This window comes from Paracoccus sp. SJTW-4, from assembly GCF_047716885.1.
Lineage (GTDB): Bacteria > Pseudomonadota > Alphaproteobacteria > Rhodobacterales > Rhodobacteraceae > Paracoccus > Paracoccus solventivorans.
The window spans coordinates 1,949,263-2,005,103 of record NZ_CP136681.1 but is presented as its reverse complement, the minus strand read 5'-3'; the positions used below and the strand labels follow the sequence as shown (position 1 = coordinate 2,005,103).

Genomic DNA, 55,841 nt, shown 5'->3' with positions numbered 1-55,841 from the left:
TGGCCGTGCAGCGATTCGAGCGCGAGCCGCGGATGACCATGGCCGAGCGGGTGGGCTATCTGTTCGGCCTGTCGCCGGTGCTGTGCCTGCCGTGGGTGCTGTTCACCTGGGTCGGCGCCACCGCCGGCAAGATGATCCCGGCAGAGTGGCCGCTGGATTTCGCGGTGCCGATCACCTTTCTGGCGCTGATCGCGCCGATGCTGCGCACCGTGGCCCATGTGGTGGCGGCGGCGGTGTCGGTGGTGGTGGCGCTGGTTCTGTCGGGGATGCCCTCGGGCACCGGGGTGCTGGTGGCCGGCGCCATGGGCATGGCCGCCGGTGCCTGGTTCGAGGGGCGGCAGGCCCGCCGCGCCGCCGCCCGGCAGCTCGATGAGGGGCGCGCGGAGTGAGCGGATATTCGGACGCCGCGATCTGGTTCGTGATCCTGGCGCTGGGGGTCGGCACCTTCCTGCTGCGCTGGTCGTTCCTGGGCGCGGCAGGCCGCCGGCCGGTGCCGGAATGGGCCGGGCGCTGGCTGCGCTACACCGCGGTGGCGGTGCTGCCGGCGCTGGTCGCGCCGCTGGTGATCTGGCCGCCGGCGACCGGCGGCAACCCCGACCCGATGCGGCTGGCCGCGGCCGCGGCGACGGTGGCGGCCGGGCTGCTGACCCGCAGCACGCTGTGGGCGATCATCGTCGGCGGGGTGGTGCTGACCGCAGGCTTCTGGCTGAGCTGAGACAAGCGGGGGGCTGCGCGCCCCCATCGTCGTCTACGACGATCCCGCGGGATATTTCTGGACAGAAGATCGGGGGCAGGCATCTTCGGGCGCGCCCCGGCCCGCAGGAGGTTGCGCAGCGCGGCTTACTGCGCGGCGGTGCGGATCAGGCGGCCGTTCTGGTAGCCCTCGATCGAGCCGTCCTTCTGGCGCAGCAGCACGTCGTGGTTGTTGTCGGGATCGCCGTCCTGGTGGCGCTTCGACTGCACGCCGGGCAGGGTCAGGAACCAGTTGCGCAGCTTGAGCGGGCTGAATCCGGTCGGCGCGCCCTCGAACCCCGGGACGCGGGACAGCGCCTTGCCGGTGTTCACCGCGCAGAAGGATTTCGGCGAGGCACCCTGCGCCTCGACCGCGCGGATCGCGGCCTCGGCGATCTCGGGACGGACGAACACCGTGTCCTCGGCCACCCAGTAGGTCTCGCGCGCGTGGTAGTCGATGTAGAAGCGCTTGAAGTTGTCGGTGATCCCGTAAAGCACGTCGTTGCGTTCGGGGATGCGCGGGTGTTCCCAGCTGCCGGCCGGATCGTAGATCACCCGCTGGCTGCCGTTGACCATCAGCGCGGAATGCCCGCCCTCGCCCCGCGGAATCCCGATGACGGTGAACAGGGTGATCGACGGCGGCTCGTTCGAGACATAGCGCGCGCCGTTCAGCGCCCTTTCGTCGTCCCATTTGCGTTCGGCGCAGGCAGCGACCGCGGCGGTCGCGCCCAGCACCAGAAATGCGCGCCGTTGCATCAGCATGTCAGGCAATTCCTTGCGGTCGCCAGCCCGGGGGGGCGGGGCGGCGGTTGGTGTGATGGTGTCGAGAGGCCGGTCCGGCGAAGGGGCGTCAGGCGTTGGCCAGCGCCAGGAAGATCAGCACCGCGATGGACAGCCCGCCCGCCCAGGCCATGAAGCGGACGAAGCCGACGAAGGTCCGCTCCTGGGCGGTGGCGTCCATCGTGCCCGGCACATGCGCGGCGGCGGTATGGGTGGAATCATGCGTCGTGGCCATCTGCGGTCGGTCCCCTGCGGCTTTTTGTCCTGTCGCGCCCATGGCTAGCCCAATCCGCGCGCGCTGTCACGCCCTCCACAGCACGGCGCCGTGGGCGTCGTGGCCGGCCTGCCGCACAATCCCGCGAGCGGCGAGCGCGTTCAGATGCGCCACCGCCTCGACCAGCGCGAGGCCGTATTCGGCGTCCCCGATGCGGCGGGAAAACAGCACGTCGAAACAGCCGACCGCGGTGCGGGGCTGATCCGCCAGCGCCTGCGCGATGCGGCGCAGGGCCGATTCGTGGTTGTCCGCCAGCTGCGCCAGCCGCAGGGGCAGGCCGGTGAAGGGCAGCTTGTGGCCGGGCAGCACCAGCTGCCCGGGCCGGGCCAGCGCCGCCAGCCGGGCGCAGCTGTCCAGCCAGTCCTGCACCGGGTTCGCCCCCGGCTCGGTCGGATAGACCCCGAGGTTGGGCGAGATCCCCGGCAGCAGCTGATCGCCGCCGATCACCAGATCGTCGTCCTGCGACCACAGGGTGATGTGTTCGGCCGAATGCCCCTCGCCCATGGCCACCAGCCAGCGGCGGCCGCCGAGGTGCAGGGTCTCGCCCTCGCGCACCCGGCGGAACCCCAGTGGCAGCGGGTGGACCACGTCGGCGGTGTTCCACGGCCGTTCGGAGGCGCGCTGCGCCAGCCGGTCGGGGTCCATCCCGGCGCGGCGCCAGAAGGCGATCTGTTCCGCGGTCGCGCGGTCCTGCGCGTCCAGCGCCAGCATCCGCGCGAACAGCCAGGCGGTGCGGCTGGTCCACAGCTCGGCGCCGCGCGCGACGAACCAGCCGGCAAGCCCGATATGGTCGGGGTGCTGGTGGGTGGCCAGCACCCGCACCACCGGCGCGCCGGCCAGCGGCCCGGCCAGCAGCCGCCCCCAGATCTCGCGCCCGCGGCCGGTGTCGAAGCCGGTGTCGACCACCGTCCAGCCGTCCTCGTCCCGCAGCGCATAGACGTTGACGTGGTCCAGCCGCATCGGCAGCGGCAGGCGCATCCACAGCACGCCCTCGGCCACCTGCGTGGCCTGCCCCTCGGGCGGGGGCTCGGGCCAGGGATGGCGCACGCCCTCGGCCGTGCGGGCGCCCGAGGTCATGCGCCCAGCCCGAAGGCGTCGTCGGGGATCGTGGCCAGCTGGTCGATGCCGGCGCTCGCCTCGGCCAGGTCGCCGGCGTTCCGGGGCAGGATGCGGGTGACATAGATGCGGGCCAGCGCCGCGCGCGCGCCGGCGCCCTTTTGCGCGGCGATCAGGTGGAAATGCGCGCCCAGCACCCGGGCGAAGGCGGCCAGATACGGCGTCGCCCCGGCCAGCCGGTCGGGCTGCGAGGACGCCAGCAGCGATTCGGTCGCCGCCCGCAGTGCCTGCGCGGCCTCGCGCAGCGGCGCGGCCAGGTCGGGGAGCGTTTCCTGCGCCGCATCGGCCCCGGCCAGAACCTCGTCGATCAGGGCGAATGCCATCTCGCCCCCGTCCATCATCTTGCGCAGCACCAGGTCGATGGCCTGGATGCCGTTGGTGCCTTCGTAGATCGGGGTGATGCGCACGTCGCGCAGATATTGCGCGGCGCCGGTTTCCTCGATGAAGCCCATGCCGCCGTGGACCTGCACGCCGGTGTCGGCGACGCGGCAGCCGACATCGGTGCCGTAGGCCTTGGCGATCGGGGTCAGGAAGGCGGCGCGGGCGGTCCAGCCGTCCTCGCCCGTCGCCGCTGCCAGATCCAGCGCCTGCGCGCAGGCCAGGCCGATGGCGCGGGCGGCGAACACCTCGGCCCGCGACACCGCCAGCATCCGGCGCACGTCGGGGTGGGTGATGATCGCGCCCATCTGCGCGCGTTCGGCCGCATAGGCGGCGGCCTGCTGCAACGCGGCCTCGGCCACGGCGACGCCCTGCATCCCCACCGCCAGCCGCGCCGCGTTCATCATGGTGAACATGGCGGCCATGCCCTTGTGTTCCTGGCCGATCAGCCAGCCCTTGGCGCCCTCATAGCTCATCACGCAGGTGGGCGAGCCGTGGATCCCCATCTTGTGTTCCAGCGACACCACCTTGAGGCTGTTGGCCACCCCCGGCTTGCCGTTGTCGTCGGGCAGGTATTTCGGGACCATGAACAGGCTGATGCCGCGGGTGCCCTGGCCCCCGTCGGGCAGGCGCGCCAGCACCGCGTGGCAGGTGTTCTCGTTCACGTCGCTGTCGCCCCAGGTGATGAAGATCTTCTGCCCGGTGATGCGATAGGTGCCGTCGTCGGCCCGTTCCGCCCGCGTGGTCAGCGCGCCCACGTCGGAACCCGCCTGCGGCTCGGTCAGGTTCATGGTGCCGTTCCATTCGCCCGAGATCAGCTTGGGCAGATAGAGCGCGCGCAGCTCGTCGCTGGCGTGGTGCTGCAGCGCCTCGATCTGGCCCTGGGTCAGCAGCGGGTTCAGCTGCAGCGACAGGCAGGCGCCGGCGAACATCTCGGCCACGGCCACGTTCAGCGTCTGCGGCAGCCCGGCGCCGCCGTATTCGGGGTCGGCCGACAGCCCGATCCAGCCGCCCTCGGCCAGCGCCGCAAAGCCGGTGTCGAAGCCGGGGGACGAGCGCACCGCGCCGTTTTCCAGCCGCGCCGGGGTCAGGTCACCGTTGCGGTTCAGCGGCGCCAGCACCTCGGTCGCCAGCCGCCCGGCCTCGGTCAGGATGGCGGAAACCGTCTCGGGGGTGGCTTCGGCAAAGCGCTCGGTCGCGGCAATCCCGGCCAGCGGGACCACGGAGTCCAGGATAAAGGCGATGTCTTCGACCGGCGCGCGATAGGCCATGGGCGTTCCCTTATGTGCTGCGCAGGGCGTTGCAATCCGGCCTCATGCGCGTATGTCCGTTTTCCGGCCGCAACCCTAATGTCCCGTCGGCCCGCCGCAACCCCGCAAAGAGACAAGATGCCCGCAGTTTCCACCCTGACCCTGCGTCCTGATGCCTCGGGCATCGCCCGCGCCGCCCGGCTGCTGGCCGAGGGCGGGACCGTCGCCCTGCCGACGGAAACGGTCTATGGGCTGGCCGCCAATGCCCGCGACGGGGCGGCGGTGGCGCGGATCTATCAGGCCAAGGGGCGGCCGTCCTTCAACCCGCTGATCGTGCATTGCGCCGATATGGCGGCCGCCGCTCGGATCGGCCGGCTGGAGGGCGAGGCCGAGACGCTGGCCCGCGCCTTCTGGCCCGGGCCGCTGACGCTGGTGGTGCCGCTGCGTGCGGATGCCGGCATCGCCGGGATCGTGACGGCAGGGCTGGACAGCGTCGGGCTGCGGGTGCCGGCGCATAAGCTGGCGCAGGCGGTGCTGCGGGACTCGGGGCTGGCGCTGGCGATGCCCTCGGCCAACGCCTCGGGGCGGATCAGCCCGACCACGGCGGCGCATGTGCTGGACCCCGAGGGCGGGCTGGCGGGGCGCATCGCCGCGGTGCTGGACGGCGGCGCCTGCCCGGTCGGGGTCGAATCGACCATCATCGGCTGGCGGGACGGGGCGGCAGTGCTGCTGCGCCCCGGCGGCATCGCGGCCGAGGCTGTGGAATCGGTGCTGGGCCACCCCCTGGCCCGCGCCGCAGTGGGCGGGGATAAGCCCGATTCGCCGGGCCAGCTGCTCAGCCACTACGCCCCCGCGGCGCCGGTCCGGCTGGGCGCGCAGACGGCGCGGGCGGGCGAGACGCTGATCGGTTTCGGCCCGGTGGCGGGCGACCTGACGCTGTCGGCCTCGGGCGATCTGGCCGAGGCCGCCGCGCGGCTGTTCGACACGCTGCGCGCGGCCGACCGCCGCGGCCTGCCGATCGCGGTGGCCCCGATCCCGGCGCAGGGGCTGGGGCTGGCGATCAACGACCGGCTGGCCCGCGCGGCGGCGCCGCGGTGATCCGCGTGCCGCGCCATTGCGGCGGCGCGTCCCTGCGCCTAGCCTTGCGCCCATGACCGCCGAGCCGATCTGGAAGGGAACGCCGCTGGACGCCGCCACCGCGCTGGCGCTGCTGGACTGGCAGCGCGAGATGGGCGCGGACGAGCCGATCCTCGACGACCCCGTGGACCGCTACGCCGAGATTGCCCCCGCGCCCGCGCCGGCCAGCCCGCAGCCGGCGCTGTCCGGGATGCCTGCCGCCCCCGCCGCCGCGGCGCCCGCGCCCGAGATCGACCTGACCGCGCAGGCCACGGCGATGGCCGCCCGCGCCGGCAACCTGTCCGAACTGGCGGCGCTGATGCAGGATTTCGACGGGCTCGAGATCCGCCGCGGCGCCCGCAACTTCGTCTTTGCCGACGGCAACCCGGGCGCGCGGGTGATGATCCTGGGCGAGGCCCCGGGCGAGGAAGAGGACCGGCAGGGCCGCCCCTTCGTCGGCCGCGCCGGGCAGCTGCTGGACCAGATGTTCGCCGTCATCGGCCTGTCGCGGCAGGCGGTGGATGCCGAACACGCGCTCTACATCACCAACGTGCTGCCCTGGCGCCCGCCGGGCAACCGCCGCCCGGAGCAGGCGGAAATCGACGCGATGCTGCCCTTTGTCGCCCGCCACGTCGAGCTGGCGGCGCCGGATGTGCTGGTGCTGATGGGCAACACCCCCTGCCAGGCGGTGCTGGGGCAGCAGGGGATCCTGCGGCTTCGCGGGCAATGGACGCAAGGTTTCGGCCGCCCGGTGCTGCCGATGGCGCACCCCGCCTATGTGCTGCGCAACCCGATCGCCAAGCGCGATTCCTGGGCGGACCTGCTGTCGCTGCAGGCGCGGCTTCAGGCCGGCCCGCAGCCCTGATATTCGACCGCGCCGCCGGTCCCGTCGACCAGCGTCAGCCGCACGGCGCCCCGGTCCAGCGCAAACGGCTTGCCCGAGGGCGCCACGAAATCCGAGGTCGCGGTGATCCGCCCCCCGGCTTCGCTGAGCTCGGGCGCGGAGACCCAGATCTCGCCGCCGTCATGTTCCAGCGCCGCCGCGATCTCGTTGCCGCCGGTCGCGGGGGCCGAGACGGCGACGCGCAGCCCGTCCTCGATCTCGGTCACCCGGCAGTCCAGCAGCGCGGGCTGAGGCTGCGGCACCTGCGCCAGCGCGGCCTCGATCCCCGGGTCGGGGGTATCGGCCAGGGGCGGGGCGTCCAGCGTCAGATGCGCGGGGACGCAGATGCTTTCGCACAGGCCCAGCTCGACCCCGACCCGGCCGGTGACCGGGGCGCCGGGGGCTTCCGGTGTGATCTCGATCGGCAGCACCAGCGCGCCGTGATAGCCCAGCGTGCGCTCTCCGGCGGATTCGATGATCTCGGGCACCGGCCAGTGCAGCGTGGCGGCGCCGATGTTCCCGGCGCCGTCCCAGTCGAAGCCGGGCGGCACGCCGCTGTCGCCGGGGCTGCGCCAGTAGGTCTTCCACCCCGGCTGCAGCTCCAGCCGCAGCGCGGTCATCCAGGTGCCCTCGGCGGTGGGATAGGCGGGCAGCAGCCGGGCGGATTTCAGCCCGGGCGGCAGCTCCTGCGCGGCGACGGCGACAGGGGATGCCAGCAGCGCGGCCAGCAGCGGGGCGACAAGGGCGGCACGACATCTCATGCCCCCGATCTAGGTGCGGCGGCGGCGGGGGGAAAGTCACAACTGCGCCATGGACCTGCGGCAGCAGGGGCGCCTGCGGCCGGCCGGGCTTGCGCCGCGGGCGGCGGATGCCGATGTTGCAGGGGAAAGGATGCGCCATGACCGACCAATCGACGCCTGCCCCCGATGCCGCCGCCGACGCTCGCGGCGCCATCCCCCGCGACAATCTGACCGGCAAGGTGCTGATCGCGATGCCGGGGATGACCGACCCGCGCTTTTCCCACGCGGTGGTGCTGATCTGCGCGCACGGGGACGAGGGCGCGATGGGCATCGTGCTGAACAAGCCACTGCCCGGCATCGGTTTTGCCGAGCTGATGGACCAGCTGGGCATCCCGACCGAGGGCCGCGACCCGCTGGTGCCGGTGCATTTCGGCGGCCCGGTCGAGCCCGGGCGCGGCTTCGTGCTGCACCCGCTGCCCGAGGGCGTGCCCGATGACGAGGGCTCGGGCCGGGTCCGCATCGGCGGCCTGCCGCTGGGGGTCACCACCACCCGCAACATCCTGGAAGACATCGTGCAGGGCCGCGGCCCCGACCGGGCGGTGCTGTCGCTGGGCTATGCCGGCTGGGGCGCGGGCCAGCTGGAAAGCGAGATGCTGGCCAACGGCTGGCTGACCGCCGAGGCTCGCGACGAGCTGGTCTTCGGCGCCGACAACGCCCGCAAATGGCAGGATGCGCTGAAATCGCTGGGCGTGGACCCGCTGGCGCTGTCGTCGGCGGCGGGGCGGGCCTGAGAAGGGGGGCTTCGCCCCCCCGCCCCTGCGGGACTCCCCCCAGGATATTTTTTGCACCAAAGACGGCAGCAGGCGGCGAGGGGGGCAGACGGGCCCCCGGGCGACGGTGACGCTTGCCCGCCCGGCCCCGGTTTGCGATAGAGAACTCCAGTCGTGAACCGGAGGCCTGCCATGATGTTCCGCGCCCGCCACCTGCTTGGCGTCGAACAGCTCTCGCCCCCCGAGATCACCACGCTGCTCGACCTGGCCGAGACCTATGTCGCGCTGAACCGGCGCACGGTGAAACACGGTGACGCGCTGCAGGGGCTGACGCAGATCAACCTGTTCTTCGAGGCCTCGACCCGCACCCAGTCCAGCTTCGAGCTGGCCGGCAAGCGGCTGGGCGCGGATGTGATGAACATGGCCGTCGCCCAGTCCAGCGTGAAGAAGGGCGAAACCCTGATCGACACCGCGCTGACGCTGAACGCGATGCAGCCGGACCTGCTGGTGGTGCGCCACCCCCATTCCGGCGCGGTCAACCTGCTGGCGGAAAAGGTGAATTGCGCGGTGGTGAACGCCGGCGACGGGCGGCACGAGCACCCGACCCAGGCGCTGCTGGACGCGCTGACCATCCGCCGGGCCAAGGGGCGGCTGCACCGGCTGACCGTGGCGATCTGCGGCGACATTGCACATTCGCGGGTGGCGCGCTCCAACCTGATCCTGCTGGGCAAGATGGAAAACCGGGTGCGGCTGGTCGGGCCGGCGACGCTGATGCCCTCGGGCGCGGGCGAATGGGGCTGCGAGGTCCATCACGACATGGAGGAAGGGCTGCGCGACGCCGATGTGGTGATGATGCTGCGCCTGCAAAAGGAGCGGATGGACGGCGGTTTCATCCCTTCGGAACGCGAATATTACCACCGCTGGGGGCTGGACGCCGAGAAACTGGCGCTCGCCAAGCCCGACGCCATCGTCATGCACCCCGGCCCGATGAACCGCGGTGTGGAAATCGATGGCACCATCGCCGATGACATCAACCGCAGCGTGATCCAGCACCAGGTGGAAATGGGCGTGGCGGTGCGCATGGCCGCCATGGACCTGCTGGCGCGCAACCTGCGGGCCGAGCGCGGGGCGCGGGCGGCGGAGGAGGGGACCTATGTCTGAAGCCATGGCCCCTTCGTTGCGGCCGCATGGGTATTTGAACCAGAAAGAACTCCGGGCGCGTAAACCATGATCCTGCATTTCCAGAACGCCCGGCTGATCGACCCCGAGGCGCTGAGCGACGAACCCGGCAGCCTGACCGTCGAGGACGGCGTGATCGTGGCGCTGGATGACGATGCGCCCGAGGGTGCGCGGGTGATCGACTGCGACGGGCGCTGTCTTGCGCCCGGGATCGTCGATTGGGGCGTCAAGATCGGCGAGCCGGGCGAGCGGCACCGCGAATCCATGCGCTCGGCTGCGCTGGCGGCGGCGGCGGGCGGGGTGACCACGATCGTCGCGCGTCCCGACACGCTGCCCCCGATCGACACGCCGGAATCGCTCGAGTTCGTCACCCGCCGCGCCGCCGGGCAGCTGGTGCGCATCCGTCATCAGGCCGCCCTGACCCGCGGCCGCGAGGGGCGTGAGATGGTCGAGATGGGGTTCCTGCGCGACGTGGGCGCGCTGGCCTTTACCGACGGGGTGCGGTTGGTCGAGAATACCAAGCTGCTGTCGCGCTGCATGACCTATGCCCGCGACCTTGGCGCGCTGATCGTGGGCCATCCGCAGGATCCCGGGCTGTCGCGCGGGGCGGCGGCGACCAGCGGCAAGTTCGCCTCGCTCTACGGGCTGCCCTCGGTCACGCCGCTGGCGGAACGCATGGGGCTGGAGCGTGACCTTGCGCTGGTCGAGGCGACGGGGGTGCGCTGGCACGCCGACCAGATCACCACCGCCGATTCGCTGGTCGTGCTGGACCGGGCGCGGGCAGCGGGGCTGGATGTGACCGCGGGCACCTCGATCCACCATCTGACGCTGAACGAGTTCGACGTCGGCGACTATCGCACCTTCTTCCGTCTGACCCCGCCCCTGCGCTCCGAGGATGACCGCATTGCCATGGTCGAGGCGGTGGCCGAGGGCCGTATCGACGTGATCGGCAGTTTCCACACCCCCCAGGACGAAGAGGCCAAGCGCCTGCCCTTCGAGGTCGCGGCCCCGGGCGCGGTGGGGCTGGAAACCCTGCTGCCGGCGGCAATGCGGCTTTACCATCAGGGCGGCGTCGGGCTGGCGCAGCTGTGGCGGGCGATGTCGCTGAACCCGGCGCGGCGGCTGGGGCTGGATGCGGGGCGGCTGGCGGTGGGTGCGCCCGCCGATCTGGTGCTGTTCGACCCGGATGCGCCCTTCATCCTCGACCGTTTCGCCCTGCACTCCAAGTCCAAGAACACCCCCTTCGACGGCGCAAGGATGGAGGGGCGGGTGCTGGGCACCTGGGTCGGCGGCGCGCGGGTGTTCGGGAATGGCTGATGCGATGCTGCTGGGGGCGGCGGCGGGGCTGGGCTATCTGCTGGGCTCGGTGCCGTTCGGGGTGCTGCTGACCCGGGCGCTGGGGCTTGGCGATCTGCGTAGCATCGGCTCTGGCAATATCGGCGCGACCAATGTGCTGCGCACCGGCAACAAGGGCGCGGCGCTGGCCACGCTGCTGCTGGACGGCGGCAAGGGCGCCGCCGCGGTGCTGCTGGCGCGCTGGCTTGGGGGCGAGGGCGCGGCGCTGGTCGCAGGGGGCGCGGCGTTCCTGGGCCATCTCTACCCGGTCTGGCTGGGGTTCCGCGGCGGTAAGGGCGTCGCCACCTTTCTGGGCACGGTGATTGCGCTGGCCTGGCCGCTGGGGCTGGGGCTCTGCGCGATCTGGCTGCTGACCGCGGCGCTCAGCCGCATCTCGTCGCTGTCGGCGCTGGTGGCGGCGGCATCGGCGCCGGTGCTGGCGCTCGCAACAGGGCAGCTCGGGCTGGCGGCGGTGACGCTGTTCATGGCGGCGCTGATCTTCCTGCGCCACCACGAGAACATCGCCCGGCTGCGGGCGGGGACCGAGCCGCGGATCGGCGGCGGCAAGCGCCGCGGCTAGCGGCGGTGCAGCTGCGCCTCGACCGCCTCGGCGGTGCGGCGGGTGTTGTGGTAGATGCCGATCTGCAGATAGATGAACCCGGCGATCAGGGTCAGGTTGATGAACCCGCCCACCAGCACCATGATGAGCGAATGCAGGCCGCCGGCCGGGTGGTTCATCGAGATCACGGCGGCGGCAATGATCCCGATCGCGGCAATGACCACGATCACATCGACAAGCCGTTCCAGCCAGCGGACAAAGAAATCGCGCATGGGCCCCATCCTTCTGCTACGCAGGGGTGAAAGCGGGGCGCCGCGGAATGGTTCCGCCGTGCCTCCGAACACCCCCACGTACCGGGCTTCGGGCGGTCGCAAATATCCCGGGGGTCCGGGGGCTGGCCCCCGGTCCGGCGGGGCCGCTCAGCGCGTCGGTACCGGGGTTTCGCCGCGATAGTCGTAGAAGCCGCGGCCGGTCTTGCGGCCCAGCCAGCCGGCCTCGACATATTTCACCAAGAGCGGGCAGGGGCGGTATTTGGTGTCGGCCAGCCCGTCGTGCAGCACGTTCATGATCGCCAGGCAGGTGTCCAGCCCGATGAAATCGGCCAGCTCCAGCGGGCCCATCGGGTGATTCGCCCCCAGCTTCATCGATTCGTCGATGGAACGGACGTTGCCCACGCCCTCGTACAGCACATAGACCGCCTCGTTCATCATCGGCACCAGGATCCGGTTCACGATGAAGGCGGGGAAATCCTCGGCGCTGGCGGCGGTCTTGCCCAGGGAAGCGACGACGCCGACCAGCGTCTGATAGGTGTCCTCGTTGGTGGCGATGCCGCGGATCAGCTCGACCAGCTGCATCACCGGCACCGGGTTCATGAAGTGGAACCCCATGAATTTTTCTGGCCGGTCGGTGCGGCTGGCCAGCCGGGTGATCGAGATCGACGAGGTGTTCGAGGTCAGGATCGTGTCGGGCTTGAGATGCGGCAGCACCGATTCGAAGATCTTGTTCTTGACGTCCTCGCGCTCGGTCGCGGCCTCGATGACCAGATCGGTGGCGCCGATGTCGGCCATGTCGGTGGTGGTGCGGATGCGGGCCATGGCGGCGGCCTTGTCCTCGGCCGAGACCTTGCCGCGGCTGACCTGCCGGTCGAGGTTCTTGTCGATCGTCGCGACCGCCGCCTGCATAGCCTCGGCCGAGATGTCGTTCAGCAGCACGTCATACCCGGCCAGCGCGAAGACATGGGCGATCCCGTTGCCCATCTGCCCGGCGCCGATCACGCCCACCGATTGCACCGCCATGCGCCATTCTCCCTTGGAATACTGCGCGACGATAGGGCCGGCAGGGCTGGGTGTTCAACCAGTAACCGCCCGGGCCGGTGGCGCCGGGCGGAAACTGCGGTCTTGTCCGGGCTCAGACCTTCTCGGTCAGTTCCGGCAGGACTGTGAAGATATCGCCGACCAGGCCGTAGTCTGCGATCTGGAAGATGGGTGCTTCCTCGTCCTTGTTGATGGCGACGATGACCTTGCTGTCCTTCATGCCCGCCAAGTGCTGGATCGCGCCCGAGATGCCGGCGGCGATGTAGAGCTCGGGGGCCACCACCTTGCCGGTCTGCCCGACCTGCCAGTCGTTCGGGGCATAGCCCGAATCGACCGCGGCGCGGGAGGCGCCGACCGCGGCGCCCAGCTTGTCGGCCAGCGCCTCGATCAGGGCGAAGTTCTCCTTCGAGCCCACCGCGCGCCCGCCCGAGACGATGCGCTTGGCCGAGGTCAGTTCGGGGCGGTCCGAGGCCGCCACCTTGTCCTCGACCCAGGACGACAGGCCCGGGTCCTCGGCCAGTGCCGCGTCGGAAACCGCGGCCGCGCCGCCCTCGGCCGCCGCGTCGAAGCTGGCGGTGCGGATGGTCAGCACCTTCTTGGCATCCGCGGATTTCACCGTCTGGATGGCGTTGCCGGCATAGATCGGGCGGGCGAAGGTGTTGGCGTCGACCACCTCCATCACGTCCGAGATCACCATCACGTCCAAGAGCGCCGCCACCCGCGGCATCACGTTCTTGGCGTCGGTGGTGGCCGGCGCCGCGATGTGGCTGTAATCGCCCGCAAGGCTGACCAGCAGCGCCGCGGTCGGCTCGGCCAGGCGATGGCCGTAGCGCGCATCCTCGGCGACCAGCACTTTCGCCACGCCCGCGATCTTCGCCGCATCCTGCGCCGCCCCTGCGGCCGAGGCCCCGGCGCAGAGCACCGTCACCTCGCCCAGCGGCGCCAGGGCCTTGACCGCCTTGGCGGTGGCGTCGCGGTTCAGTTGCCCATCCGTCACTTCGCCCAGCAGCAGAACCGCCATCACACCACCCCCGCTTCTTTCAGCTTCGCCACCAGCTCGTCGACCGAGCCGACCTTGATCCCGGCCTTGCGGCCCTCGGGCTCGCGCACCGACACCACCGTCAGCCGCGGGGTGACGTCGACGCCGTAATCGGCGGCGGTCTTTTCATCCAGCGGCTTCTTCTTGGCCTTCATGATGTTGGGCAGCGAGGCATAGCGCGGCTCGTTCAGCCGCAGGTCGGCGGTGACCACCGCCGGCAGCTTGACCGAGATGGTCTGCAGCCCGCCGTCGACCTCGCGGGTGACCTTGGCAGCATCGCCCTCGATCGCCACTTCAGACGCAAAGGTCGCCTGCCCCCAGCCCAGCAGCGCCGACAGCATCTGCCCGGTCGCGTTCATGTCGTTGTCGATCGCCTGCTTGCCGGCGATCACCAGCCCGGGCTGTTCTTCCTCGACCACCTTGGCCAGGATCTTGGCCACCGCCAGCGGCTCGATGTCCTGGTGTACGTCGTCGGCGGCCACCACCAGGATGCCGCGGTCGGCGCCCATGGCGAGCGCCGTGCGGATGGTCTCGGCCGCCTGCTTGACGCCGATCGACACCACCACGATCTCGGACGCCGCCCCCTTCTCCTTCAGACGGATCGCCTCTTCCACCGCGATCTCGTCGAACGGGTTCATCGACATCTTCACGTTCGCGAGGTCAACCCCCGACCCATCGGCCTTAACACGAGCCTTGACGTTGTAGTCAATCACCCGCTTGACCGGAACGAGAACCTTCATTCGGCTGCTCTCCCTGTTTCATGATCCCATGACATGCGGCGCATGGCTTAGCGGTCGCCGGGGCTGGTTTAAAGCCCCTTTGCGCGGCTGCAAGCGACATTCGCCGTCTTGCGGCGGACTGGCGCAGTCACCGCGCGGCAGTTCACCCCGCCGCCGGCTTGCCCCCGCGCGAGGCGCCGGGCACCCACAGCACGTCGCCGGTGTCGGCATTGGCCACCCGCGCGGCGACGAACATCCAGTCGGACAGCCGGTTGAGGTATTTCACCGCCACCGGGTTGGCATCGCCCCCCTGCGCCAGTTCCGTCGCCCGCCGCTCCGCCCGCCGCGCCACCGTGCGGCACAGATGCAGATGCGCCGCCAGCACCGAGCCCCCGGGCAGGATGAAGCTGCGCAGCGGCGACAGCGCCGCGTTCATGGCGTCGATCTCGGCTTCCAGCCGGTCGACCTGTTCCTGCACGGTGCGCAGCACCGGATAGGGGGCGTCGCCGTCGCGGTCCATATGCGGGCGCGACAGGTCGGCGCCCAGGTCGAACAGCTCGTTCTGGATCACCGCCAGCTGCTCGGCCAGCGGCCCGTCGGCATGCAGCCGCGCCAGCCCCAGCGTGGCGTTCAGCTCGTCCACGGTGCCGTAGGCCTCGACCCGCGGGTCGTGCTTGGCGACGCGCGATCCGTCCGACAGCGCGGTGTCGCCCTTGTCGCCGGTGCGGGTGTAGATGCGGTTCAGAACGACCATGTTCAGCCCCTCAGCCAGATGAAGATCAGGATCAGCGCCACCGCCACCGCCTGCGCGATGAGCCGCCAGCGCATCATGCGGTTGCCGTGCTTGCGGTTGAAATCGCCACCGCGGGCAAAGCCGCCGATGCCGACCATCAGGATCACCGTGACCACGAGGATCGCGAGCGCCGCGAGGATGAAGAGGGGCTGGTCCTGCATGGGAATGGGTGCCTTTCGCTGGCGGCGACACTAGCTGCGCCGCGCGAACCAGTCCAGAGCCGCGGTGGGCAGCAGCCTTCGCCCGATCTCCGCCATGGTGGTGGGTCGGGTCAGCCGGTAGCGGGCGCGGGGCCGCGGCGCTTCCAGCGCGCGCAGGATCACGGCGCTGGCGGCCGCGGCCGGCAGCTCGAACCGGTCCTTGCCGCCGGGTTCATAGAGCCGCCGCAGCAGGCTGTCGCGGTATTGCCCGGCGCGGGGGCTGGCCTGCCAGTCGATCCAGCGTTCGAAATGCGGGATGGAATTGGCGCGGATGCGACTAGTGATCGGGCCGGGCTGGATCAGGATCACCCGGATGCCGGTGCCCTCCATCTCGATGCGCAGCACATCGGTCAGCCCCTCCAGCGCGAATTTCGTCGCCACATAGGCGCCGCGCCAGGGGATGCCGACCAGCCCCAGCACCGAGCTGACATTGACGATGCGCCCGGCGCCGCGGTCGCGGAAATGCGGGATCATGCGGCGGGTCAGGTCGTGGGTGCCGAACAGATTGGCCTCGAAGATCGCGCGCAGCCCGTCGCGGGGCAGATCCTCGACCGCGCCGGGCAGGGCAAAGGCGGCGTTGTTCACCAGCGCGTCGACGGGGCCGAGCTCCAGCGCCTTTTGCGCGCAGGCGGCGACGCTGCCCGGGTCCGACAGGTCCAGCGGCAGCGCCAGCATCCCCTCGGCCCGGCGGGCGGCCAGGTCCTGTTCACGGCGGCAGGTGGCGATGACGCGCCAGCCCGCGCGGCCCAGGTGGCGCGCGGCATCCAGCCCGATGCCGGACGAGCAGCCGGTGATCAGGACGCTGCGCAAATCTCAGCCGGGGAAGGCGGCGGTCAGCACGTCGCTGCGCACGAAGCCGACCCGCCCGGCCCGGTCGCGGACCTTGACGAAATCGCCCTCGGTCTCGCCCATGGGCAGCAGCGGCGCGCCATAGGGCAGGATATGCAGGATACCCGAGGCATTGTCGGGCTTGGCCTTCAGCGCCTGATGCGGGCGGGCGACATATTGCAGGGCGGTGTCCGCCGCCTCGTCCGCGCCGCGGCCCATGAACCCCGCCGACATCACCGCCGGACCCGGAGCGACCGGGTCGCCGCTGGTCCCGATCAGGAACAGCAGCGCAAAGGTCGAGGTGAGGGCGAGGGCAATCAGGCGGAACATGGCGATTTAGGCTGGCTGGCGGCTGTTGGCTTCGGGGCGACGGAATGCCGGTTGCGGCGGTGGATTACCATGCAGAACCCGGCTTGCGGGGGCCGCGTTCCCTGGATCCGTTGCAGTTCCGCCATTCGTGACCGGCTCTGTGGCGGAATTGCCACTATTCGGCGGTCTGGACCGGAACCCGGCGCAGGCGTAGTCAGGCGCCATGAGCAAAGACCCACACGACACGCCGCGCGATCCCGACGACTCCGGCCCCGAGGCCGAGGCCGCGAACGGCGACGCGACGACCTCGGAAACGCTCAGCCGCGCGATCGGCGAGCGCTATCTGACCTATGCGCTGTCCACGATCATGCACCGGGCGCTGCCCGACGCCCGCGACGGGCTGAAGCCGGTCCACCGCCGCATCCTTTACGCGATGCGCGAGCTGCGGCTGTCGCCGACCGGGGCGTTCCGCAAGTCGGCCAAGATTTCCGGCGACGTGATGGGGAACTATCACCCGCATGGCGACAGCGCGATCTATGACGCGATGGCGCGGCTCGCCCAGCCTTTCGTGATGCGCTATCCGCTGGTGGACGGGCAGGGGAACTTTGGTTCGATCGACGGCGACAGCCCCGCCGCCAGCCGCTATACCGAGGCCCGCCTGACCGCCGCGGCCGAGGCGCTGATGGAGGGGCTGGCCGAAAACGCGGTCGATTTCCGCCCCAACTACGACGGCACGCTGGAAGAGCCCGCGGTGCTGCCCGCCGCCTTCCCGAACCTGCTGTGCAACGGCGCCAGCGGCATCGCGGTGGGGATGGCGACCAATATCCCGCCCCACAACCTGCACGAGGTGGTGGACGCCTGCCTGCATCTGATCAAGTCGCCTGAGGCCCGCGACGAGACCCTGATGACCATCATGCCCGGCCCGGATTTCCCCACCGGCGGCGTGCTGGTCGAGGATGCGGCGACGCTGGCCGAGGCTTACCGCACCGGCCGCGGGTCGATGCGCCTGCGCGCGCGCTGGGTGATCGAGGATCTGGGCCGCGGCACCTGGCAGATCGTGGTCACCGAGATCCCCTATCTGGTGCAGAAATCCAAGCTGATCGAGCGTCTGGCCGAGCTGGTGCTGACCAAGAAGATCCCGATCCTCGCCGATGTGCGCGACGAATCGGCCGAGGACATCCGCATCGTGCTGGAACCCCGCGCCCGCAGCGTCGATCCGGCGCAGCTGATGGCGGCACTGTTCAGGGTCAGCGACCTGGAAACCCGGTTCAGCCTGAACATGAACGTGCTGATCGACGGCCGCACCCCCAAGGTCTGTTCGCTCAAGGAGGTGCTGCGCGCCTTTCTGGACCACCGGCGCGAGGTGCTGCTGCGCCGCTCGACCCACCGGCTGGAAAAGATCGCGGCGCGGCTCGAGGTGCTGGACGGCTATATCGTCGCCTATCTGAACCTCGACCGGGTGATCGAGATCATCCGCCACGAGGACGACCCCAAGGCGGTGATGATGGCCGAGTTCGGCCTGTCCGAGCTGCAGGTCGAGGCGATCCTGAACATGCGCCTGCGCGCCCTGCGCAAGCTCGAGGAAATCGAACTGCGGGCCGAGCGCGACCGGCTTGCCGAGGAACGCGAGGGGCTGCTGGCGCTGGTCGCCGACCCGGCGCTGCAATGGGGGCGCATCGCCTCGGAACTGCGCGAGATCCGCGGGCTGTTCGGCAAGTCGAACCCCGCCGGCGTCCGCCGGACCGAGATCACCGCGTCAGAGGACGTGCAGCCGCTGGACATGGACGCGATGATCGAGCGCGAGCCGGTCACCGTGATCCTGTCGCGCATGGGCTGGATCCGCGCGGTCAAGGGCCACCAGCCGCTGGATGCGGAACTCAAGTTCCGCGACGGCGACGGCCCCTTCATGGCGCTGCACGCGGAAACCACCGACAAGCTGATGGTATTCGGCGCCAACGGCCGCTTCTACACGCTGCCCGCGAACAACCTGCCCGGCGGGCGGGGGCTGGGCGAGCCTCTGCGGCTGATGATCGACCTGCCCAACGACGCCGCGGTGCTGGACATGTTCCCCTGGCGCGAGGATCAGCAGTTCGTCGTCGCCTCGAAGGCCGGCGACGGCTTCGTCGTGAACGCGACCGACATCCTGGCCCAGACCCGCAGCGGCAAGCAGGTGCTGAACGGCGAGGCGTTGCTGGTGCGCCGGGTCGAGGGCGACCACCTGGCCGTGGTGGGCGAGAACCGCAAGCTGCTGGTGTTCCCGCTGTCCGAGCTGCCGGAAATGGCCCGCGGCAAGGGCGTGCGCCTGCAGAAGTTCAAGGACGGCGGGCTGTCGGATGCGAAATGCATCACGCTGTCGGCCGGGTTGTCCTGGCTGGACCCGGCCGGGCGCACCCGCACGGAATCCGACCTGTCGGAATGGCTGGGCAAGCGCGCCAGCGCCGGCCGCATGGCCCCGCGCGGCTTCCCCCGCGACAACCGTTTCACCTGACACAAAGGGCCGCCCGGTGGGCGGCCCTGTTCGTTGCGACGGGCTTCGTTGCGACGGGCGCGGGCGGCTTAATCGTCGCGCCGCACCAGCTTCCAGCCGGTCAGCATCGGCCGCACCAGATCCTCGCGCTTCCAGAAGCGATAGAACAGGATCACGCCGACATGCAGGATCACCAGCAGCAGGATCAGCACCGCGCCCAGATTGTGCCAGCCCACCGCCGCGCGCGAGGTCGCCTGGCTGACCTGCCCGGCCAGCGGCCCGACGTTGATGAAATCATCCGGGTCCGAGACCAGCCCCGACCCGACCTGCGCCGCCAGCACCAGCAGCATGGCGATCACCGACAGCGCCCCCAGCGGGTTGTGCCCCGGCCAGTAGGACGGCACCCGCCGGAACATGCCGCGCGCATAGCGCAGCATCTTGCCCGGCCCGGTCAGGAAATGGCGGAACCGGGCGGGCTTTGGGCCGACGAAGCCCCAGATCAGCCGGAACACCAGCAGCCCCGCCACCGCATAGCCGCACCAGAAATGCAGCCACATGTTCGCGGGGCCGAACTTGCCCAGCACCCACGCGGCGATCACGAAGAACGCCAGCAGCCAGTGGAACGCCCGCAGCGCCGGATCCCACAGCTTTTCGCGGACCGGCTCCATCCCGGTCACTTGGCGCGATAGTTGTCGTGGCAGGCCTTGCAGGTGCCGCCCAGCGACTGGACCACCGCGCCGACCTGCGCCTGCCCGCCCTTGACGCCCTCGGGCGCAGCCGCGGCTGCGACCTTGAAGTCCTCGTGCTTGGCGCGCACGTCGTCGAGGTTGTCCCACAGCTTGGGCAGGGAATGGCTGCCCTCGACCTGGCCCTGCGCGGTGTCGGGCAGGAAATGCATCTCGACCTCGTAATTGCCCAGGGCGGCCAGGTTGTTGGCGTGGAACACCGCCTGCGCCTCGTCATAGGCGACGTCACCCTTGGCCATGGCGGCCAGCGGTCCCATGTTGGCCGAGATCGCGGCCATGTAGCCCTGCCGCGCCTTGAGCGCGTCCTGCACGGCGCTGTCGTCCTGCGCGAGCGCAAGGGCGGGGGTCACGGCAAATGCGGCGGCGAGGATCAGGCGCATCTCATGGCTCCTTAAAAAATGTAAAAGCGCCGCCAAAATGATGGCTCCGCCCCCGAGGCTCAAGCGTGAAGCGCGGCGCGCGCATCACGAAGTCGTCAGCCGGATTTTACCCAGAGCCTTGAAATGACACGGGCATCCGCGGGGCTTTCCCGGCGCGGCCGGGGCTGCAGAGGCGGGGCGCGCACCCCCTGGTGGCGACCCCGCGAGCGGACGGTTTCCCGCCCTCTGGCTGGGGTGCCGCAATGCTGCCGCAGTCCCGCGCCCGCCGCACGCGCCCGCCTTGATTTTCCAGCGACTCACTTATAGATCGCGGCGATGTTTACGCGAGGCGCGTCGTCCAGCCGGCCCGCCCGACGATCAGGAGGCCACGATGGCAAAGGCAAAATTCGAACGCACGAAACCGCACGTCAACATCGGGACGATCGGTCACGTTGACCACGGCAAGACGACGACGACGGCTGCGATCACGAAATACTTCGGCGATTTCAAGGCCTACGACCAGATCGACGGCGCGCCCGAGGAGAAGGCGCGGGGGATCACCATCTCGACCGCGCATGTCGAGTATGAAACCGACGCGCGCCACTATGCCCACGTCGACTGCCCCGGCCACGCCGACTACGTCAAGAACATGATCACCGGCGCGGCGCAGATGGACGGCGCCATCCTGGTGGTGAACGCCGCTGACGGCCCGATGCCGCAGACGCGCGAGCACATCCTGCTGGGCCGCCAGGTCGGCATCCCCTACATGGTCGTCTATCTGAACAAGGTCGACCAGGTGGACGACCCGGAACTGCTGGAGCTGGTCGAGATGGAGGTGCGCGAGCTGCTGTCCTCCTACGACTACCCCGGCGACGATGTGCCGATCATCAAGGGCTCGGCGCTGGCGGCGCTGGAAGGCCGCGACCCGGAAATCGGCGAGAACTCGATCCGCGAGCTGCTGAAGGCGGTGGACGACTACATCCCGACCCCCGAGCGGGCGGTGGACCTGCCGTTCCTGATGCCGATCGAGGACGTGTTCTCGATCTCGGGCCGCGGCACCGTGGTGACGGGCCGGGTCGAGCGCGGCGCGGTCAACGTCGGTGACGAGCTGGAAATCGTCGGCATCCGCCCGACCAAGAAGACCACCTGCACCGGGGTCGAGATGTTCCGCAAGCTGCTGGACCGCGGCGAGGCCGGCGACAACATCGGCGCGCTGCTGCGCGGCATCGACCGCGACGGCGTCGAGCGCGGGCAGGTGCTGTGCAAGCCGGGTTCGGTGAAGCCGCACACCAAGTTCGAGGCCGAGGCCTATATCCTGACCAAGGAAGAGGGCGGCCGCCACACCCCGTTCTTCGCCAACTACCGGCCGCAGTTCTACTTCCGCACCACCGACGTGACCGGAACGGTGAAGCTGCCGGAAGGCACCGAGATGGTGATGCCGGGCGACAACCTGAAGTTCGAGGTCGAGCTGATCGCCCCGATTGCGATGGAAGAAAAACTGCGCTTCGCCATCCGCGAAGGCGGCCGCACCGTCGGCGCCGGCGTGGTCTCGAAGATCATCGAGTGATCTAAGGGGCAACCGCCCCAAGGACAGCGCGACACAGGCCCGCCCCCGAAAACGGGGCGGGCTTTTTCTTGATGCTCTAGTTGGCGTTCATTCCTGTAATAAGGTTCCGTGAATCGAGAACCTGTTTCCAGTAACTCTCTCGCTGGATTACGAGATTATCGTCGGTCCGCGAATCCATGTGTTCGAGCAGGGCAAACTTGAAGTTGCGCCGGCAGTAGCCAAGGTCGTGGTCGCGCAGCAGCTCGACCATCTCGGAATTGCCGCCGTGTCCGAGCTGAATATAAGTTTTCCAGCGCGACCAGATCCCCCATTCTCCGTAAGCTGACCCAACATACCGCCGCTGCGTACAGGTGTCGGTAACTAGATAAACGCCTTTCACGTGCGAGAGTGCGGTGGCCCAATCGGGACTGTCGTTCCGGACCAATCCCTCGAGTTCGTGGAAGTCCAAGTTCACGGAATGATAACCTGGAAAGGCCCGGCCTGAATATCGCCGGGCCAGAACCTCGGTAATGATGAAGTGGGCGTAATGGTTTTCAAGGTTCAGCCTTGTCCCCCGTTGCCTGTGGATGCGATGCAGATTGAGCCGCGCCACCGCACCACTCAATTCACCTGTCAGCTGGACCTGATAATGGGGGCGGCCGTCCGCCCTGATCCCTTTTCCGGTAACGGCCCAGATTCCTCCGAACATCCAGATATCGTTCTGCTCTGGAACCTGAGCAAGCGAAAAGATGTATGGTCTGTTGAAATCATCCCGGTGTGGATGCCATTCCTGCCACTGCCGCCACTCATCCATGCTTCTTGCGAGAACGTGAAGCGGATGCGTCTCACCGTTCCACCGGGCGAAGTGCACCTTGTAATCGGTGAGTGAGGCCGGGTGCCAAATATCCGAAAGTGTCAGGGTCGCGGTCATTGTGCCTTCCTGCTGTGCGGCTCTGCCTCCAGCATGACCGAAAATCACGCCAAGGCCATGGTGTCCCCCAGCTGCAGCCTGCCATTGTGGTGGGCGATTGCGCTCCACTCTCCGTTCGCCCATTCTCGCGCGGGAATGGAGGCCCCCAATGACCCACCACTGTCTGTTCTGCCGCATCGCGCGGGGCGAATTGCCCGCTCATCTTGTTCACGAGGATGACGAGGTGATGGCCTTTCTCGACCTGCACCCGATCCGCGCCGGTCATGCGCTGGTCATCCCTCGGGCGCATCATGTCTGGTTCGAGGATATTCCGGCGCCGCTGGCTGCGCGGGTGATGGAGGTCAGCCAGATGCTGTCGCGGCGGATGAAGCGGCTTTACGGGGTCGAGCGGGTGGCGATGTTCTTTACCGGCATCCATGTGCCGCACGCCCATGCCCATGTGGTGCCGATGCATCATGTCCATGACGTGACCTCGCAGGTCTACCTGGCCGAGGGGGTCGACGGCTACACCACCCCGCCGATGCTGCCTGCGGACGAGATGGCGGGGATCGCGCGCGCCCTGTCGCGGGACTAGGGGATGCCGGCCGGCTTCCTCGACCCCGCGGTGCTGCATCCGATGCGGTTTCCCGACGGGCGGGTGAACCGGGGGCTGGTGCATCTGGCACGCGCCATCGACCATCCGAATATCCGGGTGGGGGATTTCACCTATGCCTCGGCCTTCGATCCGCCCGCGGACTGGGCGGCGCGGCTGGCGCCCTATCTCTACCCCGGCGCGCCCGAGCGGCTGCAGATCGGGCGGTTCTGCCAGATCGCGGACGGGGTGCGGATCATCACCGCCTCGGCCAACCATCCGATGGCGGGGATCAGCACCTATCCGTTTGCGATCTTCGACCATCGGCGGGTGGGGGATTACATCGACCAGATCACCGGGCTGCCGGACACGGTGATCGGCCATGACGTTTGGATCGGGGACGGCGCCACCGTCCTGCCGGGCGCGCGGATCGGCAGCGGGGTGATCATCGGCGCCGGCGCGGTTGTCGGCGGGACGGTGCCGGATTATGTCGTCGTCGCCGGCAACCCGGCCCGCATCATCCGCCACCGCTTCGACGCCGGGACGGTGGCGCGGCTGCTGGCGCTGGCGTGGTGGGACTGGCCTGCCGCGCAGGTCGCACGGGCGACGGCGGCGCTGGCGCGGGGTGACGTGGCGGCGCTGGCGGAACTCGCCCCCTGACGCAGCGCGTTCGCGGCAACGGGACAACGGAAAGGACGACCATGTTCAGCTGGTTCGAGCGCCGGCTCGATCCCTATCCGCAGGACAGGCCGCGGATGCCGCCGCGGACGCTGACCGGGTTCGTGCTGCATTATTCGCGGGGCGCGCTGCCGTGGCTGGTGCTGCTGGCGGCGGCCTCGGGGCTGATCGCCGCGCTCGAGGTGGTGCTGTTCGGCTATCTGGGCGACCTGGTGAACCGGCTGGCCGACACGCCGCGGGCCGAGTTCTGGGCGGTCGAGGGGCCGCGGCTGTGGCGGATGGCGGCGCTGCTGCTGCTGGTGCTGCCGGCGCTGAACATCCTGGGCGCGCTGGTCATGCACCAGACGCTGCTGGGCAATTTCCCGCAGCGCATCCGCTGGCAGGCGCATCGCTATCTGCTGCGCCAGTCGATGGGATATTTCCAGGACGAGTTCGCCGGGCGGATCGCCACGCGGCTGATGCAGACCGCGCTGGCGGTGCGCGAGGTCGCGATGAAGCTGATGGACGTGGCGGTCTATGTGCTGGTCTATTTCGCGGGGGCGCTGTGGCTGGCGGCCTCGCAGGACTGGCGGCTGGCGCTGCCGTTCGCGGCCTGGGGGCTGGGCTACGGGGCGCTGCTGTGGGTGCTGATCCCGCGGCTGGGCCGCGCGGCCGAGGCGCAGGCGGGCGCGCGCGCCGGGATGACCGGGCGTATCGTCGATGCCTATACCAACATCGCCACGGTCAAGCTGTTCAGCCACTCGGCCCGCGAGGAAGCCCATGCCCGCGAATCGATGGACGAGTTCCTGGGCACCGTGCATTGGCAGATGCGGCTGTCGGCGGCGCAGGACATGGTGCTGAACCTGCTCAACCATGTGCTGGTCGCGGTGACGGCGGCGCTGGGGCTGTGGCTGTGGACCCGCGGCGCGATCGAGGTGGGGGCGCTGGCGGTGGCGGTGCCGCTGGCGATGCGGCTGAACAACATGAGCCACTGGATCATGTGGGAGTTCGCGGCGCTGTTCGAGAATATCGGCACCGTGCGCGACGGCATTGCCGGGCTGGCGCTGCCGCGGATGGTGGTCGATGCGCCGGACGCGCAGCCCTTGCGGGTGACCGCCGGGGCGGTGCGGTTCCGCGACGTGACCTTCCGCTATGATGCCGCCCCGGGCGAGCGGCCGATGGCGGTGCTGGACGGGCTGACGCTGGACATCGCGCCGGGCGAGCGGATCGGGCTGGTCGGGCGCTCGGGGGCCGGGAAATCCACGCTGATCAACCTGCTGCTGCGCTTCCACGACGTAGAATCGGGGCGGATCGAGATCGACGGGCAGGATATTTCGCAGGTCACGCAGGATTCGCTGCGCGCCGCCATCGGGGTGGTGACGCAGGATTCGGGGCTGCTGCACCGCTCGGTCCGCGACAACATCGCCTATGGCCGCCCCGAAGCCTCGGGCGCCGAGATCGAGGCCGCGGCCACGGCGGCCGAGGCCGCCGGCTTCATCCCGCATCTGGCCGATGCGCAGGGGCGCAAGGGGCTGGACGCGCATGTGGGCGAACGGGGCGTCAAGCTGTCGGGCGGCCAACGCCAGCGCATCGCCATCGCAAGGGTGGCGCTGAAGGACGCGCCGATCCTGGTGCTGGACGAGGCCACCAGCGCGCTCGACAGCGAGGTCGAGGCCGCGATCCAGTCGCAGCTGGAGCGGCTGATGGCCGGCAAGACCGTGATCGCCATCGCCCACCGCCTGTCCACCATCGCGGCGATGGACCGGCTGGTGGTGATGGACGAAGGCCGGATCGTCGAGCAGGGCACCCATGCCGAGCTGCTGGCGGCAGGAGGGCTTTATGCGCGGCTGTGGAACCGGCAGTCGGGCGGGTTCCTGACCGACACGGACGGGGGCTGAGGCCGGGATGTTGCGGCCGGGGGCAGTGCGCTCCCCGGCATTGCCGTGGCCTTTCTCGCTGAAAATGTCCCACCGGATCATCCGGCGGGACAACAGCCTTGTGGGCTTTTTTCCGATCCGCCTCTTGTTCCGGGCGCTCGGAAGCCCGCGAGGATATTTGGGGCAAGATGAAGGCAGCGGCGCCGTGGCGCGCGCATTTCCGGCTTGCGTGCGCGTGCGTCCTGTCTTAATCGGACGGCGGCCTAGGGGTATAGCTCAGTTGGTAGAGCATCGGTCTCCAAAACCGAGGGTCGGGGGTTCGAGTCCCTCTGCCCCTGCCAGTTCCCGCACATTGGAAGCTGCCGCATGTCGCTGACCATCCATGTCGGCGCGCACAAGACCGCCACCACTCATCTGCAGCAGACATTGCAGGCGCTGGCGCCCGCGATGCTGGCGGCGGGAATCCATTACAGCGGCCCGCAGCAATGGCGCGGCGGGCTGGCACGGCTGGGGCCGGTGCTGGGGGCGGGGATGGCGCAAGGGCGGCAGCGCCGGCGGCTGCGCTGGCGGCTGGACCGCATCGCCGAGACCTGGCCCGAGGTGGTGATTTCCGAGGAAAACATCCTGGGCAGCCTGCGGCGCGAGGGGCTGATGGGGCCGGGCCATCTGGTCTATCCCGATGCGGCGCCACGGCTGCGGCGGCTCTTGGGGATGCTGCGGCACCGGCCCGCGACGCTGTGCCTGGCGGTGCGCGAGCCCTCGGCGCTGCTGGCCTCGGCGTTCTCCATGCAGTTGCAGGGCGGATTCGAGCGGGAGCTCTACGCCTATCTGGCCGGGTTCGACCCTGCCGCCCTGTCGTGGGCGGGTCTGGCCCGGCGGCTGTTGTCGCTGCGCGGCGTGGCGCGGCTGGTGGTGTGGCGCTACGAGGATTACGCCGCGCTGCGCCCGCGCATCCTGGCGCAGTTCCTGCCGCAGACGCTGGCGGCGCAGGCCGGCGACCCCGAGGCGGCGGTGGTCGGGCTGTCGCAGCCGGCCTGGCAGCATCTGCAGGCGCAGGGGTTGCAGCGCCCCGCGGCCGAGATCGCGCAGCTGGCGCAAGAGGCCAAGGCGCTGTTCCCGCGCGGCCCCGGGGCGCCGGCGCTGGCGCCGTTCGATGCCGCCACCGTGGCGCGCAGCCGCGCGGCCTATGCGGCCGACCTGACGCGGCTGGCGGCGCTGCCCGGGGTGGTGCTGCTGTCGCCCTGAGGGCCGGCGCGCTTGCGCCGCGGCCGGCTCCGGCCTATGCCGAATCATGCTGTCGCAGAAATCCCGCCACGCGCTGCACGCGATGCTGTTCCTGGCCCGCCGGGGCGCCAGCGCCACTGCGGCCGAAATTGCGCAGTCGGAAAACATTCCGCGCAAGTTCCTGGAACAGATCCTGTCGCAGCTGCGCATGCGCGGGCTGGTGGTCGGCAAGCGCGGCCCCAGCGGCGGCTATGTGCTGTCGCGCGATCCCGCGCAGATCAGCTTTGCCGAGGTGCTGCGCGCGATCGACGGGCCCCTGGCGCTGGCCCCCTGCGCCAGCCGCACCGAATACCGCCCCTGTCCCGACTGCCGCTCGGTCGAGGAATGCGAGATCCGCCCGGTGCTGATCGCGGTGCGCGACGCCACCGCCGCCCGGCTCGAGGGGACGTCACTGGCGCAGGCGGTGGCGTCACGGCTGCCCGAGTTTCCGCTGTAGCCCCCGGCCTCTGCCCCGGCCGGACTTGCCTTTGCGGGGCGCCGGGCTTATTTCGGCGGCTGCAACGCAAGGGACGCCCATGACCAACCCCGCCCAGTTCATCAGCCAGGTCCGCGCCGAGGCCGCCAAGATCGTCTGGCCCGCGCGGCGCGAGGTCGTGACCACCACGATCATGGTGTTCGTCATGGCCGGGCTGTTCAGCCTGTTCTTCTTTGTCGTCGACCTGCTGATCCGCAGCGGCGTCTCGACCGTCCTGCGCACCGTGGGCTGAGCGGGCGCCGGCCGGCCCCCGGGCCGGCTGCCGATGCTTGCATTCCGGCCGGTGGGCGGATATGTCCCCCCGACCTGCCCGGGTAGCGGCGTGCACCGATTCGGTCTGCGCGCCGTTTCAGTTTTCGGGCCGACGCGGCCGGTCATGGGCCGCAGAATTCAAGCAGGGGACGATCAAGGCGATGGCAAAGCGGTGGTATTCGGTCAGCGTCCTGTCCAACTTCGAAAAGAAGGTGGCCGAGGCGATCCGGCAGGCCGTGGCCGAAAAGGGCCTTGAGGACGAGATCGACGAGGTCGTCGTCCCCACCGAGGAAGTGATCGAGATCCGCCGCGGCAAGAAGGTCACGTCCGAGCGCCGCTTCATGCCCGGCTATGTGCTGGTGCACATGGATCTGTCGGACAAGACCTATCACCTGGTGAACTCGATCAATCGCGTCACCGGCTTTCTCGGCTCGCAGGGGCGGCCGATGCCGATGCGCGACGACGAGGTGAACGAGATGCTGTCCCGCTCGGGGCAGGGCGGGGCCGAGGTGGCGCCGCGCAACCTGATCCGCTTCGAGGTGGGCGAGCGGGTGAACGTCACCGACGGCCCGTTCGAGGGGTTCTCGGGCATGGTCGAGGAAGTCGACGAGATTTCCAGCCGGGTGAAGGTGACCGTCTCGATCTTTGGCCGGCCGACGCCGGTCGAACTGGAATTCACGCAGGTCGCCAAGACCTCGTGATCTGTGCGCGGGAGGTTGCGGCACCGCAAGGGGTCGCGCCGCACCGCTAAGTCGGCCCCGAATCCCCGGGGCGTGATGATAAGGAGAAGGCCAGATGGCCAAGAAAGTCGTCGGCAGCCTCAAGCTGCAGATCAAGGCGGGGCAAGCGACCCCGTCCCCGCCCGTCGGCCCGGCCCTGGGTCAGCGCGGCATCAACATCATGGAATTCTGCAAGGCGTTCAACGCCCGCACGCAGGAGATGGAGCAGGGCTCGCCGATTCCGGTGGTGATCACCTATTACGCGGACAAGTCCTTCACCTTTGAAACCAAGACTCCGCCCGCGACCTTCCTGCTGAAAAAGGCGGCCGGCCTGAAGCCGCAGGGCAAGCGCAACCGCGCCAAGGGTTCGGAAAAGCCCGGTCGCCAGACCGCCGGCACCGTGACCGTCAAGCAGGTGCGCGAGATCGCCGAGCTGAAGATGAAGGACCTGTCGGCCACCGACATCGAGGCCGCCATGCAGATCATCCTCGGTTCCGCCCGTTCCGTCGGCATCGAAGTGAAGGGCTGATCCAGATGGCAAAGATCGCTAAGAAGAAAGCCGCCGCCCGCGCCGCATTCGCCGGCAAGGCGTTCCTGCCGGTGGAGGATGCCGTGGCGCTGGTCAAGGCCAATGCCTCGGCCAAGTTCGACGAGACGCTGGAGATCGCGCTGAACCTGGGCGTCGACCCGCGCCACGCCGACCAGATGGTCCGCGGCGTCGTGACCCTGCCCAACGGCACCGGCAAGGACGTGCGCGTCGCCGTGTTCGCCCGCGGTCCCAAGGCCGATGAGGCCAAGGCCGCCGGGGCAGAGATCGTCGGCGCCGAGGACCTGATGGAATCCATCCAGGCCGGCAACATCGACTTTGACCGCTGCATCGCCACCCCCGACATGATGCCGCTGGTCGGCCGTCTGGGGAAGATCCTGGGCCCGCGCAACCTGATGCCGAACCCCAAGGTCGGCACGGTGACCATGGACGTGAAATCCGCGGTCGAGGCGGCCAAGGGCGGCGAGGTCCAGTTCAAGGCCGAAAAGGCGGGCGTGGTCCACGCCGGCGTCGGCAAGATCTCGTTCGAGCCGGAAAAGCTGGCGGAAAACATCCGCGCCTTTGTCGATGCGGTGAACCGGGCGAAGCCCTCGGGCGCCAAGGGCACCTATCTGAAAAAGGTCTCGATCAGCTCGACCATGGGTCCGGGCGTGTCGCTGGACCTGACCTCGGCCACCGCGCAGGGCTGAGCCCGGCCCCGGCCTGAACAAAGCGCCCCGGCCGCCGTGCCGGGGCGTCTTGCATTCCGCCCCTGCTGTGCTGCCCGCTTGCGCCCGGGCCGCTGTCGCGCTAGCTAAGGCGCTTCAGGCGCAGTCGCGATTCGCGGCTGCCCTGTTCCTGTCCGAGACGGAGGGCTGGCGCGTGAACGCCGTTAAGTCCTTCCCGAGATGGAAGTCGAGATTTTTCCGCAAAGGTTCCACCTTTGGGGCGCTCTCGGGTCCATCGCCCAAGGACCCGCCCCTGCCGCCCGAAAGCGGCCGGGACAAGTGAGCCGGGGGGAAACCCCCAACGTGGAGTGAACCGTGGATAGAGCCCAAAAAGAACAGGTGGTCGAGGAACTCGGCCAGATCTTTGAAAGCTCTGGCGTCGTGGTGGTTGCCCGCTACGAGGGGATGACGGTTGCCGAGATGCAGGCCCTGCGCGCGCAGATGCGCGAAGCCGGGGGTGCAGTCCGCGTTGCCAAGAACAGGCTCGCCAAGATCGCCCTTGAAGGAAAGCCGGCGGCTTCGATCGCCGATTACCTGACGGGGATGACCGTTCTCGCCTTTTCCGAAGACCCCGTGGCTGCGGCCAAGGTCGCGGACGCCTATGCCAAGACGAATGACAAGTTCGTGATCCTTGGCGGCGCCATGGGCGAGAACGCTCTGGATCCGGCCGGTGTGAAAGCCGTGGCCCAGATGCCGTCGCGCGAGGAGCTTATCGCCTCGATCGTGTCCTGCATCGGTGCCCCTGCCAGCAACATCGCCGGTGCGATCGGCGCGCCTGCCAGCAACATCGCGGGCATCCTTTCGACGCTCGAAGAGCGTGAGGCTGCCTGAGGCAATCCCGTCCCGTCAGGCCGCAGGGCCGCGACGTTGGAACAACATTCTGGAAAGAACGGAAAAATGGCTGATCTGAAGCAACTCGCCGAACAAATCGTCAACCTGACCCTGCTGCAGGCGCAGGAACTGAAGACGATCCTGAAAGATGAATACGGCATCGAGCCGGCCGCCGGTGGCGCCGTCATGATGGCTGGCCCGGCTGCGGGCGGTGCGGCGGAAGCCGCCGAGGAAAAGACCGAATTCGACGTGGTTCTGGTCGAAGCCGGCGCCAACAAGATCAACGTGATCAAGGAAGTGCGCGCCATCACCGGCCTGGGCCTGAAAGAAGCCAAGGACCTGGTGGAAGCTGGCGGCAAGGTCAAGGAAGCTGCGGCCAAGGCCGAAGCCGAAGAAATGAAGACCAAGCTGGAAGCTGCCGGCGCCAAGGTCGAACTGAAGTAATCCGGCCGCGAGGTCGGGCGGTCGTCCCATCCCCGGGCAATCAGAGCCTGCTGGATCGTGACCGCGCAGACAGGGCAGGGTCCGGGTTTTCCCGGTCCCTGCCGAACCCGTCTTGAAGGACACTTGGTGCGACCCTATCTGGGACGAGTCTCCTTCAGGGCGAGTTTGCGGTTCGGGAGCTGCGCGGTGGGACGCGCGGCACGAATGGAGCCGCACCCCTGATGTTCGTATGCGTGCCGCGGATCGGGCCCCGACGATCCGCCGCGCGATGACGAAAGGCGATTACCTCCATGGCGCAATCCTACGTCGGCCAGAAGCGCATCCGGCGCTATTACGGCAATATCCGCGAAGTCCTTGAAATGCCGAACCTCATCGAGGTTCAGAAATCCTCCTACGACCTGTTCCTCGCCTCGGGCGACGGCGAGGGCCACCGGGACGGCGAAGGCATCCAGGGCGTGTTCCAGTCGGTGTTCCCGATCAAGGACTTCAACGAGACCGCGACGCTGGAATTCGTGAAATACGAGCTGGAAAAGCCGAAATACGACGTTGAGGAATGCCAGCAGCGCGACATGACCTATGCCGCGCCGCTGAAAGTGACGCTGCGTCTGATCGTGTTCGACGTCGATGAGAACTCGGGCACCCGGGCGGTCAAGGACATCAAGGAGCAGGATGTCTACATGGGCGACATGCCCCTGATGACCCAGAACGGCACCTTCATCGTGAACGGGACCGAGCGGGTGGTGGTCAGCCAGATGCACCGCAGCCCCGGCGTGTTCTTCGACCACGACCGCGGCAAGACCCACAGCTCGGGCAAGCTGCTGTTCGCCTGCCGCATCATCCCCTATCGCGGCTCGTGGCTGGATTTCGAGTTCGACGCCAAGGATCTGGTGTTCGCCCGCATCGACCGCCGCCGCAAGCTGCCGGTGACCACGCTGCTTTACGCACTGGGCATGGACCAGGACGCGATCATGTCGGCGTTCTATGAAACGGTCGACTACAAGCTGCAGTCCGGCAAGAAGGGCGCCGAGGGCTGGGTCACGCGCTTCTTCCCCGAGCGCGTGCGCGGCACCCGCCCGTCCTATGACCTGGTCAACGCCGACACCGGCGAGGTGATCACCAAGGCCGGCGACAAGGTGACCCCGCGCCTGGTCAAGAAGCTGCTGGAATCGGGCGAGGTCGCGAACCTGCTGGTCCCGTTCGAGCGCATCGTCGGCCGCTTCGTCGCCCGCGACCTCGTCAACGAGGATACCGGCCTGATCTATGCCGAAGCCGGCGACGAGATCACCGCGGAATACAAGGACGACGAGCTGTCGGGCGGCCTGCTCAAGTCGCTGCTGGACAACGGGATCACCGAGATCCCGGTGCTTGATATCGACCATGTGAACGTCGGCCCCTATATCCGCAACACCATGGCCGCCGACAAGAACATGAACCGCGACGGCGCGCTGATGGACATCTACCGGGTGATGCGCCCGGGCGAGCCGCCGACCGTCGAGGCGGCGAGCGTGCTGTTCAACAACCTGTTCTTTGATTCCGAGCGCTACGACCTGTCGGCCGTGGGCCGGGTCAAGATGAACATGCGCCTGGACCTGGACGCCCCCGACACCCAGCGCACCCTGCGCCCGGAAGACATCGTGGCCTGTGTCCGCGGTCTGGTCGAGCTGCGCGACGGCAAGGGCGAGATCGACGACATCGACCACCTGGGCAACCGCCGGGTGCGTTCGGTCGGCGAGCTGATGGAAAACCAGTACCGCATCGGCCTGCTGCGCATGGAGCGCGCGATCCGCGAGCGCATGTCCGGCGTCGAGATCGACACCGTGATGCCGCAGGACCTGATCAACGCCAAGCCGGCAGCGGCGGCGGTGCGCGAATTCTTCGGCAGCTCGCAGCTGTCGCAGTTCATGGACCAGACCAACCCGCTGTCCGAAGTGACCCACAAGCGCCGCCTGTCGGCGCTGGGGCCGGGCGGTCTGACCCGCGAACGCGCCGGCTTCGAGGTGCGCGACGTGCACCCGACCCACTACGGCCGCATGTGCCCGATCGAGACCCCGGAAGGCCAGAACATCGGCCTGATCAACTCGCTGGCAACCTTCGCCCGCGTGAACAAATACGGCTTCATCGAGACCCCGTACCGCAAGGTGATCGACGGCAAGGTGACCGATGACGTCGTCTATATGTCGGCGACCGAGGAAATGCGCCACACCGTCGCCCAGGCCAATGCAGAGCTGGACGACGAGGGCCGCTTCGTCGAGGAGCTGATCAGCAGCCGCCAGGCGGGCGACTTCACCCTGAACCCGGTCGATGCCATCGACCTGATCGACGTGTCGCCGAAGCAGCTGGTCTCGGTCGCCGCGGCGCTGATTCCCTTCCTTGAAAACGACGACGCCAACCGCGCGCTGATGGGCTCGAACATGCAGCGCCAGGCGGTGCCGCTGCTGAAGGCCGAGGCGCCCTTCGTCGGCACCGGGATGGAGGCCACCGTCGCCCGCGATTCCGGCGCCGCCATCATGGCGCGGCGCGGCGGCGTGATCGACCAGGTGGACGCCAGCCGCATCGTCGTGCGCGCCACCGAGGATCTGGGCGCGGGCGATGCCGGCGTCGACATCTACCGGCTGCGCAAGTTCAAGCGCTCGAACCAGTCCTCGACCATCAACCAGCGGCCGCTGGTCAAGGTCGGCGACCGGGTGATGAAGGGGCAGGTGATCGCCGACGGTCCCTCGACCGACCAGGGCGAGCTGGCCATCGGCCGGAACGTGATCGTCGCCTTCATGCCGTGGAACGGTTACAACTACGAAGACTCGATCCTGATTTCCGAGCGGATCCACCGCGACGACGTGTTCACCTCGATCCATATCGACGAATACGAAGTCGCGGCCCGCGACACCAAGCTGGGCCCGGAAGAGATCACCCGCGACATCCCGAACGTGGGCGAAGAAGCCCTGCGCAACCTGGATGAAGCCGGCATCGTCTATATCGGCGCCGAGGTCGGCCCGGGCGACATCCTGGTGGGCAAGATCACCCCCAAGGGCGAAAGCCCGATGACGCCGGAAGAAAAGCTGCTGCGCGCCATCTTCGGCGAAAAGGCCAGCGACGTGCGCGACACCTCGCTGCGGCTGCCGCCGGGGGCCTATGGCACGGTGGTCGAGGTGCGGGTGTTCAACCGCCACGGCGTCGACAAGGACGAACGCGCCCTGCAGATCGAGCGCGAGGAGATCGAGGGCCTGGCCCGCGACCGCGACGACGAGCTGGCGATTCTGGAGCGCAACATCTACGCGCGCCTGAAATCGCTGATCATGGGCAAGACCGCCGTCAAAGGCCCCAAGGGCATCAAGGCGGGCAGCGAGGTCACGCAGGACCTGCTGGACAGCCTGTCGCGCGGCCAGTGGTTCCAGCTGGCCATCGCCGACGAGGACACCGCCCGCGAGGTCGAGGCGCTGCAGGATCAGTTCAACGTCCAGAAAAAAGCGCTGGACGCACGGTTCGAGGACAAGGTCGAAAAAGTCCGCCAGGGCGACGACCTGCCTCCGGGCGTGATGAAGATGGTCAAGGTGTTCGTGGCGGTCAAACGCAAGCTGCAGGCCGGCGACAAGATGGCCGGGCGCCACGGCAACAAGGGCGTGGTGTCCAAGGTCGTCCCGATGGAGGACATGCCCTTCCTGGCCGACGGCACCCCGGTCGACCTGGTGCTGAACCCGCTGGGCGTGCCCTCGCGGATGAACGTCGGGCAGATCCTTGAAACCCACATGGGCTGGGCCGCGCGCGGTCTGGGTATCCAGATCGACGAGGCGCTGCAGCAGTACCGGCAGAATGGCGACATGACCCCGGTGCGCGAGGCGATGAAGAACGGCTATGGCGACGCGACCTATGAGGAAGAGTTCGCCGGCTTGGACGACACCGCTCTGGTCGAATGCGCCGAGCATGTCCGCGAGGGCGTGCCGATCGCGACCCCGGTGTTCGACGGCGCCAAGGAAGGCGACGTGAACGACGCGCTGCGGCGGGCGGGCTTTGACACCTCGGGGCAGTCGATCGTGTTCGACGGCCGCACCGGCGAACAGTTCGCGCGCGCGGTCACCGTGGGCGTCAAGTATGTCCTGAAGCTGCACCACCTTGTCGACGACAAGATGCACGCGCGCTCGACCGGTCCCTACAGCCTGGTGACCCAGCAGCCGCTGGGCGGCAAGGCGCAGTTCGGCGGCCAGCGTCTGGGCGAGATGGAGGTCTGGGCGCTGGAAGCCTATGGCGCCGCCTATACCCTGCAGGAAATGCTGACGGTCAAGTCGGACGACGTGGCCGGGCGGACCAAGGTCTACGAAAGCATCGTCAAGGGCGAAGACAACTTTGAGGCCGGCGTGCCGGAATCGTTCAACGTGCTGGTCAAGGAGGTCCGGGGTCTGGGCCTCAACATGGAACTCCTGGATGCGGAGGACGGGGAATAACGCTGCGCGCAACCACGCACCCTGCCGCCCGTAGGGTGCGTGGTCCCCACGCACCTTCCCCCATCCGCGCCACTCACAAGGTATTCAGATGAACCAGGAACTCGCCAACAATCCCTTCAACCCGATCGCCCCGGCGCGGCAGTTCGACGAGATCCGCATCTCGCTCGCCTCGCCCGAGGAAATCCTCGCCTGGTCCTTCGGCGAGGTGAAGAAGCCCGAAACCATCAACTACCGCACGTTCAAGCCGGAACGTGACGGCCTGTTCTGCGCGCGCATCTTCGGGCCGATCAAGGACTACGAATGCCTGTGCGGCAAGTACAAGCGCATGAAGTATCGCGGCCTCGTCTGCGAGAAATGCGGCGTCGAGGTGACGCTGCAGAAGGTCCGGCGCGAGCGCATGGGCCATATCGAACTGGCCGCCCCGGTCGCCCACATCTGGTTCCTCAAGTCGCTCCCCAGCCGGATCGGCCTGATGCTGGACATGACGCTGCGCGATCTGGAGCGGATTCTCTACTTTGAGAACTACGTCGTCATCGAGCCGGGCCTGACCGACCTGACCTATGGCCAGTTGATGACCGAGGAAGAATACCTCGATGCGCAGGACCAGTTCGGCGCCGACGCCTTCACTGCCAACATCGGCGCCGAGGCGATCCGCGAGATGCTGTCGGCGATCGACCTGCAGGCCACCGCCGACCAGCTGCGCGACGAGCTGAAAGAGGCGACCGGCGAGCTGAAGCCGAAAAAGATCATCAAGCGGCTGAAGATCGTCGAAAGCTTCCTGGAATCGGGCAACCGCCCGGAATGGATGGTGATGACCGTGATTCCGGTGATCCCGCCGGAACTGCGCCCGCTGGTGCCGCTGGACGGGGGCCGGTTCGCGACCTCGGACCTGAACGACCTCTATCGCCGGGTCATCAACCGCAACAACCGCCTCAAGCGGCTGATCGAGCTGCGCGCGCCCGACATCATCGTGCGCAACGAAAAGCGGATGCTGCAGGAATCGGTCGATGCGCTGTTCGACAACGGCCGCCGCGGCCGCGTGATCACCGGCAACAACAAGCGCCCGCTGAAATCGCTGTCGGACATGCTGAAAGGCAAGCAGGGCCGGTTCCGCCAGAACCTGCTGGGCAAGCGCGTGGACTTTTCCGGCCGCTCGGTCATCGTGACCGGGCCGGAACTGAAGCTGCACCAGTGCGGGCTGCCCAAGAAGATGGCGCTCGAGCTGTTCAAGCCGTTCATCTATTCCAAGCTGCAGGCGCAGGGCTATTCGACCACCGTCAAGCAGTCCAAGAAGCTGGTGGAAAAGGAACGCCCCGAGGTCTGGGACATCCTGGACGAGGTGATCCGCGAACACCCGGTGCTGCTGAACCGCGCGCCCACCCTGCACCGGCTGGGCATCCAGGCGTTCGAGCCGATCCTGATCGAGGGCAAGGCGATCCAGCTGCACCCGCTGGTCTGCTCGGCCTTCAACGCCGACTTCGACGGCGACCAGATGGCCGTGCACGTTCCGCTGAGCCTCGAGGCGCAGCTGGAAGCGCGCGTCCTGATGATGTCCACGAACAACGTGCTGTCGCCCGCCAACGGCGCGCCGATCATCGTGCCGTCGCAGGACATGGTGCTGGGGCTCTATTACGCTACCATGCAGCGCGACGGCATGAAGGGCGAGGGCATGGCCTTCGGTTCCGTCGATGAGGTCGAGCACGCGCTGGCCGCGGGCGAGGTGCATCTGCACGCCTCGATCATCTGCCGCCTGCCGCAGATCGACGAGGACGGCAACGAGGTCATCAAGCGCTACGAGACCACCCCCGGCCGGGTCCGGCTGGGCGCGCTGCTGCCCCGCAACGCCAAGGCGCCGTTCGAACTGGTCAACCGCCTGCTGCGCAAGAAGGACGTCCAGAACGTCATCGACACCGTCTACCGCTACTGCGGGCAGAAGGAATCGGTGATCTTCTGCGACCAGATCATGGGCATGGGCTTCCGCGAGGCGTTCAAGGCCGGCATCAGCTTCGGCAAGGACGACATGGTGGTCCCGGACAACAAATGGGACATCGTCGCCGAGGTCCAGGACCAGGTGAAGGAGTTCGAGCAGCAGTATCTCGACGGGCTGATCACCCAGGGCGAGAAATACAACAAGGTCGTGGACGCGTGGTCGAAGTGCAACGACCGCGTGACCGAGGCGATGATGAACACCATCTCGGCCCCGCGCCAGGATGAGAACGGTGCCGAGGCCGAACCGAACAGCGTCTACATGATGGCGCACTCGGGCGCCCGGGGCTCGGTCAGCCAGATGAAGCAGCTGGGGGGGATGCGCGGCCTGATGGCCAAGCCCTCGGGCGAGATCATCGAGACGCCGATCATCTCGAACTTCAAGGAAGGCCTGACCGTTCTTGAATACTTCAACTCGACCCACGGCGCGCGGAAGGGTCTGTCGGACACCGCGCTGAAGACCGCGAACTCGGGCTACCTGACCCGGCGTCTGGTCGACGTGGCGCAGGACTGCATCATCCGCGAACACGACTGCGGCACCGATGCGGCGATCACCGCGGCGGCAGCGATCAACGACGGCGAGGTGATCTCGCCGCTGTCGGAACGCATCCTGGGCCGCGTCGCGGCCGAGGACGTGCTGGTCCCCGGCAGCGACGAGGTGATGGTCCGCCAGAACGAGCTGATCGACGAACGCAAGGCCGACGCGATCGAGACGGCGGGCGTGCAGACGGTGCGCATCCGCTCGGCGCTGACCTGCGAGGCCGAGGACGGCGTCTGCGCGCTGTGCTACGGCCGCGACCTGGCCCGCGGCACGCTGGTCAACATCGGCGAGGCGGTGGGCATCATCGCCGCGCAGTCGATCGGTGAACCCGGCACCCAGCTGACGATGCGGACCTTCCACATCGGCGGCATCGCGCAGGGTGGGCAGCAGTCCTTCATCGCGGCCAACCAGGAAGGCACGGTGCAGTTCGAAAACACCGCCGTTCTGGAAAACGCCAATGGCGAGCTGATCGTGATGAGCCGCTCGATGCAGCTGCACGTCCTGAACGAGCATGGCACCGCGCTGGCCAGCCACAAGCTGTACTACGGCTCCAAGCTGATGGTGCGCGACGGCGACGCGGTGACCCGCGGGCAGAAGCTGTTCGAATGGGACCCCTACACCCTGCCGATCATCGCCGAACAGGCGGGGACGGCGCGGTTCGTGGACCTGCTGTCCGGCCTGTCGGTCCGCGAGGACACCGACGAGGCCACCGGCATGACCCAGAAGATCGTCACCGACTGGCGCTCGACCAGCCGCAGCGCCGATCTCAAGCCCGAGATCATCCTGATGGGCGCCGACGGCGAGCCGGTGCGCAACGAGCAGGGCAACCCGCTCTCCTATCCGATGTCGGTCGACGCGATCCTGTCGGTCGAGGACGGGCAGGAGGTCCGGGCCGGCGACGTGGTGGCGCGGATCCCGCGCGAGGGCGCGCGCACCAAGGACATCACCGGGGGTCTGCCCCGCGTGGCGGAACTGTTCGAGGCGCGCCGTCCCAAGGACCACGCGATCATCGCGGAAATCGACGGCACGGTGAAGTTCGGCAAGGACTACAAGAACAAGCGCCGGATCATCGTGCAGCCGACCAACGAGGACCTGGAACCCGTCGAATACATGGTGCCAAAGGGCAAGCACATCCCGGTGCAGGAAGGCGACTTCGTGCAGCGGGGCGACTATATCATGGACGGGAACCCCGCGCCGCATGACATCCTGCGGATCATGGGGATCGAGGCGCTGGCCGACTACCTGATCGACGAGGTCCAGGACGTCTACCGGCTGCAGGGCGTGAAGATCAACGACAAGCACATCGAGGTGATCGTCCGCCAGATGCTGCAGAAGATCGAGATCCTCGATTCCGGCGACACCACCCTGCTGAAGGGCGAGCACGTGGACCGCGACGAGTTCGTCGAGGAAAACGCCAAGATCGAGGCGCGCGGCGGCCGTCCGGCGCAGGGCGAGCCGGTGCTGCTGGGCATCACCAAGGCGTCGCTGCAGACCCGCAGCTTCATCTCGGCCGCGTCGTTCCAGGAAACCACGCGAGTGCTGACCGAGGCCGCGGTGCAGGGCAAGCGCGACCGTCTGGTCGGGCTCAAGGAAAACGTCATCGTCGGCCGGCTGATCCCGGCCGGGACCGGCGGCGCCAGCGCCCGCATCCGCCGCATCGCCGAGGACCGCGACGCCGAGGTGATCGAGATGCGCCGCGCCGAGGCCGAGGCTGCTGCCGCATTGGCCGCCCCGGAGCCGGCCGCCGAGGCGGACGTGGCCCCCTCGGACGAGTGACCCACAGGCCCGCGCGGCTTGGATGAACAGGCATAGGCCCGGCAATCGCCGGGCCTTTCGCATTCCGGGGCGGGAGGCAAGAAGGGCACGAAGCGGCGAGGGGCAGGCGGGCTTGTGCGGTGCAAAGGCCGGTGAAACCTCAACCCCTGAAGCGCCATGCAAGAGACGATGCAGCCCGGCCCCGCCTGCATCCACACATCCCGCAGCGGCACGCCCCCGCCCTCGGTTGTCCGCTCGCCTGCCGACCCATGGGTCTTGCGCAGGGCCGGGGCGGATGCCACCACTTGCCAATCGGTCCGCGAGGGGGAGGAGGGGTCCATGTCCACCATCCAGATGCCGGTCCCCGATGCGGGGATCATCGCGCAGAAGCCGCAGATCGTGGCAGCGCTGCAAGCCGTGCTGCCGGCGGATGCGGTGATCTCGGACCCGGCCGAGACCCGCGCCTATGAATGCGACGCGCTGACCGCCTATCGCTGCCCGCCGCTGGCGGTGGTGCTGCCCCGCACCACGGAAGAAGTCGCCGCCGCCATGCGCATCTGCCACGACATGGGCGTGCCGGTGGTGCCGCGGGGGGCGGGGACCTCGCTGGCCGGTGGCGCGCTGCCCACCGCCGACAGCGTGGTGATCGCGACGCTGCGCCTGCGCGAGGTGCTGGAGATCGACACAAGGAATCGCTTTGTCCGGGTGCAGACCGGGGTGACCAACCTGTCGGTCAGCGGCGAGCTGGCGTCCTTGGGGTTCTTTTACGCGCCCGACCCCTCGTCGCAGCTGGCCTGCACCATTGCGGGCAATATCGCGATGAACTCGGGCGGGGCGCATTGCCTGAAATACGGGGTCACCACCAACAACCTGCTGGGGGTGCGGATGGTGCTGGCCTCGGGCGAGATCGTCGAGATCGGCGGCCCGCTGCTGGGCGCGGCGGGGCTGGACCTGCTGGGGCTGATCTGCGGCTCCGAAGGCCAGCTGGGCATCGTGACCGAGGCGACGCTGCGCATCCTGCCCCGCCCCGAAGGCGCGCGCCCGATGCTGATCGGTTTCGATTCCGCCGAGGTCGCCGGCGAATGCGTGGCGCGGATCATCCGTTCCGGGCTGCTGCCGGTGGCGATCGAATACATGGACGACGTGTGCCTGCGCGCGGTCGAGGGCTTCGCCCGCGCCGGCTATCCCGACTGCGCCGCGGTGCTGATTGTCGAGGTCGAGGGCTCCGAGGCCGAGATCGCCGAGCAGACCGAACGTATCCGCGCCATCGCCGCCGCGCTGCACCCGGTCGAATTCCGCAGCAGCCGCAACGACGACGAATCGCTGGCGATCTGGAAGGGGCGCAAATCGGCATTCGGCGCCATGGGGCGGCTGGGCGATTACTTGTGCCTGGACGGGACCGTGCCGGTGTCGAAACTGCCCTTCACGCTGCGCCGCATCGGCGAACTGTCGCGCGAACACGGGCTCGAGGTCGCCAATGTCTTCCATGCGGGCGACGGCAACATGCACCCGCTGATCCTGTTCGACGCCAACACACCCGGCGATCTGGAGCGGGCCGAGGCCTTTGGCCGCGACATCCTGCGGCTCTGCGTCGAGGTCGGCGGCTGCCTGACCGGCGAACACGGCGTCGGCATCGAAAAGCGCGACCTGATGTCGGCGCAATACGGGCCCGACGACATGGCGATCCAGATGGAGGTCAAGTCGGCGCTGGACCCGCGCTGGCTGCTGAACCCCGCCAAGGTGTTCCCGCTGGACGCAAGCCAGCCGTGGCGCGAAGGGACGGCGCGATGATGGCCCCCGCATCCGAGGCCGAACTGGCCGCGCTGGTCGCCGACCACCACGGCCGCGCCGCGCCGCTGTGGCTGGCGGGCGGCGGCACCCGGCTGCGCCTGCCGCAGGCGGCAACGCTGTCCACCCGCGCCCTGTCCGGCGTCGTCACTTACGAGCCGGGCGAACTGACCCTGATCGCCCGCGCCGGCACCCCCTTGGCCGAGATCGAGGCGCTGCTGGCCGATCAGGGGCAGGCGCTGGCCTTTGAGCCGATGGACCATCGCGCCATACTTGGCACCACCGGCGAGCCCACTATCGGCGGCGTGGTGGCCGCCAATGTCTCGGGTCCGCGGCGGGTGCTGGCGGGGGCGTGCCGCGACCATCTGCTGGGGGTGCGCTTCGTCGACGGCCGCGGGCGGGTGATCCGCAATGGCGGGCGGGTGATGAAGAACGTCACCGGCATGGATCTGGGGCGGCTGGTTGCCGGCTCCTTCGGCACGCTGGCGGTGCTGACCGAGGTGGCGCTGAAGACCCTGCCGCTGGCCGAGGCGCAGGAAACGCTGGCCTTTACCGGGCTGGACGCCGCGCAGGCGGTGGCGCTGTTTTCCGCGGCGCTGGCGACACCGTTCGAGGTGTCCGGCGCTGCCTTCCACGCCGGCACCGCCTGGCTGCGAATCGAGGGGCTGGCGGCGCAGGTCGCCTATCGGCGCGCGCGGCTGACGGCGCTGCTGCGCGACCACACGCCCGAGGTGCTGGACGCCGCCGCCAGCCGCGCGCTGTGGAAGGGGCTGCGCGACGTGGCGCATTTCGCGGGTAAGGGCGCGCTGTGGCGGATCCTGGTCAAGCCCACCGACGCCCCCGCCACGGTGGCGGCGCTGGCGCGGCTGGGCGGCGATTCCTCGCTGGACTGGGGCGGCGGGCTGATCTGGTATCGCGGCCCGGGCGAGCCTGCGCAGGTCCGGCAGGCGGCGGGGACGGGGCTGGCGATGCTGCTGCGCCCCTCGGGCGATACGCCGCCGCTGTTTCCGGCCGAACCGCCGGGGGTGGCCGCGATCTCGGCGGCGCTGCGGCGGACCTTCGACCCGGCGGGGATCCTGAACCCGGGGCTGATGGAGGGCTGAGATGCAGACCAGTTTCACCGAAACCCAGCTTGCCGACCCGGCCACCGCGCGGTCGAACGAGATCCTGCGCTCCTGCGTGCATTGCGGCTTCTGCACCGCCACCTGCCCGACCTACATGGTGCTGGGGGACGAGCTGGACAGCCCCCGCGGCCGCATCTACCTGATCAAGGAGATGCTGGAAAGCGGCCGTGCCCCCGACGCGCGGACCGTGCAGCATATTGACCGCTGCCTGGGCTGCCTGTCCTGCATGACCACCTGCCCCTCGGGCGTGCATTACGCGCATTTGCTGGATCATGCGCGGGATCATATCGAGCGCAACCATCGCCGGCGCTGGGACGACCGGCTGCTGCGCTGGCTGCTGGCGCGGCTGCTGCCCTATCCGCGCCGCTTCCGCGCGGCGCTGCTGGGGGCGCGCATCGCCCGCCCGTTCCGCCGCGCGCTGCCCGATCCGCGACTGCGCGCGATGCTTGACATGGCGCCGCCGCACCTGCCGCGCCCCAGCGCCAACGACCGCCCGCAGGTGTTTGCGGCGCAAGGGTCGCGGCGCAAGCGGGTGGCGCTGCTGATCGGCTGCGCGCAGCGGGCGCTGAACACCGACATCAACGATGCCACCATCCGCCTGCTGACCCGCCACGGCTGCGAGGTGGTGATCCCGCGGGACGTCGGCTGCTGCGGGGCGCTGAGCCTGCACATGGGGCGCAGCGACGACGGGCACGCGCTGGCAGCCGCGAATATCCGCGCGCTTGCGGCCGAGATCGGCGGCGAGGGGCTGGACGCGGTGGTCATCAACACCTCGGGCTGCGGCACCACGGTCAAGGATTACGGGCATATGTTCGCCGGGGGTCCGCTGGAGGCGGATGCGGCGCAAGTGGCGGCGCTGGCCCGCGACGTCACCGAGGTGATGGTGGATTTGGGCCTCTCCGACGCCGCCCATGCGCAGCCGCTGCGCGTCGCCTATCACGCCGCCTGCTCGCTGCAGCACGGCCAGCAGATCCGCGCCGCGCCCAAGGACCTGCTGCGCGCCGCCGGGTTCGAGGTGGTCGAGCCGCGCGACCCGCATCTGTGCTGCGGCTCGGCCGGGACCTACAACCTGCTGCAACCCGCGATCGCCGGGCAGCTGAAATCGCGCAAGGTCGCGACGCTCGAGGCCACCGCTCCGCAGGTGATCTGCGCCGGAAACCTCGGCTGCATGATGCAGATCGGCTCGGGCACCGGGGTGCCGGTGGTCCATACCGTCGAGCTGCTGGACTGGGCAACCGGCGGCCCCCGCCCGCCGTCGCTGGCCGCACCCTGACCGCCACCGCAGCGCGGCGTCGCCGCCGCAATGGGTATTTGGACCAGAAAGAAACCTCCATGCCCTCTGCGGCCAGCAAGCTTCTTTCTGGCCCAAATACCCATGCAACGGCGCAAGCGGTACGGCGTCTGCAGTCTCGGCGGCGAGCATGAAAAAAGGCGCCCCGAGGGGGCGCCTTTGGTGATCCGTGGGGAGGAACGGATCGGCCGGGATCAGAACCGGAAGTTCACACCCAGCTTGACTTGGTTCAGGTCTAGGTCGGCTGCATAAGCGTCCACATCGCCAAAGTCGGTGTAGGCATATTCCGCATAGCCCGACCAGTTCGGGTTGAACCGATATTCCGCACCTAGGCCGAGGGTCGCACCGTCGACGGATTCGGAGATGCCGGGAGCCTCAAGCTTGGCGTGGCTATAACCCAGCAGACCGTAAGCCATCAGCTGTTCGCTGAAAGCATAGCCGGCGCGGAGGAACACGGTTCCAACGTTCTTCAGCTCGTGCTCTTCGGTGACTTCTCCGAGATCAAGATCGTCCTTGTACGTGGCAAGGTTGTATTCAGCACCCAAGCCGAACACGCCGTTGCCGCGCTGCCAATCGTAACCGCCGCGCAGCGCAAAGTTGGCGCCGTCCGGCTCGGGGCGATCATCCGACGGATCGAACTCCGCCTTGCCATAGTTCACGTTGGCGCCCAGGTAGCCGCCGGCCCAGGTGCCGACGATGGGGGCGGGGGTGACGGCGACCACGGGCTCGACATCGGCGACAGGGGCGACATAGCCGCCGGCAAGCGCAGGCGCGGCCGCCAGGGCGGCCAGCGAGGATGCGAGTGCAGCATATTTCCGCATGAACATGTCCTTTCTGTTCAGATCACGGCTGTGCAACCTAGCTGGGAAGCCCCTGGTTCCGCTTCAATCGATCGCACCGCAACTCGATTGGGACTGTTGTATTTTTGCATCGGGTGGGCACGAAAAGACGGTCAGGCCGAGGGGAAAGTTTCCTGCAAGGACGGGCGCTTGGACACCTCGGCGAACCATTTTGCCAGCCGCGGATGGGTGCTGCGCCAGTCCTTGTCGGCAAAGCGGAAATCCAGATAGCCCAGCAGGCAGGCCGCCGCGATGGCGCCTGCGTGGAACTCGGCCGAGATCGCATCGAACCAGCGGCCCTCCAAGTCGTCCAGCCCGGAATCCACCTTTTCCATCTGGCCGCGCGACCAGTCGTCCCAGCGCTTGTCCTCAGGCCGCAGGACGTTTTCATAGCGGTGCAGCAGCGCCGCCTCGAGAATCGAATCCGCCAGCGCCTCGATCGTCAGGACGGTAAAGCGGCGGTCGTCCTGCGGGTAAAGCGGCTGCCCCGTGCGTCCCTGCGTATCGATCAGCGCCGAGATCACCCGGCTGTCGAACACAGGGGTGTCGTCTTCCAGCAACAGGCAGGGCACCTTGCCGGTCGAGTTGTGCCGCACGATGTTGGGGTCGCGCTTCACCGGCCAGGCGGCCGAGGGCAGTTTCTCGATCTCCACCCCCCGCTCGTGTGCGGCGACCATCGCCTTGCGGACAAAGGGCGAGGCGGGGGAAAAGAAGATGCGAAGCGTCATGGAATCGTCCTTTTGTTGCGGCCGCCGTGGCGGCCTTTCGCGGGTTTGTCGAAAACGGGGACACGCAGGAAATCCTGCGGGTAGAGCTGCAGCTGCAGGTGCAGGTGCTCCAGCGCAAAGGTGATGTGTTCGCGCATGATGGCGCTGGCGCGTTCGCCCTGTCCCAGCGCCAGCGCATGGGCAATGCGGCGGTGGTCGTCGTGCGATCGCTCGATCACGCGGAAATCGCGCCACATGATCACCCGGTCGGACGCCGCCGGCACGTTGTGCAGGCTTTGCACGAAGCTGGTGATCCAGGGATTGCCGGAAAGCTGCATCACCGTGGTGTGGAAATCGACGTTCATCTGCCGGTATTCGGCCAGCTTGCCCGGCAGAAGTTGCCCCGGTTCCAGCAGGCGGTCGCCGTCGGCAACCAGCCGGGCCAGGTGCTCATTGGCGGCCTCGGTCATCCGGCCGGCGGCCAGCCGGCAGGCCATCGCCTCGAGTTCGGCGCGCACGGCAAAGGCGCCCGCGACCTCGTCAAAGGAAAACTCGCGCACCGCAAAGCCGCGGTTGCTTTCATAGGTGACCAGCCCGGTTTGGGCCAGCGTAGTCAGCGCGGCCCGCAGGGGCGTGCGCGATATCCCCAGCATCTCGGCCAGCCGGTCCTGATGCAGCTTGTCGCCCGGCAGCAGCTCGCCGCTGAGAATCGCCTCTCGCAGCTTGCGCATCGCCAGTTCGGTGCTGGTGTGTGGCTCGGTCAAAAAATGCGCCTCTCACGACGGTTTGGCAGGAAATGTATCCATACCTAGGGGTATTCGCAAAAAATATTTTGCACTACGGTCGATAATGTGTTCATTACATCGGCAACGAACACGGAGGAACCCCTCGACATGAATGGAATCGTGCTTGTCACCGGTGCGGCCGGTGGCATCGGAAGATCTGTCTGCGCGCGACTGGCCGAGGATGGTTTTGCGGTGCTCGCGGCCGATCTGTCGCTTGAAGCCGCGCAAGAGGTGGTGGCGGGGCTGGCCGGCACCGGGCATCGGGCGGTGGCGCTGGACGTGTCCAGCGAAAGCGCCGTCGCCGCGGTCTTTGCCGAGGCCGAGGCGGCGGGCACGCCCATCGACCATGTGGTGGCCGCCGCGGGGATCCTGCTGTTCGCGCCGAATGGCGATCGCCCGCCGATCACCGACATCACCCTGGAGGAATGGGAGCTGACCCAGCGGGTCAATTCCACCGGCACCTTCCTGCTGCTGCGCGAATATCTGCGCGGCGCGGCGCGGCGGGGCATCGCGAGCGGCCGGTTCGTGGGCTTTGCCTCGGTCGCGGCGCAGCTGGGGGGGTATCGTTCCAGCGCGGCCTATATCGCGTCGAAAGGCGCGGTGATGGCGCTGGTCAAGGCCGGCGCGCGCGAGGCCGCGCCCTTGGGCATCACTGTCAACGCGGTGGCGCCGGGGTTGATCGATGCGCCGATGCTGCGCCAGTCGCTGGCGCCCGAAAACGACGCTGCCATTGCCGCGAACATTCCGCTGAACCGCATCGGCACGCCGGGCGACGTGGCAGGGGCGGTCTCGTTCCTGATGGGGCGCGATGCAGGCTATGTCACCGGCGCGGTGATCGACGTGAACGGCGGCTATCGGATGCAATAGCGGCCGGTCCCACAGGCCGGCCAACCAAGGGGAGAAAGCGGAGATGCGTGCAATCGGGTATCTGACCCGCCTGCTGGGGATGATCGCCGGGCTGGCCGTCGGCCTGATGATGTTTCACGTCATGGCCGATGTGCTGGGCAAATACCTGCTGCACAAGCCCGTCCCCAGCACCGCCGAGGTGGTGGCGAACTACTACATGATCGCCTGCGTGTTCCTGACGCTGGCCTGGATCGAGGCGCGCGGCTCGGCGATCTCGGTCGATCTGGTCTACGATCAGGTCGGCCCGGCCATGCAGCGTTTCATGCGCAAATGCGGGCAGGTCGTCACGCTGATGTTCTATGCCGGCTTCGGGTGGTTTTCCTGGGACGTGGCGATGCGCGCCTGGCGCGTGAACGAGACGGTGGACGGGCTGTGGCGCGTCACCACTTGGCCGGCCAAGTTCATGCTTCCGGTCGGCCTGGCCGTGGCCTGCCTGATCCTGCTGCTGAAGATCTTCAACCTCGACCGCTCGGGCAATGGCGGCGACCACGAATTCTCGCACGGGCTGTAAGTCATGGAACGGATCGAAATCGGTTTTCTGGGCATTGCCATCCTGCTGGGGCTGATCGGCATCCGCGTGCCGATCGGGGCTGCGATGGGCAGCACCGCCTTTGTCGGCATCTGGGCGATGATGGGGTGGAAGCCGGCGGTGGGCATCGTCAAGGCGGTCCCCTTTACCCTGATCGGCGACTGGAATCTGTCGGCCATCCCCATGTTCCTGCTGATGGGCTTCATCGCGGTCGAAGCCGGGCTGACCAAGGGGCTGTTCGGCGCGGCGCGGGTGCTGCTGACCTGGCTGCCCGGGGGGCTGGCGTCGTCAACGGTGGTGGCTTCGGCGCTGTTCGCCTCGGCCTCGGGGTCGTCGGTGGCGACTTCGGCGGCGTTCGCGCGCATCGCCTCGCCGGAAATGCTGAAGGCGGGGTACGACAAGGGGCTGGCCACGGGCTGCGTCGCGGCCTCGGGGACGCTGGGGGCGCTGATCCCGCCGTCGGTGCTGATGATCGTGTTCGGCATCATCCTGAACACCCCGATCAACGCGCTGTTCGTCGCCGGCATCATTCCCGGCCTGCTGACCGCGGCGATGTTCATCGCGCTGATCACCGTGCGCGCGATGCTGAACCCCGCGCTCGCCCCTGCGGTCAAGGTCGAGGTCACGCCCGAGGAAAAGCGCGCCCTGATCGCCGACGCCTGGCCGCTGCCGGTGCTGATCATCGGCGTGATGGGCGGTATCTTCGCGGGCATCGTCACCGCGACCGAGGCCGGCGCCGCCGGGGCGTTCCTGGCGCTGGTCCTTGCGGTGATGCGCCGGCGGATGAGCTTTTCCATCTTTCGCCGCTCGGTAATCGAAACCGCCGCCGCCACCGCCGAAATCTTCGTGGTGATGCTGGGCGCGGCGCTGTTTTCACGCTTTGTGGGGCTGGCTACCATCCCGACCTGGATCATCGGCGCCTTTGACGGGTTCGAGACCTGGCAGGTGCTGCTGTTCATTTGCGTGCTCTACATCGTGATGGGGGCGTTCCTCGAATCCATCTCGATCATGCTGCTGACGCTGCCGGTCCTGGGGCCGCTGCTGCTCGCCCATGACGTCAACCTGATCTGGTTCGGCATCATCGTGGTCAAGCTGCTGGAAATCGGGCTGGTGACGCCGCCGATGGGGATGAACGTGTTCGTCATCAAATCCGCACTGGGCAACCAGATCCGGCTGGGCGAGATCTTCCGCGGCGCCACCTGGTTCATCGTGATCGACATGGTGACGCTGGCGATCCTGCTGCTGTTCCCGATCATCACGCTCTGGCTGCCGGGGTTGATGCAGCGATAGCGCGGCGGCGCCCGTCGGGCGCCCCGCCACCGGTTTACCGATACTCAAGGGAGAGAGATCATGAGGAAATACCTGCTGTCCGCCGCCTCGCTGCTGGCCGTCGCCACCGTCGGGCTGGGCGCCGCTGCCGACACCTATCAGGCGTCCACCTGGCTGGAGCCCAGCCACATCCTGACCAAGGACGCCTATGTCCCCTATCTGGCGGAGATCAAGGCCGCGACCGAGGACGGCATCGACTTCGAGCTTTACACTTCGGGCGCGCTGGTGCCGGCGCAGACCACGCTGTCGGGCGTGGGCGACGGGGTGGCGCAGCTGGGGCTGGTCGCCGCGGCTTATACCCCGTCCGAACTGCCTCTGTCGGGAATGATCAACGACCTGGCCTTTACCGCGACGGATTCGCTGGCCACGGCGCTGGCCTTCACCGAGATCGCGATGACCAACCAGCGCTTTATCGACGAATACGGCCAGCATGGCACGGTGGTGCTGGGTGCCTATTCGACGCCGACCTATCTGTTCGCCTGCATGTCCGACATCACCAGCACGGACAATATCCGCGGCAAGAAGATCCGCACCGCGGGCACGGCGCAGAACGAATGGATCAGCTCGCTGGGCGCGGTGCCGGTGTCGGTTCCCAGCACCGACATCTATTCCGGGCTCGAGCGGGGCTCGATCGACTGCACACTGGGGGATGCGACCAACCTCGAGAACGGGCCCAAGTTCGGCGAGGTCACCCGCACCGTCACGCTGCTGGACCAGGGCACCTCGCTGGGGATGACCTATGTCTATAACAAGAGCTTCTGGAACGAGATCGGTCCCGAGGCGCGCCGCAAGATCCTGGACCTGACCGCCCGCGGGGTCGCTCTGACCCAGATCAGCTACGAAGCCGCGGTGCAGGATTCGCTGGACAAGACCCGCGCCCGCGGCACCGCCTTCAACGAGCCGGATCAGAGCCTGGTCGACGCACTGGCCGCATTCCGCGCCAAGGTGATCGAGACTTATCCGCAGCGCACCCAGTCCGACCGCGGCATCGCCGACCCCACCGACGTAGCGCAGGACTATCTGGCGCTGGAAGAAAAGTGGAAGGGTCTGCTCGACGGCGTGGACCGCAACGACGTCGATGCAGTGACGGCGCTGGTTGCTTCGGAAATCTATTCCAAGATCGACGAGAACAGCTACGGGCTGTGAGCCATGACGCGCGTCCGGGGCGGCAGCCCTGCCCCGGACGGCATATCCCAACGTCAGCCGGGGATGACGCAGCACAAGCGCACCCGGCCATGCCGGCCTCAATCCGGTTACGGAGTACGCCCTTGAAAAAGTACCTGCTGTCCTTTGCGTCGTTTGTTGTCCTTTCGACGGCGACGCAAGCCGATACCTATCTTGCCTCGACGTGGCTCGACCCCGGCCATATCCTGACCAAGGACGCTTATGTGCCGTATCTTGAGGACATCAAGACCGCGACCGGCGGCAAGGTGGACTTTGAACTGCACACCTCGGCCTCGCTGCTGCCGCCGCTGACGACGCTCAGCGGCGTGGGTGACGGCGTGGCCCAGATCGGGCTGGTCGCGGCATCCTATACGCCGTCGGAACTGCCGCTGTCGGGGCTGATGAACGACCTGGCGTTTCTGGCGCGCGATCCGATGGCGATCTCGCTGGCCTTCACTGAACTGCTGATGTTCGACCAGCGTTTCATCGACGAATATGCTCGGCACAACACCGTGGCTCTTGGCGGCTATTCGACCCCGATCTACCTGTTCGCGTGCATGAAGGATGTCGTCAGCGCCGAGGATGCGCGCGGCACGAAATTCCGCACCAACGGGCGCGCCCAGAACGAATTCGCCGGCGCGCTGGGCGGGGTGCCGGTGTCCGTGCCGATCAACGACGTCTATTCGGGGCTTGAGCGTGGATCGCTTGACTGCGCGCTGATCGAATCGACCAATCTCGTGACCGGTCCCCGGCTGGGCGAGGTCATCAGGTCGGTGACAAAGATCGGTCTGGGGACGGGCATGGGCGTGAGCTATGTCTATAACAAGGACTTCTGGAACGACATCGGTCCCGAAGCGCGCCGCCAGATCCTCGACGTGACCGCCCGGGGCATCGCCACCCAGCAGATCGGCTATGAAACCGCCGCCGGCCAGGCGCTGGAGCAGTCAGAGGCCAGCGGCACCAAGGTCAACGAGCCACAACAATCGCTGCTCGACAAGCTGGAGGCGTTCCGCCAGACCGTCGCGGCCACTTACCCCGAGTTCACCCAGACGACCTACAACGTCGCCGACCCCTCGGATATCGCCAAGCAATACCAAGAGCTTGAGCAGAAGTGGATCGACCTGCTGGCCGGGATCGACCGCTCTGACGTCGATGCTGTGGCCGAGCTGATCCACGCCGAGATCTTCTCGAAGATCGACGAAAACAGCCACGCGCTGTGACCAACGGGTCCGGGACGGCGCTGTCGTCCCGGACAGTCCGACCCGGTTTCACCGGGGTCTGCCGCGCTGGCGGGGCGCGTTTGCAAGCTGAGGTAACTTTCAATGTCTATCGTGAAATCCGCAATCGTGACCGGCGCCGGTTCCGGCATCGGGCGGGCCATCGCCCGGCGGCTGGCCGAGGACGGCCATGCGGTGATCGTGGCCGACCGCTCGGCTGACGGCGCGGCCGAGACCGTGCGCCAGTTGACCGAGGCCGGGCTGTCCGCCCGCGCCGAGGTATTGGACATCACCGATCCGGCCGCGACCCAGGCGCTGATCGACGAGGCGGAACACCTGCGGGTGCTGGTCAACAATGCCGGCATCTTCAACACCCGCGACTTTGACGTGCTGACGCCGGATGATTTCCGCGTCATGTATGAGGTCAATCTGGTGGCCATGTTCACCCTGTGCCAGCAGGCGGCGCGGGTGCTGCCCGAGGGCGGGCGGATCGTGAACCTGGCCTCGCGCGCGGCCTTCGGGGCGCGCAACTATGCGCATTATGTGGCCTCCAAGGCCGGGGTGGCCGGCTTCACCAAGGCGTTGGCGCTGGAACTGGCGGCGCGGCAGATCACCGTCAATGCGGTGGCGCCCGGCGTGATCGCCACCGACATGCTGCTGGAACGTGCCGAGGGGCTTGAGGGGCTGCGCGTCCAGCAGCCCACCGGCAAGCTGGGCACCCCCGAACATATCGCCCATGCCGTCGCCTTTTTCGCCGACCCGCGCGCCGAATTCGTCACCGGACAGGTGCTGATCGTGGACGGCGGCCGCTCGGTCGGCGGCACCGCCGCCTTTTGAGGAGAGCAAGATGACACTGGAACCAACCACCCTGGCGGGTCGCACCGCCGTCGTTACCGGCGCAGGCCAGGGCATCGGCAAGGCTATTGCCGACGCGCTGCTGGCCGCCGGCGCCCATGTGGTCGCCGTGGACCGCGAGGCTGACGGCATCACGGCGCTGGCCGCAAACCCGAATGTGACCGCGGTGCAGGGCGACGTGACCGACCCTGCGCTGCCCGGCCAGATCGGTGCCGCCATCGACGCGGCCGGGCTGCAGCTGGACATCCTGGTCAACAACGCCGGCGTCGCGCGCGGCGTCCACGCGCTGGACACCACCGACGAGGATTTCACCCGCTATTACGAAATCAACGTGCTGGGCCTGTTCCGGCTGTCGCGCTGGGCGGTGGAACGGATGATGCGCAGCGGCGGCGGGGCCATCGTGAACACCGCCTCGATCTTTGGGCTGATCGGGGCGCAGAGCTCTTGCGGCTATTCGGCCTCCAAGGCGGCGGTGATCGGGCTGACCCGGCAGATGGCCAACGACTTCGGCCCGAACGGCGTCCGCGTGAACGCGGTGGCGCCGGGACTGATCGAAACGCCGCTGACGGCCGAGCGTATCCGCACCGAGGCGTGGCGGCGTCACCAGATGATCGACGGCGCGCCGCTGCGCCGCGCCGGGCTGCCCGAGGACGTGGCGCGGGCCGTGCGGTTCCTGGCCTCGGACGAAGCGTCCTTCATCACCGGGCAGGTGCTGGCGGTGGACGGCGGCTGGGCGATGGGCCGCTATCCGCGGGAAGAGGCGATCCATGCGCCGGCCTGACAACCCCGAGCTGCCGGACAGTTGCGAGCTGCTGGTGGTCGGATCGGGGGCGGCCGGAATGGCCGCCGCCATCTCGGCCCGCCACCACGGGCTGAACCCGGTCATCATCGAGAAATCCGACCTGTTCGGCGGTTCGACCGCCGTGTCGGGCGGGGCGATCTGGGTGCCCTGCAACCCCATCGCCGCTGCGGCCGGCATGACCGACAGCCGCGAGGCCGCGCGCCGCTATATCCAGGGCGAGACCGGCAACCTGTTCAATGCGGAACTGGTCGACGCCTTTCTGGACAAGGGTCCCGAGGCCATCGGCTTTTTCAATGACCAGACCGCGCTGAAGCTGTCGCATCGTGCGTTGTCGCCGGACTATCACCCCGACGCCGAGGGCGCGACCGAGGGCGGGCGGGCGCTGGATGCGTTGGACTATGATGGCCGCCGGCTGGGGGCCGAGCTGGGCCGGATGCGCCCCCCTTTCCCCGATTTCACCATCCTTGGCGGGATGCCTCTGGGCCGCCCCGACATCTATCATTTCCTGCGCATGGGGCGCTCGGTGACATCGGCGCTTTATGCGACGAAAACCGTTGCGAAATATGCGCTGGACAGGGTGACGCGCGGCCGCAACACAAGGCTGGTGATGGGCGCCGCCGTGTCGGGCCGGCTGGCCGAGACGGTGTTTGCGCTGAACATCCCCCTTTGCACCGGGCATGAGCTGCTGGCGCTGACCCGCGACGTCAGCGGCCGCGTCACCGGCGCCGAGGTCAAGGGGCCCAAGGGCGTGCGGCGCATCGCTGCGACCCGTGGCGTGGTGCTGGCCGCCGGTGGCTATCCCCACGACAGCGCCCGCCGGCGCGAGACCTTTGACCATGTGAAACGCGGGCTGCCGCATTATTCCATGTCTCCGGCCGCGGGGACCGGCGGCGCCATCGCGGCGGCGCAGGCCATCGGGGCGGGGTTCGTCGAAACCAACACCAACGGCGGGTTCTGGACGCCGGTGTCGCTGCTGCCGAACCCGGACGGAACCAAACGGCCGTTCCCGCATCTGTTCCTTGACCGGGCCAAGCCGGGGGTGATCGCCGTCGATCATCACGGGCGGCGATTCGTCAACGAATCTGCCAGCTACCATGATTTCGTGCAGGGGCTGATTGCCCGGCTGCTGGCCGAGGGGCAGCGCTCGGGCTGGCTGATCGCGGATCACCGGGCGGTGCGCCGCTACGGGCTGGGGGCGGCGCACGCCTTCCCGGCGCGGATCGGCAAGCACATCGCCAGCGGCTATCTGAAACGCGCCGCGACACTGGCCGAGCTGGCGAGCCAGTGCGGCATCGACCCGCGGGGGCTGGAACGCAGCGTCGCGGGCTTCAACGCGGCTGCCGCACGGGGCGAGGACCCGGAATTCGGCAAGGGCTCGACCACCTATCAGCGTTATCTGGGCGATGCGGAAAACGCCCCGAACCCCTGCCTGCGCCCGCTGGAAGGACCGTTCTACGCCATCGAGATCTTTCCGGGGGACATCGGCACCTCGATGGGGCTGGACGTGACCGGGCGCGGCGAGGTCAAGGACCGTGACGGCCGGGTGATCAAGGGGCTTTACGCCTGCGGCAACGACATCAACTCGATCATGTCGGGGGCCTATCCGGGGCCGGGAATCACGCTGGGGCCTGCGCTGACCTTTGGCTACGTCATCGGGCAGGTGGCGGCCGGCAAGGACTGAACGACCCCTCGGAAATGGCGAAGGCCCGGAGCGATCCTCCGGGCCTTTTTCGTTGCAGCGGGAAAGGGTCAGGCGGCTGGGACGGCCGGCGCGACGGTCTCGGGGTGGGCGGCAAGGAATGCCGGATGCACCGCGCAGGCCCGCGCCACCGCGCTGATGCGCGGCAGGTGGTCGAAGCCCACGCCCCAGCGGCTGGCGTTGTAAAGCTGCGGGATCAGCGTGCAATCGGCCAGCCCCGGCCGGGCGCCGTGGCAGAACTGCCCGGTAAAGCCGGGGTGGTGCAGCAGCCGCTCGACTGCCGCCAGACCGCGGCAGATATTGTCGCGGTTCCATTCGCCGCGGGCATCCACGCCCGCCAGCGCCTCGACCCGCGCCAGCACCGACAGATTCGACACCGGATGCACCTCGCAGGCGACGGCCAGCGCGATGGCGCGCACGCTTGCGCGGGCGGCGGGGTCGGCGGGCAGCAGTGGCGGATCGGGGCGGGTCTCGTCCAGGTAGTCGAGGATCGCCAGCGACTGCGTCAGCACCAGCCCGTCGATTTCCAGCGCCGGCACCAGTCCCTGCGGGTTCAGCGCCAGATGCGCAGGCGCCCCCTGATCGCCCGCCACCAGATCGACCACCACCCGCCGATACGCGATGCCTTTCAGCGCCAGCGCGATCCGCACCCGGTAGGATGCGGACGAACGCCAGTAATCATGCAGGATTGCCCGACCTGCGCCGGTCTCGGTCCCGGCCATTGTCATTCCACCGCCGGCAGGATCCGGCCCGTGCAGGGGCCAAAGCCGATGCGATAGCCGGGACCCTCGGCATGGGCGTAAAGCCCGATCTCGTCGCCGTCCTGGATGAAGGTGCGGGCCTCTCCGTTCACCGTCACCGGGGTCTTGCCGCCCTGGGTCATTTCCAGCAGCGCGCCGGTCTGGTCGGGGGTGGGGCCGGAAATGGTGCCGGTGCCCAGCAGGTCGCCCACCCGCATCGGGCAGCCCGATTCGGTGTGATGCGCCAGCTGCTGCGCGCTGGACCAATACATCACGTTGTAATTCGTGCGCGCCATCTGCTGCCCGTTCATGGTCCAGCCGACGGTCAGGTCGTAGAACCCGGGGCGGGATTCCCGCAGATAGGGCAGGATGTCGTTGTCGCGGGGGGTGCCTGCGCTGCGGAAGGGCTCCAGTGCCTCGGCGGTCACGATCCATGCGCCGATGGTGGTCCCCAGCGCCTTGGCCTGGAACGGGCCCAGCGGCTGGTATTCCCAGGCCTGGATGTCGCGCGCCGACCAGTCGTTCAGCAGCACATAGCCAAAGATCATCTGCTCGGCCTGATCGACGCTGACCCGCTCGCCCATGGTGTTGTCGGCGCCGACGATGGCCCCCAGTTCCAGTT

General features: G+C 68.4%; 55 protein-coding genes and 1 tRNA gene (2 of these 56 only partly in view). 35 read left to right on the top strand and 21 right to left on the bottom strand.

The features are described from left to right. Both RSP45_RS09795 and RSP45_RS09790 read left to right on the top strand, forming a co-directional pair. Positions 1–389 carry the 3' portion of an AzlC family ABC transporter permease gene (locus tag RSP45_RS09795; RefSeq protein ID WP_415394041.1) on the top strand. Its footprint begins 337 nt before the window's first position, so 389 of the gene's 726 nt are visible here — the last part of the coding sequence; its start codon lies off the left edge, out of view; the stop codon is at positions 387–389. Beyond that, positions 386–715 (top strand): AzlD domain-containing protein, encoded by a 330-nt coding sequence (locus tag RSP45_RS09790; protein ID WP_415391781.1) that lies wholly within the window; start codon positions 386–388, stop codon positions 713–715. The genes RSP45_RS09795 and RSP45_RS09790 overlap by 4 nt, the downstream gene beginning before the upstream one ends. Positions 716–840: 125 nt before the next feature. On the opposite strand, the gene RSP45_RS09785 is transcribed toward RSP45_RS09790, so the two are convergent. From RSP45_RS09785 to RSP45_RS09770, 4 genes are all read right to left on the bottom strand, one after another. Continuing rightward, positions 841–1,494, bottom strand: a complete 654-nt coding sequence (locus tag RSP45_RS09785) for a hypothetical protein (protein ID WP_234952025.1) — start codon at positions 1,492–1,494, stop codon at positions 841–843. Between the two features lie 88 nt (positions 1,495–1,582). Then, a complete protein-coding gene (locus RSP45_RS09780; protein WP_073065493.1) occupies positions 1,583–1,747 on the bottom strand; it encodes an aa3-type cytochrome c oxidase subunit IV in 165 nt (54 codons plus the stop codon). Positions 1,748–1,813: 66 nt separating this feature from the next. Further along, positions 1,814–2,863, bottom strand: a complete 1,050-nt coding sequence (locus RSP45_RS09775; protein ID WP_415391780.1) for an MBL fold metallo-hydrolase — start codon at positions 2,861–2,863, stop codon at positions 1,814–1,816. Then, positions 2,860–4,551: an acyl-CoA dehydrogenase gene (locus RSP45_RS09770; protein ID WP_415391779.1), complete on the bottom strand. Its 1,692-nt coding sequence runs from the start codon at positions 4,549–4,551 to the stop codon at positions 2,860–2,862. Before RSP45_RS09770 ends, RSP45_RS09775 begins: the two co-directional genes overlap by 4 nt. Before the next feature lie 117 nt (positions 4,552–4,668). Here RSP45_RS09770 and RSP45_RS09765 point away from each other — a divergent pair, with 117 nt between their 5' ends. Together RSP45_RS09765 and RSP45_RS09760 are read left to right on the top strand one after the other, a co-directional pair. Beyond that, positions 4,669–5,628 (top strand): L-threonylcarbamoyladenylate synthase, encoded by a 960-nt coding sequence (locus tag RSP45_RS09765; protein WP_415391778.1) that lies wholly within the window; start codon positions 4,669–4,671, stop codon positions 5,626–5,628. Positions 5,629–5,680: 52 nt separating this feature from the next. After that, positions 5,681–6,511 carry a uracil-DNA glycosylase gene (locus tag RSP45_RS09760; protein ID WP_415391777.1) on the top strand — a complete coding sequence of 277 codons (831 nt, stop codon included), beginning with the start codon at positions 5,681–5,683 and terminating at the stop codon, positions 6,509–6,511. Here the strand turns inward: RSP45_RS09760 and RSP45_RS09755 are convergent. Next, positions 6,490–7,290 carry a protein-disulfide reductase DsbD domain-containing protein gene (locus tag RSP45_RS09755; protein WP_415391776.1) on the bottom strand — a complete coding sequence of 267 codons (801 nt, stop codon included), beginning with the start codon at positions 7,288–7,290 and terminating at the stop codon, positions 6,490–6,492. The two genes, RSP45_RS09760 and RSP45_RS09755, sit on opposite strands and share 22 nt — an antisense overlap. 137 nt (positions 7,291–7,427) lie before the next feature. On the opposite strand from RSP45_RS09755, the gene RSP45_RS09750 reads away from it, so the two are divergent. The 4 genes from RSP45_RS09750 (at position 7,428) to plsY (ending at position 11,133) form a co-directional block, all read left to right on the top strand. After that, positions 7,428–8,060: a YqgE/AlgH family protein gene (locus RSP45_RS09750; RefSeq protein ID WP_415391775.1), complete on the top strand. Its 633-nt coding sequence runs from the start codon at positions 7,428–7,430 to the stop codon at positions 8,058–8,060. 171 nt (positions 8,061–8,231) lie between these two features. Then, positions 8,232–9,200 carry an aspartate carbamoyltransferase catalytic subunit gene (locus RSP45_RS09745; RefSeq protein WP_073065513.1) on the top strand — a complete coding sequence of 323 codons (969 nt, stop codon included), beginning with the start codon at positions 8,232–8,234 and terminating at the stop codon, positions 9,198–9,200. A 66-nt stretch (positions 9,201–9,266) separates the two neighbouring features. Then, the gene (gene pyrC, locus RSP45_RS09740) at positions 9,267–10,535 is read left to right on the top strand and encodes a dihydroorotase (RefSeq protein ID WP_415391774.1); all 1,269 of its coding nucleotides are present in this window, start codon (positions 9,267–9,269) and stop codon (positions 10,533–10,535) included. Continuing rightward, positions 10,528–11,133: a glycerol-3-phosphate 1-O-acyltransferase PlsY gene (gene plsY, locus RSP45_RS09735; RefSeq protein ID WP_415391773.1), complete on the top strand. Its 606-nt coding sequence runs from the start codon at positions 10,528–10,530 to the stop codon at positions 11,131–11,133. The genes pyrC and plsY overlap by 8 nt, the downstream gene beginning before the upstream one ends. Here the strand turns inward: plsY and RSP45_RS09730 are convergent. From RSP45_RS09730 to RSP45_RS09695, 8 genes are all read right to left on the bottom strand, one after another. Further along, the gene (locus RSP45_RS09730; protein WP_415391772.1) at positions 11,130–11,384 is read right to left on the bottom strand and encodes a hypothetical protein; all 255 of its coding nucleotides are present in this window, start codon (positions 11,382–11,384) and stop codon (positions 11,130–11,132) included. The two genes, plsY and RSP45_RS09730, sit on opposite strands and share 4 nt — an antisense overlap. 147 nt (positions 11,385–11,531) lie before the next feature. Then, entirely contained in the window at positions 11,532–12,407 is an 876-nt protein-coding gene (locus tag RSP45_RS09725; protein ID WP_415391771.1) for a 3-hydroxybutyryl-CoA dehydrogenase, read from the bottom strand. A 112-nt stretch (positions 12,408–12,519) separates the two neighbouring features. After that, positions 12,520–13,446, bottom strand: coding sequence for an electron transfer flavoprotein subunit alpha/FixB family protein (locus tag RSP45_RS09720; protein WP_415391770.1), 927 nt, complete (start codon positions 13,444–13,446; stop codon positions 12,520–12,522). After that, positions 13,446–14,204, bottom strand: a complete 759-nt coding sequence (locus RSP45_RS09715; RefSeq protein WP_415391769.1) for an electron transfer flavoprotein subunit beta/FixA family protein — start codon at positions 14,202–14,204, stop codon at positions 13,446–13,448. Before RSP45_RS09715 ends, RSP45_RS09720 begins: the two co-directional genes overlap by 1 nt. 142 nt (positions 14,205–14,346) lie before the next feature. Beyond that, a complete protein-coding gene (locus RSP45_RS09710) occupies positions 14,347–14,937 on the bottom strand; it encodes a cob(I)yrinic acid a,c-diamide adenosyltransferase (RefSeq protein WP_073068857.1) in 591 nt (196 codons plus the stop codon). Between the two features lie 2 nt (positions 14,938–14,939). Further along, positions 14,940–15,137: a twin transmembrane helix small protein gene (locus tag RSP45_RS09705; RefSeq protein ID WP_415391768.1), complete on the bottom strand. Its 198-nt coding sequence runs from the start codon at positions 15,135–15,137 to the stop codon at positions 14,940–14,942. Between the two features lie 30 nt (positions 15,138–15,167). Then, the gene (locus tag RSP45_RS09700; protein WP_415391767.1) at positions 15,168–15,986 is read right to left on the bottom strand and encodes an SDR family NAD(P)-dependent oxidoreductase; all 819 of its coding nucleotides are present in this window, start codon (positions 15,984–15,986) and stop codon (positions 15,168–15,170) included. A gap of 3 nt (positions 15,987–15,989) precedes the next feature. Beyond that, a complete protein-coding gene (locus tag RSP45_RS09695; RefSeq protein ID WP_073068860.1) occupies positions 15,990–16,334 on the bottom strand; it encodes an SH3 domain-containing protein in 345 nt (114 codons plus the stop codon). Positions 16,335–16,536: 202 nt separating this feature from the next. Between RSP45_RS09695 and parC the strand changes: the two genes are divergently transcribed. Beyond that, positions 16,537–18,801, top strand: a complete 2,265-nt coding sequence (gene parC, locus RSP45_RS09690) for a DNA topoisomerase IV subunit A (protein WP_415391766.1) — start codon at positions 16,537–16,539, stop codon at positions 18,799–18,801. 68 nt (positions 18,802–18,869) lie between these two features. Here parC and RSP45_RS09685 read toward each other — a convergent pair whose 3' ends face one another. Together RSP45_RS09685 and RSP45_RS09680 are read right to left on the bottom strand one after the other, a co-directional pair. Next, complete coding sequence (locus RSP45_RS09685; RefSeq protein WP_415391765.1) at positions 18,870–19,448, bottom strand: cytochrome b/b6 domain-containing protein; 579 nt, start codon at positions 19,446–19,448, stop codon at positions 18,870–18,872. 5 nt (positions 19,449–19,453) lie between these two features. After that, positions 19,454–19,906: a c-type cytochrome gene (locus RSP45_RS09680; RefSeq protein WP_415391764.1), complete on the bottom strand. Its 453-nt coding sequence runs from the start codon at positions 19,904–19,906 to the stop codon at positions 19,454–19,456. Positions 19,907–20,276: 370 nt separating this feature from the next. Here RSP45_RS09680 and tuf point away from each other — a divergent pair, with 370 nt between their 5' ends. Further along, the gene (tuf, locus tag RSP45_RS09675; RefSeq protein WP_415391763.1) at positions 20,277–21,452 is read left to right on the top strand and encodes an elongation factor Tu; all 1,176 of its coding nucleotides are present in this window, start codon (positions 20,277–20,279) and stop codon (positions 21,450–21,452) included. 76 nt (positions 21,453–21,528) lie between these two features. On the opposite strand, the gene RSP45_RS09670 is transcribed toward tuf, so the two are convergent. Continuing rightward, positions 21,529–22,362 carry a GIY-YIG nuclease family protein gene (locus RSP45_RS09670; protein WP_415391762.1) on the bottom strand — a complete coding sequence of 278 codons (834 nt, stop codon included), beginning with the start codon at positions 22,360–22,362 and terminating at the stop codon, positions 21,529–21,531. Between the two features lie 148 nt (positions 22,363–22,510). Between RSP45_RS09670 and RSP45_RS09665 the strand changes: the two genes are divergently transcribed. The 17 genes from RSP45_RS09665 (at position 22,511) to glcF (ending at position 43,629) form a co-directional block, all read left to right on the top strand. Beyond that, a complete protein-coding gene (locus tag RSP45_RS09665; protein WP_415391761.1) occupies positions 22,511–22,936 on the top strand; it encodes an HIT family protein in 426 nt (141 codons plus the stop codon). Positions 22,937–22,939: 3 nt separating this feature from the next. Then, a complete protein-coding gene (locus RSP45_RS09660) occupies positions 22,940–23,593 on the top strand; it encodes a CatB-related O-acetyltransferase (protein ID WP_415391760.1) in 654 nt (217 codons plus the stop codon). A gap of 41 nt (positions 23,594–23,634) precedes the next feature. After that, entirely contained in the window at positions 23,635–25,488 is a 1,854-nt protein-coding gene (locus RSP45_RS09655) for an ABC transporter ATP-binding protein (protein WP_415391759.1), read from the top strand. Positions 25,489–25,732: 244 nt separating this feature from the next. Further along, a tRNA-Trp gene (locus RSP45_RS09650) sits at positions 25,733–25,808 on the top strand. Positions 25,809–25,833: 25 nt separating this feature from the next. Beyond that, the gene (locus tag RSP45_RS09645) at positions 25,834–26,712 is read left to right on the top strand and encodes a hypothetical protein (RefSeq protein ID WP_415391758.1); all 879 of its coding nucleotides are present in this window, start codon (positions 25,834–25,836) and stop codon (positions 26,710–26,712) included. A gap of 46 nt (positions 26,713–26,758) precedes the next feature. Continuing rightward, on the top strand, positions 26,759–27,187 hold the full coding sequence (locus tag RSP45_RS09640) for an RrF2 family transcriptional regulator (protein WP_415391757.1): 429 nt from the start codon (positions 26,759–26,761) through the stop codon (positions 27,185–27,187). Between the two features lie 79 nt (positions 27,188–27,266). Next, positions 27,267–27,458, top strand: coding sequence for a preprotein translocase subunit SecE (gene secE / locus RSP45_RS09635; protein WP_073068401.1), 192 nt, complete (start codon positions 27,267–27,269; stop codon positions 27,456–27,458). A gap of 181 nt (positions 27,459–27,639) precedes the next feature. Then, the gene (gene nusG, locus RSP45_RS09630) at positions 27,640–28,179 is read left to right on the top strand and encodes a transcription termination/antitermination protein NusG (RefSeq protein WP_073068399.1); all 540 of its coding nucleotides are present in this window, start codon (positions 27,640–27,642) and stop codon (positions 28,177–28,179) included. Between the two features lie 94 nt (positions 28,180–28,273). Then, positions 28,274–28,726, top strand: coding sequence for a 50S ribosomal protein L11 (gene rplK, locus RSP45_RS09625; protein ID WP_415391756.1), 453 nt, complete (start codon positions 28,274–28,276; stop codon positions 28,724–28,726). A 5-nt stretch (positions 28,727–28,731) separates the two neighbouring features. After that, a complete protein-coding gene (rplA, locus tag RSP45_RS09620; RefSeq protein WP_073068394.1) occupies positions 28,732–29,433 on the top strand; it encodes a 50S ribosomal protein L1 in 702 nt (233 codons plus the stop codon). Between the two features lie 333 nt (positions 29,434–29,766). Further along, entirely contained in the window at positions 29,767–30,282 is a 516-nt protein-coding gene (rplJ, locus tag RSP45_RS09615) for a 50S ribosomal protein L10 (RefSeq protein ID WP_073068392.1), read from the top strand. A gap of 66 nt (positions 30,283–30,348) precedes the next feature. Then, on the top strand, positions 30,349–30,726 hold the full coding sequence (gene rplL, locus RSP45_RS09610) for a 50S ribosomal protein L7/L12 (protein WP_415391755.1): 378 nt from the start codon (positions 30,349–30,351) through the stop codon (positions 30,724–30,726). Between the two features lie 290 nt (positions 30,727–31,016). Continuing rightward, the gene (rpoB, locus tag RSP45_RS09605; RefSeq protein WP_415391754.1) at positions 31,017–35,162 is read left to right on the top strand and encodes a DNA-directed RNA polymerase subunit beta; all 4,146 of its coding nucleotides are present in this window, start codon (positions 31,017–31,019) and stop codon (positions 35,160–35,162) included. Positions 35,163–35,250: 88 nt separating this feature from the next. After that, positions 35,251–39,465, top strand: coding sequence for a DNA-directed RNA polymerase subunit beta' (rpoC, locus tag RSP45_RS09600; RefSeq protein ID WP_415391753.1), 4,215 nt, complete (start codon positions 35,251–35,253; stop codon positions 39,463–39,465). Between the two features lie 327 nt (positions 39,466–39,792). Further along, complete coding sequence (locus RSP45_RS09595) at positions 39,793–41,235, top strand: FAD-linked oxidase C-terminal domain-containing protein (RefSeq protein WP_415394040.1); 1,443 nt, start codon at positions 39,793–39,795, stop codon at positions 41,233–41,235. Next, a complete protein-coding gene (locus RSP45_RS09590; protein WP_415394039.1) occupies positions 41,235–42,335 on the top strand; it encodes an FAD-binding protein in 1,101 nt (366 codons plus the stop codon). The genes RSP45_RS09595 and RSP45_RS09590 overlap by 1 nt, the downstream gene beginning before the upstream one ends. A 1-nt stretch (position 42,336) precedes the next feature. Further along, entirely contained in the window at positions 42,337–43,629 is a 1,293-nt protein-coding gene (gene glcF, locus RSP45_RS09585) for a glycolate oxidase subunit GlcF (RefSeq protein WP_415391752.1), read from the top strand. Positions 43,630–43,841: 212 nt separating this feature from the next. Here the strand turns inward: glcF and RSP45_RS09580 are convergent, their stop codons facing one another. The 3 genes from RSP45_RS09580 to RSP45_RS09570 all read right to left on the bottom strand — a co-directional run bounded on the left by RSP45_RS09580 (position 43,842) and on the right by RSP45_RS09570 (position 45,957). Continuing rightward, a complete protein-coding gene (locus RSP45_RS09580; RefSeq protein WP_415391751.1) occupies positions 43,842–44,468 on the bottom strand; it encodes an outer membrane protein in 627 nt (208 codons plus the stop codon). A 131-nt stretch (positions 44,469–44,599) separates the two neighbouring features. Continuing rightward, positions 44,600–45,214 carry a glutathione S-transferase family protein gene (locus RSP45_RS09575; protein WP_415391750.1) on the bottom strand — a complete coding sequence of 205 codons (615 nt, stop codon included), beginning with the start codon at positions 45,212–45,214 and terminating at the stop codon, positions 44,600–44,602. Continuing rightward, a complete protein-coding gene (locus tag RSP45_RS09570; protein WP_415391749.1) occupies positions 45,211–45,957 on the bottom strand; it encodes a GntR family transcriptional regulator in 747 nt (248 codons plus the stop codon). Before RSP45_RS09570 ends, RSP45_RS09575 begins: the two co-directional genes overlap by 4 nt. A gap of 129 nt (positions 45,958–46,086) precedes the next feature. Between RSP45_RS09570 and RSP45_RS09565 the strand changes: the two genes are divergently transcribed. The 8 genes from RSP45_RS09565 (at position 46,087) to RSP45_RS09530 (ending at position 54,461) form a co-directional block, all read left to right on the top strand. Further along, positions 46,087–46,845: an SDR family NAD(P)-dependent oxidoreductase gene (locus tag RSP45_RS09565; protein ID WP_415391748.1), complete on the top strand. Its 759-nt coding sequence runs from the start codon at positions 46,087–46,089 to the stop codon at positions 46,843–46,845. Between the two features lie 43 nt (positions 46,846–46,888). After that, a complete protein-coding gene (locus RSP45_RS09560) occupies positions 46,889–47,395 on the top strand; it encodes a TRAP transporter small permease subunit (RefSeq protein WP_415391747.1) in 507 nt (168 codons plus the stop codon). Between the two features lie 3 nt (positions 47,396–47,398). Beyond that, positions 47,399–48,703 (top strand): TRAP transporter large permease, encoded by a 1,305-nt coding sequence (locus tag RSP45_RS09555; protein WP_415391746.1) that lies wholly within the window; start codon positions 47,399–47,401, stop codon positions 48,701–48,703. A gap of 60 nt (positions 48,704–48,763) precedes the next feature. After that, positions 48,764–49,888, top strand: a complete 1,125-nt coding sequence (locus RSP45_RS09550; protein WP_324328656.1) for a C4-dicarboxylate TRAP transporter substrate-binding protein — start codon at positions 48,764–48,766, stop codon at positions 49,886–49,888. Positions 49,889–50,010: 122 nt separating this feature from the next. Continuing rightward, a complete protein-coding gene (locus tag RSP45_RS09545; protein WP_415391745.1) occupies positions 50,011–51,126 on the top strand; it encodes a C4-dicarboxylate TRAP transporter substrate-binding protein in 1,116 nt (371 codons plus the stop codon). A gap of 111 nt (positions 51,127–51,237) precedes the next feature. Further along, positions 51,238–51,960 (top strand): SDR family NAD(P)-dependent oxidoreductase, encoded by a 723-nt coding sequence (locus RSP45_RS09540; RefSeq protein WP_415391744.1) that lies wholly within the window; start codon positions 51,238–51,240, stop codon positions 51,958–51,960. A 10-nt stretch (positions 51,961–51,970) separates the two neighbouring features. Further along, entirely contained in the window at positions 51,971–52,759 is a 789-nt protein-coding gene (locus RSP45_RS09535) for an SDR family NAD(P)-dependent oxidoreductase (protein WP_415391743.1), read from the top strand. Beyond that, positions 52,746–54,461: an FAD-binding protein gene (locus tag RSP45_RS09530; RefSeq protein WP_415391742.1), complete on the top strand. Its 1,716-nt coding sequence runs from the start codon at positions 52,746–52,748 to the stop codon at positions 54,459–54,461. The genes RSP45_RS09535 and RSP45_RS09530 overlap by 14 nt, the downstream gene beginning before the upstream one ends. Positions 54,462–54,529: 68 nt before the next feature. On the opposite strand, the gene maiA is transcribed toward RSP45_RS09530, so the two are convergent. Together maiA and fahA are read right to left on the bottom strand one after the other, a co-directional pair. Next, on the bottom strand, positions 54,530–55,201 hold the full coding sequence (maiA, locus tag RSP45_RS09525) for a maleylacetoacetate isomerase (protein WP_415391741.1): 672 nt from the start codon (positions 55,199–55,201) through the stop codon (positions 54,530–54,532). Between the two features lie 2 nt (positions 55,202–55,203). Then, positions 55,204–55,841: the 3' portion of a fumarylacetoacetase gene (gene fahA / locus RSP45_RS09520; RefSeq protein ID WP_415391740.1), read on the bottom strand. 571 nt of this gene lie beyond the right edge of the window; the window shows 638 of its 1,209 coding nt (coding positions 572–1,209); its start codon lies off the right edge, out of view; it ends in the stop codon at positions 55,204–55,206.

Excerpts from the sequence above, each read along its gene's own strand:
- RSP45_RS09785 (WP_234952025.1), bottom strand. The coding sequence starts at position 1,494 with ATGCTGATGCAACGGCGCGCATTTCTGGTGCTGGGCGCGACCGCCGCG.
- RSP45_RS09780 (WP_073065493.1), bottom strand. The coding sequence starts at position 1,747 with ATGGCCACGACGCATGATTCCACCCATACCGCCGCCGCGCATGTGCCG.
- RSP45_RS09775 (WP_415391780.1), bottom strand. The coding sequence starts at position 2,863 with ATGACCTCGGGCGCCCGCACGGCCGAGGGCGTGCGCCATCCCTGGCCC.
- RSP45_RS09770 (WP_415391779.1), bottom strand. The coding sequence starts at position 4,551 with ATGGCCTATCGCGCGCCGGTCGAAGACATCGCCTTTATCCTGGACTCC.
- RSP45_RS09765 (WP_415391778.1), top strand. The coding sequence starts at position 4,669 with ATGCCCGCAGTTTCCACCCTGACCCTGCGTCCTGATGCCTCGGGCATC.
- RSP45_RS09760 (WP_415391777.1), top strand. The coding sequence starts at position 5,681 with ATGACCGCCGAGCCGATCTGGAAGGGAACGCCGCTGGACGCCGCCACC.
- RSP45_RS09755 (WP_415391776.1), bottom strand. The coding sequence starts at position 7,290 with ATGAGATGTCGTGCCGCCCTTGTCGCCCCGCTGCTGGCCGCGCTGCTG.
- RSP45_RS09750 (WP_415391775.1), top strand. The coding sequence starts at position 7,428 with ATGACCGACCAATCGACGCCTGCCCCCGATGCCGCCGCCGACGCTCGC.
- RSP45_RS09745 (WP_073065513.1), top strand. The coding sequence starts at position 8,232 with ATGATGTTCCGCGCCCGCCACCTGCTTGGCGTCGAACAGCTCTCGCCC.
- pyrC (WP_415391774.1), top strand. The coding sequence starts at position 9,267 with ATGATCCTGCATTTCCAGAACGCCCGGCTGATCGACCCCGAGGCGCTG.
- plsY (WP_415391773.1), top strand. The coding sequence starts at position 10,528 with ATGGCTGATGCGATGCTGCTGGGGGCGGCGGCGGGGCTGGGCTATCTG.
- RSP45_RS09730 (WP_415391772.1), bottom strand. The coding sequence starts at position 11,384 with ATGCGCGATTTCTTTGTCCGCTGGCTGGAACGGCTTGTCGATGTGATC.
- RSP45_RS09725 (WP_415391771.1), bottom strand. The coding sequence starts at position 12,407 with ATGGCGGTGCAATCGGTGGGCGTGATCGGCGCCGGGCAGATGGGCAAC.
- RSP45_RS09720 (WP_415391770.1), bottom strand. The coding sequence starts at position 13,446 with ATGGCGGTTCTGCTGCTGGGCGAAGTGACGGATGGGCAACTGAACCGC.
- RSP45_RS09715 (WP_415391769.1), bottom strand. The coding sequence starts at position 14,204 with ATGAAGGTTCTCGTTCCGGTCAAGCGGGTGATTGACTACAACGTCAAG.
- RSP45_RS09710 (WP_073068857.1), bottom strand. The coding sequence starts at position 14,937 with ATGGTCGTTCTGAACCGCATCTACACCCGCACCGGCGACAAGGGCGAC.
- RSP45_RS09705 (WP_415391768.1), bottom strand. The coding sequence starts at position 15,137 with ATGCAGGACCAGCCCCTCTTCATCCTCGCGGCGCTCGCGATCCTCGTG.
- RSP45_RS09695 (WP_073068860.1), bottom strand. The coding sequence starts at position 16,334 with ATGTTCCGCCTGATTGCCCTCGCCCTCACCTCGACCTTTGCGCTGCTG.
- parC (WP_415391766.1), top strand. The coding sequence starts at position 16,537 with ATGAGCAAAGACCCACACGACACGCCGCGCGATCCCGACGACTCCGGC.
- RSP45_RS09685 (WP_415391765.1), bottom strand. The coding sequence starts at position 19,448 with ATGGAGCCGGTCCGCGAAAAGCTGTGGGATCCGGCGCTGCGGGCGTTC.
- RSP45_RS09680 (WP_415391764.1), bottom strand. The coding sequence starts at position 19,906 with ATGCGCCTGATCCTCGCCGCCGCATTTGCCGTGACCCCCGCCCTTGCG.
- tuf (WP_415391763.1), top strand. The coding sequence starts at position 20,277 with ATGGCAAAGGCAAAATTCGAACGCACGAAACCGCACGTCAACATCGGG.
- RSP45_RS09670 (WP_415391762.1), bottom strand. The coding sequence starts at position 22,362 with ATGACCGCGACCCTGACACTTTCGGATATTTGGCACCCGGCCTCACTC.
- RSP45_RS09665 (WP_415391761.1), top strand. The coding sequence starts at position 22,511 with ATGACCCACCACTGTCTGTTCTGCCGCATCGCGCGGGGCGAATTGCCC.
- RSP45_RS09660 (WP_415391760.1), top strand. The coding sequence starts at position 22,940 with ATGCCGGCCGGCTTCCTCGACCCCGCGGTGCTGCATCCGATGCGGTTT.
- RSP45_RS09655 (WP_415391759.1), top strand. The coding sequence starts at position 23,635 with ATGTTCAGCTGGTTCGAGCGCCGGCTCGATCCCTATCCGCAGGACAGG.
- RSP45_RS09645 (WP_415391758.1), top strand. The coding sequence starts at position 25,834 with ATGTCGCTGACCATCCATGTCGGCGCGCACAAGACCGCCACCACTCAT.
- RSP45_RS09640 (WP_415391757.1), top strand. The coding sequence starts at position 26,759 with ATGCTGTCGCAGAAATCCCGCCACGCGCTGCACGCGATGCTGTTCCTG.
- secE (WP_073068401.1), top strand. The coding sequence starts at position 27,267 with ATGACCAACCCCGCCCAGTTCATCAGCCAGGTCCGCGCCGAGGCCGCC.
- nusG (WP_073068399.1), top strand. The coding sequence starts at position 27,640 with ATGGCAAAGCGGTGGTATTCGGTCAGCGTCCTGTCCAACTTCGAAAAG.
- rplK (WP_415391756.1), top strand. The coding sequence starts at position 28,274 with ATGGCCAAGAAAGTCGTCGGCAGCCTCAAGCTGCAGATCAAGGCGGGG.
- rplA (WP_073068394.1), top strand. The coding sequence starts at position 28,732 with ATGGCAAAGATCGCTAAGAAGAAAGCCGCCGCCCGCGCCGCATTCGCC.
- rplL (WP_415391755.1), top strand. The coding sequence starts at position 30,349 with ATGGCTGATCTGAAGCAACTCGCCGAACAAATCGTCAACCTGACCCTG.
- rpoB (WP_415391754.1), top strand. The coding sequence starts at position 31,017 with ATGGCGCAATCCTACGTCGGCCAGAAGCGCATCCGGCGCTATTACGGC.
- rpoC (WP_415391753.1), top strand. The coding sequence starts at position 35,251 with ATGAACCAGGAACTCGCCAACAATCCCTTCAACCCGATCGCCCCGGCG.
- RSP45_RS09590 (WP_415394039.1), top strand. The coding sequence starts at position 41,235 with ATGGCCCCCGCATCCGAGGCCGAACTGGCCGCGCTGGTCGCCGACCAC.
- glcF (WP_415391752.1), top strand. The coding sequence starts at position 42,337 with ATGCAGACCAGTTTCACCGAAACCCAGCTTGCCGACCCGGCCACCGCG.
- RSP45_RS09580 (WP_415391751.1), bottom strand. The coding sequence starts at position 44,468 with ATGCGGAAATATGCTGCACTCGCATCCTCGCTGGCCGCCCTGGCGGCC.
- RSP45_RS09575 (WP_415391750.1), bottom strand. The coding sequence starts at position 45,214 with ATGACGCTTCGCATCTTCTTTTCCCCCGCCTCGCCCTTTGTCCGCAAG.
- RSP45_RS09565 (WP_415391748.1), top strand. The coding sequence starts at position 46,087 with ATGAATGGAATCGTGCTTGTCACCGGTGCGGCCGGTGGCATCGGAAGA.
- RSP45_RS09560 (WP_415391747.1), top strand. The coding sequence starts at position 46,889 with ATGCGTGCAATCGGGTATCTGACCCGCCTGCTGGGGATGATCGCCGGG.
- RSP45_RS09555 (WP_415391746.1), top strand. The coding sequence starts at position 47,399 with ATGGAACGGATCGAAATCGGTTTTCTGGGCATTGCCATCCTGCTGGGG.
- RSP45_RS09550 (WP_324328656.1), top strand. The coding sequence starts at position 48,764 with ATGAGGAAATACCTGCTGTCCGCCGCCTCGCTGCTGGCCGTCGCCACC.
- RSP45_RS09535 (WP_415391743.1), top strand. The coding sequence starts at position 51,971 with ATGACACTGGAACCAACCACCCTGGCGGGTCGCACCGCCGTCGTTACC.
- RSP45_RS09530 (WP_415391742.1), top strand. The coding sequence starts at position 52,746 with ATGCGCCGGCCTGACAACCCCGAGCTGCCGGACAGTTGCGAGCTGCTG.
- maiA (WP_415391741.1), bottom strand. The coding sequence starts at position 55,201 with ATGGCCGGGACCGAGACCGGCGCAGGTCGGGCAATCCTGCATGATTAC.